Below are 57,671 nucleotides of genomic sequence, written 5' to 3' on the forward strand. Positions count from 1 at the left end.
GGCGCGTTCGGTTAGTCGAGTTGCGCGTTCAGGGTCGGTGCCAGCTACCGCCTCGGTGATTCCGATGAGTGAAGAACCTTGCCAATGCGGGTCAGTGATGGTGTCCGTGATTGCTTCAGCGCGTTCGGGATCGGTCTGGGCCACCACTGCGACGATTCTGCCGAGTACCGCGGCTTGTTGGTGGGGGTCGGTGATGGTGTAGGCGAGGGTTTCGGCGCGTTCGGTGAGTCGGGTCGCGCGTCTGGGATCGGTCGCGGCCACCTCCCGGGCGATTGCAGCGAGCGCATCGCCCCTCTGACGTGGAGTGGAGTAGGAGTGAGCTAGGTCTTCTGCGCGGTCATATTGACCAAGAAGCGCCATCACGATCAGCAACCGGGTCGGAATGTTGTCGTTGCGACTGTGGAGGCGATCGCGATAGCGAGCCAGGCGTGCGGTGCTGAGGAGGTCAGGGTCGGGTTGGTTGCAGATATGTTGTTGTACCGTGCGGATCTCACTCAATGCGGTGGCATCGCCCCCTGTGCGCATACGCATCCGACTGTGACGAGCTGTATCGAGCGCCGCCGCGACCATCCGGGTCAAATCGTGGTGTCTGTCTAGGACTGAGAAGTAGCGGCGCAATAGGAAGTCGGGAGTGTCGGTCGGCCATGCCTGGTCTCGGTAGTGGTCGGCCCAGGCGTGGAGCCGGCTCATACCCGCGGTGAGGTGTCGCGTGCCGAGTCGTTCCTCAGCGGTGCGTTGCAGCGTTTCGTGGGCCAGCACGTACACCGGGTCACTGTGTCCGCCAGACCGCGGCGATGCCGTCGTCGTGCGGGTACGGAAACTGCGGCCGGCCACCGCGCGCAGTAGGCCGTCGATCTCGTAGGGCGCCATGCCGGAGAGTTCGGTGAGTTCGGATGCAGTGAGGCCATTGGCGGCGGTGATCAGCGTGAGCAGGTCACGGTGCTGGTCGGGTCCACCAAGCAACGCATCGAGTTCGGCGACAGCTTTGGCTTGGACGTCCGCGGCGAATGGTGATGAGGTGAGCGGATAAGGCTCGGTAGCTGTCAGCGGGTGACCATGCGGGATGGGCAGGGCGGGGCCGTGACGGCTGGCTACGACGACCCGCAGATTGGGCTCCGGCCTTGTCGGCAGCAGCGTGACGATCGGTGGTGTACCGGTGTCCTCGTCCAATCCGTCGACCACGAGCACCAACCGTCGTCCGGCTTCAGCTTCGCGGCGTGCGGCGAGGGTGAGGAGTTCGTTGCGCAGCCCGTCGCGATTGATCGTGGCGGCGGCGATGAGGGATCGTTGGTCCGGCAGCAGAACGGCGAGTTGATCCAGGACAGCAGCGGTGAACGCGTTGTGGTCGTTCTGATCGGCGAGGCGGTCGGTGATGAAGAACCCGATCGCCGTTATGTCGGCTGGAGGGAACAGCGTGAACCACGACAACAAAGCCGATTTACCCGCCCACGGCTCGGCCCTGATCCACATATACGGTTGCTCTCCGCGGCAGAAATCGACCACATCATCGAGTTCGTCCTGCCGATCTCGCAGTCCATCGACCGGGGCGAGGAACTCGCGCACCTGAGACACATACAGCGACCTGCCGGTGAGCAGCGCCCCGTTCGACACAACGCCGATCTCGTAACGGTTGTCTGTGTGATGAATCGACAGATCCCGCCCGGCTTTCACCCGGTCGAAGTCGTAGATCGGCGCGACGGGCCGTCGAGCCTGGTCGTTCATGGGTGTGTGGGATTATCAACGCCGGTGCGGATGTCCTCGAAGGACATGTCACCGCCGGAACGTACCCTGGCTGCTCTGATCCCCGTGCCCGTCGAGCGGACTCCTTTGACCCGTAGCCCCCTTTCGGTTTTCACGTTCCGCAGATCGACACCGATCGCCAGCTCCCGGTCGGTGGAGGGTGCATGCTGGACCCACAGCGAAACTGCGAACACACCCACGGTCAGCGCGACGACGGCGACCCATGCCCAGACCGAGTGATTCGCGCCGGTTGCATAGTTCACCGCCACCGCCAGCCCCGTGGCCAGCACTGCCGTCGCGGCAGTGGGCATCACCACCCGCAACAATGTCTGTCCTGAAGTCACACAACCTCCCGCCCAAAGTAGTGAGATCGATCCTCACAGCTCCACGCCGAGAAAGCCAGCCAGCATCACCGACGCCGACCATCAAGGCTCGGCTGAATTTCCCGCTTGAGCGGCAGACTCCGACAGCTTTCCAGAGACGACCGCCCGAAATGGTCGACGCCGCAGGTGATTCGATACCCAGGCGCAACGTCCCGATGCGCCGACGCGGCCTGTCCCCGACCAGACCGGCGAGGCGATCCACTTCTACTGTCTCGGTTGGACACTGACACAAGTCGGAAAACACGGGGCAGTCCCCACTTCGCCGTCGACCTAACCACCCATTAGCAGTCGTTCGACTGCGGCCAAACGCGGTCCCGGGCCGGTCGGGCATTGCAGACCGGCGGCCAGCCGATGCCCAGAAACCCCGCACTATCCAGGCTGGTGTGCTGCCAACGGTTGCAGGAGGGCGCAAACCGCCTGTGCCGCAGTTCGGTTCAGGTTGCACGCAGGAGAATGTGGCACGCCTACGCTGACACCAAATACGCCTGCGAAGGCCGTGCGCAGGCATGCCCGGCCGATTCCGTCGCTGTTACTCGCTGGCGTGTTCCCGCGTGCCCTCGATCACCGCGTCCACACAGCACTGCAGCACTATCATGTCGAGTGCAACAACCTGATCTAGATCGACTTCCACCGCGTTGTCCATCGTCGTGTACACCATGATGCCTGCCCAAAACCGCTTAATGGCCTTCAAGATCTCCACTGCCTCGACGAACAGATCGGTATCTAGCCGCTCCTCCGGATCGACGATGTACTTGATGAGCTCGTGGGTGACCGCGTGCCGATGGGTATAGATATCGTCCAACCGGTCCGCCTGCGCCATGGTGATGGCTTCGGACTCGACCAGCCAGAGCAGCGAGGCCCGAAACTTGTTCTTCGGTGCTAGATCCAGCACGTTGCGGCGGTAGGCGTCCTCGTTGACGATGCTGCGGCCGGAGTCATCGCAGCCCACACTGTAGAATTCTCGAACCTCGTCGAGCACAACCAGTTTCAGCCGCTCATGAAGCATCTGGAGCAGGCCGGCGAACATCAAGGCGAAACGGATGTTCTCTGGTCGCAGCTTGGCTTCGAGTGCCCGCTTATATCCCTCCGGATCGTCAGCAAATCCCACTGACTCAGTGTGCCGAAGCTGGCGGTGATCGGCATCAGAATTTGGTGGCGGCCATTGCCGCCGAGCCCATGGATCAGCTACGGCAGATCATCGCCGCCGGGAGAGAGTGCCTTTCGCACTCAATCAATACTGAGCCGAAGCGAAACTCCGGCAGCGCGGCATCCCTACCCGCGACACCTCCGGACGTCCACGCTCATGAAGCGGGGCAGGATCGACGGACGGGAACGGACGTCGTTGTCGCAGGATCGCATCGTCGGCGGGGCACTGTGAACATGGGAACGGGGATGACCTGCAATTTCCTGTAGGACGGTTGGTCATCGAAGCTGATTACCAGCTGTGAATCGGGTAGATCCCGCTGGTATGGGATCCATATTTTGTCTTGCGTCAAGTTTTTGGCGTTGTTTGCCGTGGTGGATGTTGCGGGTGCGTTATCGGGTGGTGGGGATGATGAGGATGTCGCAGGGGGTGTGGCGGGCGAGTTTGATGGCGGGGGTGTCGAGGATGTGGCTGGTGGCGCGGTCGGCCCATGTGTGTGGTGTGGGTTGGGTGACGACGATGAGGTCGGCGTGTTGGGTGGTGGCTAGTTGTAGGAGTGAGTGTTGGGCTGGTTCGGGGAGGAGGTGGGTTTCGATGTGGGGTGCGCCGTGGGCGCGGGCGTGGTCTGTGGCGGTGCGCAGGATGGTGTCGGTGGGGGTGGTGCCGCGGAGTTGGTAGTCGTCGGGGCGAAGGCGGTCGAGGTCGTCGGTGAGGGTGTGCAGGTCGAGTGGGTGGTGTACGCAGGTGATCAGGAGGCGGGCGCGGCTGGCGTGGGCGAGGTCGGCGGCGTGGTCGACGGCTCGGTAGTCGCGGTCTGCGGGGTCGGTGTCGACGATGATGGTGCGTATCGGGCGGGCGGTGGGTGTGGTGTGTGGGGGGTTTTCGGGTGTGGGATGTGGGTGGCGGTGGCCGGTGAGTGTGTGGAGCCAGCGTGGGATTCGGGTGTGGTGGTGGGTGGTCATGGCTGGTCCTCGGGGTCGGGCTGGTAGGAGGGGCCGGGTGCGGTGAGGGCGAGGGCGGCTCCGGCGGCGGCGATGCCGGCCAGGGCGAGGGTGGCGTGGTGGGTGCCGGACAGGAACGCGTCGCGGGCGAAGTCGGCGAGAGGCTGGGCGACGGGTCCGGCTTTGTCGGCCACGGCCAGTGCGGCGGCCAGGGAGTCGGAGACGGGTCCGCGTGCTGGTGGGGGCAGGTGTGTGAGGGCGGGTTGGATGCGGTGGTGGTATCCGGCGGCCAGGACGCTTCCGGCGACGGCGATGCCGATCGCGGCACCGATTTCGCGGGCGGCGTCGTTGACCGCGGCGGCGATGCCGTGTTTGGCGCGGGGTGTGTCGGCGACGATGGCGGCGGTGGCCGGTGCCGCGCACAGGCCGAGTCCGGCGCTCATGATCAGCACGGGGCCGAGGAGGTAGAGGTAGGTGGTGTGGGTGTCGATGCGTGAGAGCCACACCAGTCCGGCGGCGATGACGCTCATGCCGGTGGCGGTCATGATTTTGAGTCCGGCTCGTTCGCACAGCCAGGGCGCGATGAGGGAGATGCCGACCAGGGGCCCGGCCATGGGGGCCAGCGCGAGCGCCGATTGCAGAGGGCTGTAGTCGAGGATGAGCTGGAAATATTGCACGATCAGGTAGAACAGGCCGAAGGTGACCAGGAACTGCAACGCCAGCGACACCGCTCCGGCGGCGAATCCACGGCGGACGAGCAGCCGGATCGGTAGCAGTGGGTGGGGCACGCGGGATTCGGTGAGCACGAACACCACGGTCGCGGCGAGCGCGACGGCGAGTGTGGTGAGCACCAGTGGTGAGGTCCAGCCGTGTTCGGGGGCTGCGGTGACAGCGACGACGAACACCCCGACCGCCGTAGCCGAGGACATCGCTCCGGCGACATCGACCGGTGGCCGGTCCCGGTCGCGGGATTCGGTGAGGGTGAGCGCGGCGACGACCAGGATGGTGGCGGCGGCGGTGAGTGCGACGAACACCGCCCGCCACGAGAACACCTGTAGTAGCAGGCCGGATCCGAGCAGGCCGATCACGCCGCCGGATCCGGCGACTCCGGCCCACACTCCGACCGCGCGGCCCTGTTTGTCGGCGGGAAATCCGGCGGTCAGGATCGACAGGGTCGAGGGCATCACCAGTGCCGCGCCCACCCCCGCGACCGCGCGGGCAGCGATCACCCAGGCCGGGCGGTCGGCGAACAGCGGGATGGCGGACCCGGCGGCGAAGATGACGAGCCCGGCCACCAGCACGATCCGGCGCCCGTAGCGGTCACCGACCGCGCCCCCGGACAGCACCAGGCACGCCAGTGCCAGCGTGTAGGCGTCGACCACCCACGTCAGCTGTGCTTGGGTGGCGCCGGTGGACTCCGCGATCTGCGGCAGCGCCCCGTACAGGGCGGCCATCGACGCGATCACCAACGCCACCGACACACACGACACCACCAGCGTCCACCGCTGCGCACCCGACAAGCGAGCGGGGACGGGTATCGAATCGGTCTGCGGGACAGCCACCAAACCTCCCAAGAAACGCTAACGACATTATCGTTTCGGTGATGTCGTTAGCGTAACCCCGCCCGAGGCGTGAACACCAGGGTTTGCCGGTCGGGCACAATGAGGTGTGTGAGTTCCACCCCCGCCCTCAGCGACGACGAGGCCGGTCAGCGGGTCGATCCGCGCCGGGCCCGTTCCCGCGAACGGCTCCTGGACGCGGCGACCCGGCTGCTGGCCACCGGCGGAATCCACGCGGTCACCGTGGACGCGGTCACCAAAGCCTCCAAAGTCGCCGCGACCACCCTGTACCGCAACTTCGGCAACAGCGCCGGACTGCTCGCCGCCGCGTTCGAACGCCTCCTGCCCCAGGTCGAACCGCCCACCGGCACCGGCAGCCTGCGCGAGCAACTCACCGACCTGCTCACCCGCCAAGCCACCCTCATCGACCACACCCCGATCCACCTCACCGCCCTGGTCTGGCTCGGCCTGGGCCCCACCGAACCCACCGATCCTGTCGCTCCCATCGATCCCATCGATGCGGGCGACCCAGGCCGCGGTGACGGAGAATTGCACTCGCTACGCGCCCAGGTCATCGACCGCTACCGCCAGCCGTTCGACCAACTGCTCACCAGCCCCGCCGCCCGCGCCGAACTCGGCGAGCTGGACCCCACCTACGCCATCACCCAACTCGTCGGCCCCCTGGTCTTCACCCGCCTCACCGGCATTCACCCCATCACCCCCGCCTACTGCCACCACCTCATCAACGACTTCCTCACCGCCCACACCCCACCCCGACCCAGCCACCAGCGGTAAGCCACCCGCCCGACAACACCGGACCTGGCTTGGGGCTGCTGCACGGATAGGTGACAACCGAGATGGCTTGCCGAGGGGCGGGCTTGAGAGGATGTCACTGTGCCGAAGCCGTATCCGAAGGAGTTCCGCGACGATGTGGTCCGGGTTGCCCGCAACCGCGATGACGGAGTCACGCTGGATCACCGGGGTTCCGCAGAATTCGGAGTGCCTGGAGTCGCGTTTTAGGGCCTGAACTGGGGTGACATGGGGATTGCGCCCGGGGAGCGTGTCTCTAGGCGCGGGTATCGGTGCTGGTCAGCGGGTTGGGGTGAGTTCGATGATCTGCTTGGGTGTGGCGGCGCCGAGTCGGGTGAGGAGGTCGCGTTGGGGCTTGGTCAGCTCGGTGAGGCGGCGGAACGTGCCAGCGGGGCCGGTGAAGGTGCCGATATGGAGGCGGTCGAGTTCCCGGCGGATCGTGGGCCAGGTGGTGCCGGTGCGGGTTTCGGCGATGCGGGCCAGTAGCAACGCCAGCCAGCACAGCAGCATGTGGGCGCGGATGCGTTCCTCGAGGCGGTGATAGACCGGCCGCAGATCCAGCACGCTCTTCATGTCGCGCCAGCCGCGTTCGACCTCGAGGAGTTGCTTGTAGCCGATGGCGATGTCCTCGCTGGACAGGTTGGGATCCGAGCTGCGGAGCAGGTATTTTCCGTCGAAGTTGGCTTCGGCCTTGATTTTCGCGGCATCGACGCGCAGTTTCCCTCCGGCGGTGACACGCAGGAACCGGTTCAGCCCGGGCTTGCCGGCGATCTTGCCGCGCAGCTCACCGCGCTTGAAATCGCTCAAAGCGTCGGAGCCGTCGATCATTTCGCGCAGCGCGGCCACGAGCTGTTCGCGGGTGGCGGCGTCGCGTTCGGCCGCGTCGGGGTTGAAGCAGATCACGAACCGCTCTTGTTCGCTGACCCGGACTTCCTTCACGCGCATGTTCTCCGCGACGTCGAGGTAGCGGCCTTGTCGCGACATCGCGGCTTTCACCTCCACCGATCCGGACCGCAGTTTCTCCCCGATGATGTAGTGGTGGTCGCCCCGGCGCAGGTAACGGCGGTTTTCCGCGGACGAGAACCCCCGGTCGGTGACCCAGATGATCTTCGACAGTGTCCAGTCCCGCATATCGTCTTTCACCTGCCGGATCAGTGTCTGATCCGAGGCATTGCCCGGCCAGCACCAGCAGCGCACCGGGATCCCGTCGCGGGTGACCGCCATCCCGATCACGATCTGCGGCAAGTCATCTCGTGAATCCTTCGACTTGCCCCAGGTCCGGAACCCGACGGCGTCACTGCCGGCCTCGTCGGTGCCGGGGCCGGTAACCGGGTTGCCCTTGCCGTCACGCACGATCGGATCGTCGGCGTCTTCGGTCTCGAAATACGTTGAGGTGGTGTCGAAGAACAGCAGATCCACCTCGAGATTGAGCAGCGTCGCGATCCGGTCGAACACCTGGTGTTCGAGGTCGTCTTTCACATCATGGAGCCAGTCCATCGCCCGATAGTAGGCGTCATCGGTAACCTCGCCCAGCGCATCGATGTGCACGTCGGCGCTGATCCATTCCGCGGCAGCCAGTTTCGACGACGGTGACAGCGCCCGGTTGGCGACCAGGGCGAACAGGACCCGCTCGATCGCCGAAACATCACGGCGGCGGCCACGTTTGGGCTGGCCCAGGCCCGCGATGATGGCATCTATGCCCAGCCACCGCCATAGATGATCGAGCGCGTACGCCCCACCGAACGGCCTGGAGGACACGAACGCCAACCCTTCTCCAGCCGCGCCCGCGGCCAGAGCATCGGCGGGATCGAGCAGCCGCGACAGCGACGCGACCAGCCGTTTTATCGCGTCCCGGTCCAACTCGTCCTCGCGACCGAAGGTGAACAGCACTCTCGGTGTCGCCCGGCCCTTGATCGGGTCCCACTCGCTGTGGGCCAGATGCAGATACCTGACCGTGCCGGACTTGTTGTCCCGCTTGGTCGTCTTCACGTACACGACTCCAGACCATACGACGAACCACCAGGATATCGGGCTGAAATCAGAAAATCGCGTCTCTAGGTGATTTCAGCCCGAAACCCCAGCCCCAGACCCGCGACCTGCGGATTCACACCCGAAATCCTTCCAGAACCCCTGAATTCTGCGGAACCCGGGCTGTTCCGGCTGGCCGAGGCCGCCGTCGATCATCCGGACGGCATCGTGCGTGACGTGGTGTATCCGGTGGTCGGGGAGAAGACGCTGCGGGAGCTGGTGAAAGAGGCGAAGGCCAACGATCAGGCGTTCGCGGCTCGGGTGCGCACGGTGTTGCGTAGCTCGTACTCGAACCATTATCGGCGAATGCTGCCGGCATTGTTGGCGGCGTTGGAATTTCGGTGCAACAACACCGCGTACCGGCCGGTTATGGTGGCGGTGGAGTTATTGCAGCGGTACGCCGGCATCGACGGCAAGGTCCGCTTCTATGACAGCCACGCTCTGGCCCCGCTCGATGGTATTGTGCCCAAGGCGTGGCGGGAGGCGGTGGTCGATGAGAAGGGCCGTATCGAGCGCATCGCGTACGAGTTGTGTGTGCTGGTCGCGTTGCGGGATGCGATTCGCCGCCGGGAGATCTACGTCGACGGCGGTAACCGGTGGCGCAATCCCGAAGACGATCTGCCCGGCGATTTCGACACCGCTCGCGAGGTGCATTACGCCGCGATCCGTCAGCCCCTGGATCCGACGCAGTTCATCGCCGGACTGCAGAGCGGATGAGCAAGGCCCTCAACAGGCTCGATCGGGGCCTGACTGAGGGAACCACGGGTGGGGTTCGGTTGACGCGGCGCCGTGGTGAGCAGTGGATCAGCGTGCCGAAGCTGGAAAAGCAGCCGGAGCCGGAGAACCTGGAGAAGATCAAGGCCGAGGTCGCTCGTCGCTGGGGCACCCTGGACCTGCTGGATGTGCTCAAGGACGCCGATTTCCTGACCGACTTCACCGCCGAGTTCACCTCGGTGGCGTCACGGGAGGTCATCGACCGCGACACCCTGCGTAAACGGCTGCTGCTGGATCTGTTCGCGCTGGGGACGAACATGGGGATCCGGGCGATCGTGAACACCGGTGAGCAGGAGGAGTCCGAGGCGGCGTTGCGGCATGTGCGCAGGCACTTCATCACCCGTGACAACCTGCGGCGCGCGACGACGAAGCTGGTGAACGCGACCTTCGCGGCGCGGGATCCGAACTGGTGGGGTTCGGGCACTTCGTGCGCGAGTGATTCGAAGAAGTTCGGGTCGTGGGAGTCGAACTTCATGACCCAGTATCACCAGCGGTACGGCGGGTACGGGGTGATGATCTACTGGCACGTCGAGCGCCGCAACGTGTGCATCTACTCCCAGCTCAAGTCCTGTTCGAGCTCGGAGGTGGCGGCGATGATCGAGGGATTGCTGCGGCACTGCACCGACGCGGAGATCGCCGCGAACTACGTCGACACGCACGGTGCGTCGGTCGTGGGGTTCGCGTTCACCGAACTGCTGGGATTCAAGCTGCTGCCCAGGATGAAGAACATCGGGTCGATCCGGTTGTACCGGCCCGACGACGCGGGCGTCTACGGTGAGCTGGGACCGGTGCTGACCCGACCGATCCGGTGGGATCTCATCGCCCAGCAGTACGACCAGATGGTCAAATACGCCACCGCCCTACGGCTCGGGACCGCCGAGAGTGAGTCGATCCTGCGGCGGTTCACCCGCGGAGGCCCGAAACACCCCACCTACCAGGCCCTCGAGGAACTGGGCAGAGCGGTGCGCACAATCTTCGCCTGCGAGTATTTGGCATCAGAAGAACTCAGGAGAGAGATCAACTCCGGGTTGCAGGTGGTGGAGAACTGGAACTCCGCCAACGCAGTTGTCTTCTACGGCAAGGACTCCCAGCTCACCGGTGCCGACCGCGAGCACGCCGAGGTGTCGATGCTCGCGTTGCACCTACTGCAATCGGCGCTGGTGCACGTCAATACCTTGCTGCTACAAGCGGTATTGGAGGATCCGGAGTTCCACGATCTGGTCGGCGACACCGAGCGGCGGGCGCTCTCGCCGCTGTTCTGGTCCAACATCAACCCCTACGGCCGGTTCCGGCTCGACATGAACACCCGCCTGGACCTGTCCCGTGAGCGTGTAGCCGGATGATGGACCACTCGGCTCAGGTGTGCGGGCCGGTTGCCGGTGCGGGGCGCAGGACTTCGCCGGAGAGTTCGGCGACGACTGCGCGCAGGCGGGTCAGCTCGCCGAGTCCGGCCGCAGTGGCGGTGTAGACGCGGCGGACGCGGCCGTCGACGACGTGCTCGGTCGAGGTGAGCAGTCCGGCGTTCTCGAGCCGGTGCAGCAGCGGGTAGAGGGTGCCCGGTGAGATGGGGTAGCCGTGGTGGGCCAGTTCTTCGGCCATCCACGCCCCGTAGACCTCTTGTTCGGCGGCGTGGTGCAGCACGTGCACCGGTACCGCGCCGCGCAGCAACTCCCGCACCAGATCCATATCGACACACGATATCGTATTACAAGAAAAGCCAGCTAGACCGACGTTCTTCTCGGGGATCGCGTGAGGTTGCCGGCCCCCGAATCGTGCCGGGGACGCGGAATCGTTCATCGGCGGTTCGTGTATTGGTTCCCGATTACATCGAGTGCCTGGCAGCGCCTGGCGATATCGTCTGGCGATGTCGGAGGACGATAGATCTGCGAGGCTGTTGTGGCCGAGGGAAGCGACGCGCCGTTGCGTGAGCTCGAGCAGGCTTTGCGCATCCTTATCAACCGATTGGGCGCGCGTGTTCCCGAGGCCAGCCCGGCCCGGATCTCGCGGGCCTGGTACATCAGGTGCATGGCAGCTTGAACGCGACCGCTCGCGTGGATGCGCATCTGATCGCGTTGACCGAGCGCAGGGTCCTCGAGATCCTGCGCGGCCGTCAGCCGGTGGGGTGAGCGGGGGTGGTATCGGACCGGTCCTCTCCGACAGTGGGCCTGCTACCCCAGGCGCGGTGTCGGGTGGCTGCTGGTGGGTGGGACGGGTCAGCAGCGGGCGCGAGTCAGGCGGTGTCGCACACCGTAGGCGATAGCGCCCAGGGCGAGCACGGCTGCACCGGAGAGCACCGAGGTGAGCGGCAGGGCAAAGGCCAGCACGACACATCCGAGGCTGCCCAGGACGGGCAGGATACGCGGGGGCCGTCCTTCTTCGGAAGTCAGAGTCCAGGCGGCGGCGTTGGCGATGGCGTAGTAGACCAGCACGCCGAAGGAGGAGAAGCCGATCGCGCCCCGCACATCGAGGGTGGCGACCAGGACGATCACGACGACACCGACAGCGATCTCCGCGTGATGGGGCACATCGAAGCGCGGATGCACCGCTGCCAGTTGAGGCGGCAGATGCCGGTCACGGGCCATGGCGAAGGTCGTGCGCGAGACGCCGAGGATCAGTGCCAGCAGTGATCCGAGTGCCGCGACCGCCGCGCCGACCCGCACGACCGGCACCAGGGCGGGCGCACCGGCCGCGCGCGCGGTGTCGGCCAAAGGTGCTGCGGCGGTGCCCAATCCATGCGGGCCGAGCACGGCCAGCGTGGCGATGGCGACCAGGGCGTACACGACCAGCGTGATGCCCAGGGCGAGCGGAATCGCGCGGGGGATGGTGCGGGCCGGATCCCGGACTTCCTCCCCCAGGGTCGCGATGCGCGCGTACCCGGCGAAGGCGAAGAACAACAGTCCGGCCGCCTGCAAGACACCGCGCACCGAGGCATCCGAACCGATCGCCAGATGCCCGGGCGCGGCGGCGGAGGAGGTGAGCGCGGCGACCACGACGGCGGCCAGCACGGCCAGCACGACCGCGACGATGACCCGGGTCAGCAGCGCCGATTTCTGCACGCCACGGTAGTTGACCACGGTCAGCGCCACCACCGCGGCGACCGCGACCGCATGGGCCTGTCCCGGCCAGGCATACGCGCCGACGGTCAGCGCCATGGCCGCGCAGGAGGCGGTCTTGCCGACCACGAATCCCCATCCGGCCAGATAACCCCAGAACTCACCGAGGCGTTCGCGGCCGTAGACATAGGTGCCGCCCGATGCTGGGTAGCGGGCCGCCAGTCGCGCCGACGCGGTGGCGTTGCAGTAGGCGACCATGGCCGCGATCGCCAGTCCGAGCAGCAGTCCCGACCCGGCCGCGGCGGCCGCCGGCGCCAGCGCGGCGAAGATGCCCGCACCGATCATCGAGCCGAGCCCGATCACGACCGCGTCGCCGACCCCGAGCCGACGCTGTAGCTGGGTATCGGCCTGATTCGACGTCGGCATGGTGGACACACTCTCTCCCCGGAATCGTATGGAAGGGACGGCTGTGACGATATCCGATATCGGCGGGCGATACTGCGCAGGGCACGTACTGTTCACCGGCTCGTCGATCCGCGCCGCCCGGCCAGAGCTGGGGTCAGTGGGTGCGGGCGCCGGGTTTGCCCGGTGAGATGGTGTCGGGGCGGCGGGCCAGGGGCAACAGCCGGTGGTCGGGGGTGAAGAGCCGGTGCACCAGTCCCAGGGCGATGACGACGGTGGTGGCCGCGACCGCGCCCAGGATCAGAAACATCACCACCGCTTGCACGAGAACCGCTTGCACGGGCGGGACGCCGGCGAGGATGAGGCCTGTCATCGCCCCGGGCAGGAATACCAGCCCGGTCGCCTTGGTGGTCTCGATCTGCGGGGACAGGGCCGAGCGCAGCGCGGTGCGCACATACGGGGTGGCGGCCTGGCGGGAAGGCTGGCCGAGGGCGAGACGGGCCTCGACCTCGTCGCGTTTGTCGCGCAGTTCGTCGACCAGGCGTCGCGCGACCAGGACGGTGGCGGTCATCGAATTGCCGATCATCATGCCTGCGATCGGGACCAGGGTGCGGCCCTGCAGCGGGAACACCCGCAATCCGAAGATCACCCCGAGCGTGATGACCGCGGCCGCGGCGAACGCGGTGATCGCCAGCGTCGCGAGCCGTGGCACTTCCGGAGCGCGGCGGCGGGCGACATCACCGGAGTAGGCGATCATGGCGGCAGTCCACGCCCACGACCACCACAGCGACCGGCCCGGTTCCAGCAGCAGCGCCAGCGCCGCGCCGACCAGCAGCAGTTGTACCAGTGCGCGGGCCGCCGACCACAGAATCTGCCGTTCCAGGCCCAGTCGCTGCCACAGCGAGATTCCGGCGGCGACCACCACCAGCGCCAGAGAGGTCGCCAGTCCACCCCACCCGACCGCTCCGTTCATTGTGCGGCCTCCTCGATGTCGGGTCCCAGTGACGGTTCGATGCCCCGGCTGTGGCCGTGGTCGATGCGCAGGACCCGGTCGGCGATGCGCCGTACCTGTGCCGGGTCGTGACTGACCCACAGGACGCTCATCCCGGCGTCGGCCAGCTCGCGCACCGCCTGCTCGATCACCCGCGCCGCCGCCGCATCCTCGGACGAGGTGGGCTCGTCGAGCAGCAGTACCTGCGGGTCCGTGATCAGCGTGCGGGCCAAGCACATTCGCTGCGCCTCCCCGCCCGAGAGCGCGGTCGCGTCGCGGTCGAGCCAGGATCCGGTCAACGCCACCCGCGCCAGCACCTGCTCCATCCGCGCCTCGCTCGCGTGCGGATCGGCGACCCGAAGATTCTCGGCCACCGTGCCGGGAAACGGCGTCGGCCGCTGAAAACACATGCCCACCCGACGTCGCAGCCGCAACGGATCCAGCCCGGCCAGGTTCTCGCCGCGAAACAGCACCCGTCCCGCCGTGGGCACCTCGAGCCGATTACACAGGCGCAGCATCGTCGACTTGCCCGACCCCGACGGCCCGAACACCGCCGTGACCCCGCCTTCCGGGATCACCGCAGCGAACCCGTCGAGGGCACGCACTCCCTCGCGCTCGACCACGACTTCCTCGAACGCGAACAACGCCTCCGCCACCCGCACCACCTCCATCCGAACCTCGGGCTACGGCAGCCGATATCGGATACCGATATATCAACCAACCGTAGTACCTGGCAGTGCACGGTCGCATCCGCGCAGCGGGAACCGCGCGTGCGTCGATCTCCACGGCCCGGAACTCTCAGTACATCGACAGGAAACGAGTACCCGATTTCGCTGTGCGAGGGCACTACCATCACCGACTGTATCGGCAGGCGATATCGATGGCCGATGCATTGTCTCGGCCGGTGAGAGGGCTGATGGAGATGGACACTTCTGCTGACGATCCACCTGCCCAACACGGGCAACGTGTGTTTCGGCGCGGAGATCGCCTACCTGCTGTTGTGGGCCGCCACCACTCGCGGCGCACCGCCGGCCGTGCAGATGCTGCGCCGGCTCGTCGCCGCGCTGTGCGTGCTCCTGATCGGCGGCTTCATCACCGTACTCGCACTCGGAGGCGGCGCCGGAGAACGCTACAGCCATACCGGATAGACCCGCGCGCCCCCTCGATCCCGCCGCATGGAATGGGTACGCTCAGGATATATATCGGTAAGCGATATCGGGAGGCGATTGATGATGGTCGATCGGTCGTGGTGGGTGCGGCTGCTGGGCGCGGACGGACCGGCGGCGGTGATCTGTGTGCGGCTGCTGGTCGGGGTGGTGTTCCTCAGCGAGGGCATCCAGAAGTTCGTGTACCCGCATCAGCTCGGGCCCGGACGGTTCACCAAGATCGGCATTCCGGCCGCGACGTTCTTCGCCGATCTCGACGGAGTCGTCGAAATCGGCTGCGGCAGTTTGCTCATCGTGGGTCTGCTGACCCGCCTCGCCGCGGTCCCGCTGCTGATCGACATCTGCGGTGCTATCGGGTTGACCAAGATCCGTGAACTGCAGCCGGGCGGTTTCCTCGGAGTGCACGGGTTTTGGGGCATGGCCCACGACGCGCGCGCGGACTGGTCGATGCTGCTGGGACTGATCTTCCTGCTGTGGGTCGGGCCCGGGAGATGGTCTCTGGATCACGCGCTGACCCGCCGGGTCGGCGCATCGGGAGGCCGGAGGGAGGAGGTTGCCGTGTGAGCGCGGCCGGGAGCGTGCCGTCGGGGTCGTGCCCCTGCTGGGCCTCGTCGCGCCGATCATGATCGTCCGCCCGCTCGCACGACCCGGGGCGGACGCCCGCCCGGCCGACCCGGACCGATGAGTATCGGTGGGTCGGGTCAGTGGCAGTCGAACAATCCCATGAACCCATAGTCCATGTGCAGTTGCATGTGGCAGTGCAACAACGACAATCCGGGCTGGTCGGCGACGAAGTCGATGTCCATCTGCTGATAGCCGCCCAGCATCGCCACGTCCTTGCGCAGCCCGGCGGTCGCGGTACCCGCGACATGGGTGAGTTCGAAGGTGTGCCGGTGCAGATGCATCGGATGGATGTCGTCGGTGGCGTTGCGCAGATGCAGCCGATACCGTTTGCCGCGCTCGAGCTGCCACATCGGCTGCGCCTGCATCGAGGACTCGCTCATCGTGAACCGCTGCCCGTTGATCGTCCACACGTTGAATCCGCCGTCGGCGGCGTTGCGTTTCTCGATCAGCATGTCGAACACCTGATCCGGCGCCGCCGGAGCGTGCGCGCGCGGGTCGGCGAACAGTCGGTAATCCCACCGGAACGCCGGCGGGGCCGTCCACACCGGATCGCCGGTGGCGCCGGCGTATTCGACCACGATGCCCATACCGTTGCCGCGGTCGTCGTCGGACAGATCACCGAGCACCCACACGCCCGGGTTGGTCATCTCCACGATCGCCGAGACCCGTTCGGCGGTGCCCAGCCACAACACCGGCACCGCCACCGGGTTCGGGACCGGGTTGCCGTCCAGCGCGATCACGGTGAAGGTGTGCCCGGGCAGAGCCAGGCTGCGGTTCTCGGTCGCACTGCCGTTGAGCACATGCAACAACACCCGCTGCCCCTGTTTGACCTTGATCGGGTCGCCGTGGCCGAGCATGCGCCCGTTGATCGTGAACGTCGCATACCCCACCTCGTAACCGTGCGGCGCACCCGAGGCCAGCGACGCCGCCATCGCCGCCTCTCCCCGGTCCCGCAGCTGCGGCACCGGTTCACCGGCCAGGAAGTCCGCGGCCATGTCCCCGCCCTGGCTCAGCGACGGCTCGAACTCCTTCAAAGTCAGGAACACCTCCTGGTCATAGGCGCCGGGATGGGATGCCGGCTCGATGTATACCGGCCCGACCAGGCCGTTGTACTGGCCGATGGTCAGATCCGATCCCGCGGCCAGGTGAGTGTGGTAGAACCGGTAGCCCGCCGGGCCCGGGGTGCACGAGAGCTGGCGCATCCCGTGCGCGGGCACGAACGGGGTTCCTTCCTCGGCAGCGCCGTCGACCTCGGCCGGCACCGCTTGACCGTGCCAATGCACCTGCTCGGGGGTGGCGGTGTCGTTGTAGACGTCCACCACCATCGGTGTGCCCTCGGTGAGACGCAGCAGCGGGCCCGGGAACTGCCCGTTGTACAGCGTCGTCGACACCGTTTTACCCGGCGCCACCTCCACCGACCCTGCCGCGATCCGCAGCGTGTAATCCGCTGTCGTGGCCGACGGCGACCGGCCACAGCCCGCCGCCGCCCCACCCGCTACAACCGCTGCTCCACCCAGCTTCAGCACATCTCGCCGACTCATCTGCCCCACGCTTCGACCGCCCTTTGCCGATATCGGAACTCGATGTCGAGAAACGATAACGGATGACGATCGATCTCCCACCCCCGCTGGATGGAGTCGGTCTCGGTTCTCAGCGTGTTCTCAGTGCCGTCACGTAAAGATCACCTGCGTGTCACCGACCTCGCTGCCCGCCACCGTGTCCGCGTTCGACGGAGCTCGTATCGACGGGTCACTGTTGGTCGAGGTCACCGAATTCGCTCAACACACTCGCTGGCTCAATACCCCCATCCTGTGGTTCACCGACGCCGGGCTGATCGTGTTCGCCGTGCTCATGCTCGCCGCCTGGTGGCGCGCCAGACGCGAGAACACCACGGCCATGGCCGCCGCGCTGCTCGCCCCCGTCGCGGTCGTGGCCGCCTTCGCCCTCGCCGAGATCGTCAAGCAGATCGCGGCCGAACCCCGCCCCTGCCACGCGCTGCCGCACGCCTACATCCTCGAAGCATGCCCACCGGGCACCGACTATGCCTTCCCCAGCGGCCACGCCACCGTCGCCGCCGCCACCGTCGCCGCTCTCTACCTCACCAACCGCCGCCTGGCCGCCATCGCCGCTGTGTTCGCCCTGTTCGAGGCAGCCACCCGCGTCTACGTCGGCGGCCACTACCCCCACGATGTCGCGGCTTCCGCCGTCCTCGCCCTGCCGATCGCCTACCTCGTCCGCCGCGCCCTGCTGCAGCCCGCCGCAGCCGCTGTCACCCGGCTGCGCACCGGGCCGCTGGCACCCCTGGTCACCAGCACCGTGCAGTCGGCGGCGCGAATCACCCTAGGCTAGGCCCAGCGACCGCGTGCAGCGACGAGAGTGCGCACCCAACCGCGCTCGCTCGTTGCAGACAGGGTTGCCCCGCGGCGGTGCCATCCGCCTGTGGACATCAGCAGTATCGAAGGGACGTAGTTCGTTTCATAGGTGGTCGCCTATGAAACACGACGATCATCGGACCTCGACCAGCCCGAATTCCGTTTCATGGGTTGTTGCAAAAGAACCCGCAGTTGAAACGCACTCATGAAACACTCGAGCCTGTGAGCGAGGACTATCAGCGAGTCGAAGTCCATCCGTGCCCGATGTCGGCCTGCGCGGCCCCAGCGGGCTCACCGTGCCGCACCGGCACGGGAAAGGTCGCCACCCAATACCACACCGTCCGCTTCCGGCTGGTGCCCGCGCTGGCCAAGGCACTGTCCGTGACGACCCCCGCGATCCGCAACCCCGGCCGCGCATGGATCGAACTGCCCCGCCCCGCCGCCCTCAGCGCACCGGCCGGGCACGCCCGCATCGGCTACGCCCGCGCCTCCACACTGCGCCAATCTCTCGACACCCAACTCGACGCGCTCACCGCCGCGAACGTGAGCCGGGTCTTCTCCGAGAAGATCTCCACCCGCGCCACCCACCGACCCGAACTCGACGCCGCCGTCACGCTGTGCCGAGAACTGCGGGCCAGCGGCGTCGCGGTCACTCTCGTTGTGCACGAACACAAACGGCTCGGCCGCGGCATCGACCTGGCTGCCCTCGCCGACAACCTGAAATCCGCCGATATCGGCCTGGAATTCCTGACCGGCGAACTACAAGGCAGCCACGACCCGGCCGGCGTCGTGTTCACAGTGCTGGCCGCGTTATCGGGCATGGAACGCGAATACATTCGTGACCGCACCCTCGAAGGCCACGAATCCGCCCGCAAACGCGGCAAAACCATCGGCGGCGCGCACGTCACCGACCCCGACATGCTCGCCATGGCCCTGCACCTTCGCGACCAGCAACTCAGCCTGCGCGACATCGCCGCCCGCCTGGTCATCACCACCGGAACGAAGAAGGGCCGCCAGCCCTCACCCGCCACCGTCATGCGCATGTTGCACGACCACGACGCCGCGTCCTGACAACCCCAAACGAGCCCGGACCAGCACGGGACACCAGCAACCTTGTCCTACTTTGCACTTCCTGACAGCTTTAGGATTCCGGGGCCTACTACGTCTGATACGGACCCGCCTCGTCCCGGCCGGTCGACCTGGCCTGGACCGCCGGATCCCGCTGGCATGTAGAGGAAGCGTTCCAGCAGGCCAAGAACGAGGCCGGGCTCGACCACTACCAGGTCCGCGACTATCGGGCCTGGTACGCCCACATCACCTTGCCGATGCTCGCACTGGCCTACCTCGCCGCCTCGAAAACCATTGCCGCAAAGGGGGACCCGGAGAACAGGCCGCAGACATGATCGCACTGACACTACCCGAGATCCGCCGCCTGCTCGTCGCACTCGTCCTCACCACCTCTCACGGCGCCGATCACATCTGGACCTGGTCCCACTGGCGACGACGCGGCCACCCACTCGACTGATCCGCGAGTGCCGTTGCAGTACTAGAACCTGTTGCAGTGCTCGAACTGGCAGTTGACAGGGAGTGACGGCCACCACATACTCGTACCTCAAGTACCTAGTACTTGGAGTAGCATGCACGGAGGTGGTCATGGTCGTGTACCCGATCACGACTCTCGCAGTCGGCTGCTCTGCTGATTTCGAGGCGGTCGAATCCTTCGATTCGACCGCGCGGACGGAGCGACTGCTCCGGTCCTCGGGCGGAAGTTGAGAAATGAGACGGGAATCTGTGGTGGTCCCTTTACGTAACGAGTTGTCCGTGTCCGTTCGAATAGTACGGCACAACTTCTCCGATACGGTGGTTTCCGGATTGCGAACCTTCGGTCGGACCATGCGGGTAGCTTCGGCATCGGCTGCGGGGACGGCAAGCGATGTTGTCCGGTTGAAGTTCCAATGGCGTGAAGCTATCCAGCAGGCGTGGTATCTGATCACGGTGACTGCACTTCCCGCAGTGCTTATGGCTATCCCATTCGGAGTAATCGTCTCCGTTCAGGTCGGCAATCTGATTCACCAGATCGGTGCGGATTCTCTGCTCGGAGCGGCCGGCGGGTTGGGCGTGATAAAACAGGGAGCGCCCATGGCGACAGGCCTTCTGTTGGGGGCGGCCGGTGCGGCCGCGATTGCGGCAGATCTGGGCGCGCGAAATATTCGCGAAGAGATCGATGCGATGCGCACCATGGGGATCAGTCCGATGCATCGTCTGGTTATCCCGCGGATGGTGGCGATGGTTTTCGTCGCTCCGATGCTGAATATCCTGATCATCTTCGTCGGCGTCGTTGCGGGATACGCGGTGGCAATTGGTCCGCAGGGTGTCACGCCCGGTAGTTACTGGGGAACCTTCGGATCATTCACGACTGTCGCGGATATCGGGGTATCAGTCGTGAAATCGGTGCTGTTCGGGTTCATTGTCGTCGTGGTCGCCTGCCAGCGTGGCTTGGAGGCGAAAGGCGGACCTCGCGGAGTCGCCGATGGGGTGAATTCGGCGGTCGTTCTATCCGTCGTCTCGATTGCGATAGTGAACCTACTGATAACGCAGCTGGTTGCGATGTTCCTCCCCACGAGGCTTGCGTGATGTTTGAGCTGAAATTCACCCCTCCACGTGTGGTCAGAATTCGACGGTCCGCGGTACGCCTCGCGCGCATCCTGCCGATCGAGGCAGTGGGGTTCGTGATCGGGTTCGCGTGGCAGGCATTGTCGGCGATACCGTTCACGCTCAAGCGGTACCGCGCCGAGACGATGCGGACAATCACGGACATAACCTGGGGGCAAGGGTCCATCATCGTCGGCGGAGGAACGGTTCCGATGCTGGTCGTCCTGGGGCTCGTCATCGGAGGCTCGGTGGGCGTCGAGTCCTTTTCGACCCTCGATCTCATCAGTATGGGGCCGGTGACAGGCATCGTATCGGCCTTTGCCAACACCCGAGAGCTCGCTCCGATCGCCGCCGGCGTCGGGTTCGCCGCACAGGCGGGATGCCGTATCACCGCGCAGATCGGATCGATGCGGATTTCCGAGGAAATTGATGCACTGGAATCCCTCGGATTGCGATCGATACCTTTCGTCGTGACGACAAGAATCATCGCAGGCGCGGTCGCGATCGTCCCCACCTTTTTGATAGCCCTCCTCCTCAGCTATGTCGCCTGCCGCACGGTGATCGTTCAACTTCATGGTCAGGCTGCAGGGGTCTACGATCACTACTTCTATCAATTCATAAGCGGCTGGGACATGACCGCAGCAGTGATCAAGGTCCTCGTATTCGGAACTGCGGTAATTCTGATCCACAGCTATCAAGGATTCTTCGCGGTAGGAGGCCCGGAGGGTGTCGGGATCGCGTCGGGCCGGGCGGTTCGGGCGAGCTTCGTCGCCATCATCGGACTCGATATGGTGTTGACAATCTTGTTGTGGGGCATCAATTCGTCGATCGAATTCACGGGGTGATATGGATGCCTAGTTATGAACTGCCCGGGGTTACGTCGACTAAACGGGGATCCATACTTATAGGCTGCCTGGTGTTGCTGATCGCTCTTACGGTCGCCGCCACAGGGTTTTTGATCCACGAAACGCGCCGCGATACACGAATGGCTGTGATCTTGCGCACCGAGAACATCGGTGACGGTATCGGTGTGGGAACTCCGGTTCGATATGACGGCGTGGACGTCGGATCTGTCGCGAGGGTGGATGCAGACGGTATCAACACGAAAAAGGTGACGTTGCTGCTCGACCGGGCACATCTGATCGGCTTGACCGACAACCTGTTCGTCAACTATTCGCCGTCAAACCTTTTCGGAATCAGCGAAGTGGCGCTGAAGGAGGCGGCCGGCGGTGTTCCGCTGCGTGACGGCATCGTCGTCGACCTGACCGGACCGCGCTCGAATCGGCAGCAGGACGCAACCATGGGCGTCCTGATCCGCACCGTCGCGGAAGCCACCGGCGACCTTTTAACGCCACGCCTCACCGAAGTGCTGATGCGGCTTTCGGAGACCTCGCGACAGTTCACTCCTCTGATGGAAACCATCGTCTCGATGTCCCGGATGGTCGCCGAAACCCAGAAGATGCCGCCTTCCTACCTGTTGGATCAATATGGCTCGATGTTGGTCGGCGCCGGCGCGATGTTCGACGGAACGGTAGGACTCATCAGTCGGCTCACCCGAATCGAGATTCTGAACAGCCAGCGTGGACTGTTCGACGCCACGGTCAATACCGTAGGCGAGAAGTTCTTCCCCGCGCTCGCAAATACTATCTTCACGGCTAGAAACTATCTCTCGGACTATACGGCGATGTTGGTCCCGATCCTTTCCGCGGCGAGCAGCATGGTTCCGACTCCGGAGGTGTCGAGTGCGCAGCTATCCGAGATTCTTGCTCGATTGGGAAATTCCTTTACTCAGACTCCGGATGGCCCGGTGCTCAATCTGAAGGTGATCGTCGACTCGTTTCCAGGGCTTGCTACTCCATTGCTGGCATCCCTGCCCAAATCGGATGCTGGGGCTGATCGATGAGTAATGCGCGAAGGCTTATTTACGCGAGTCTGAAACTTGCCGTCTCGGCAATTGTGATAATCGTTCTTCTTGTGGTCATCGTGCAGGCGGTCCAGCGACCGGTACAAGGCGGGACCACCGAGTATTCAGCAGCGTTCACCGACGTCAATGGTCTGAAGTCTGGAGACGACGTCCGCATGGACGGCGTCCGTGTGGGAAAAGTCGATGCGATCCGACTCGACAAGGGTCGGGCCGTCGTGAAAATGCATTTGCAGAATGGCCACCATTTATATGAGAGCACGGTGCTCGCGATTCGCTACCAAAGTCTGATAGGGCAAAGGTACGTCGATGTCCAGCAATCTTCGGGTCTCGCCGATAAGTTGGCATCAGGAAGCGTGATCGACGTATCGAAAACTATTCCATCCTTCGATATCACCTCGCTGTTCAATGGATTGGAACCAGTTCTCGGTGAACTTTCGCCGGGTGCTATCAATAAATTTGCCGAGAATATGATCTCGGTCATCGAGGGCAATGGATCAGGTGTCGGATCGGTTTTGGACTCGGTTCAGACTCTCTCCAGCTATGCGGTGGACAGGCAGGCCCTCATCACAACTCTGGTTGCCAATCTCAAACAGATATCCGATCACATCGGCGGGCACTCGGCGCAACTGATCCGGCTCGTTTCCGAACTTTCTACGGTTGTCAACACATTGCGAAGCAAGGTGGACGGGATCGTCGAATTCGCCCTCATGGCCCCCGATGTCATCGCGCCGTTGAACAGTTTGCTGGCATCATTTGGGCTGACTACCGGCAGCAACCCTGATGCGGATTCGCTGCTGCGTACGGTGCTACCGGACCCGGAACAGGCGGTCGATGTCCTGAGGAAGCTGCCGACACTCATCCAGACGTTGGACGCATGGGTCCCGCCCAATGGTCCGACCGTGAACCTCAACTGTTCAAACGGCAAAGTCGCGGCACCCTCTCCGTTTCAGATCCTGGTCGGTGGTCAGAGGATTTCGATATGCAAAAGCTAATTATGTGGTTTTGGGGATTTTCTCAGAAATTCCGCACCAAGTTCAGGGCCATGTGGCGTGCCGACCGGGAATTACGCTGGGGGGTGCTGGGAGCGGCTTTCGTCGGGCTTTTGCTGCTGGCTAGTGCGATCGTCTATGTCGTCCCCATCGGTAAGTCGACCTATTGGGCCGATATGTCCGAGACCGGGCAAATCAAGGTAGGGGACGACGTTCGGATCGCAGGAGTCCCGGTCGGTACCGTGAAATCTATGGAGTTGGGCCGCCGGAGCGTTCGAGTCGGATTCACCGTAGATCGAGGAATATTCATCGGCGATCAGACGACGCTCGATATTCGGATGCTCACCCTGATCGGAGGGCATTATATCGCCGTTACTTCGGCGGGAAGCTCGCCTCTGCGCTCTACGATTCCATCGGAAAGGATTCGTCTTCCGTACAGTCTCGCTCGGGCCTTTCAGGACGCTGCGCAGCCGATCGGCGAAGTCGATGGATCGACGTTGCGGCAAAATCTCACGATGCTCAACAATTCGCTTACCAACGGCCCAGCGGGGATACGAAAAGCCGTCGACGCGTTCTCCTCTCTCGTCGACGTCCTTGATCGCCAGAATCGAGAGATATCCGAAACGCTTGCCACTGCCGATGAATACATCGGAGCAATAAATAAGTCCAAGGCGATATTGGGCGGAATGATCAACAGCGTCAACCTGATGGAGACCGTTGGTCTCGACAAACAATCCGAAATCTACGAGGCCGTTCGGCTCATGGACGAGCTGTTGTCACGAATAGCAGCTCTCGAACCGGTGTACCGAGCGCGCTTGGAGCCGGTCGCCAAGAGTCTGGCCGACGCCATTCCCGAGCTGGAGCGTCTGGGCGGGGAGATGGGCCAGGTCGTCACCAATACGAAGGATCTGCTGTCGCGACTCCAGCCGGTCGCGGCCTCCCGAGACGGCGTCGTCGTCGACCAGTCCGCAACCGTGATCGACGCGCCGGCAGTCTGCATTCCAGTTCCAGGAAAGGATTGCTGAATCATGAATCGTTTTCTGGCCTCTCGCGGATTCATGTCGGTGCTGGCGGTTGTGATCCTGTGTCTGATACTGCTCATCGCCTATTTGACCCTGATCACGCCACCGAAGAAGATGCGCAGTTACTGCGCCAACATGCCCGACACGGTCGGCTTGTATGCCGGAAACCATGTCACCGTTCGCGGGGTCACGGTGGGGACGGTGACGCGCATCGAGCCACGGGGTGATTCGGTGTATGTCGCGTTCGACGTGGAGGCGGATCATCCGCTGCACGGTGATCTGGCGGCAACCACTCTGTCCGACACGATCGTCGCAGACCGCTCGCTCGCGCTTATCGAGGACAGCGATGCCGCCGCGGAGTGGGATTCACACCGCTGTATCTCGCGAACCATGACACCGAAGAGCATGACGCAGACGCTCGACGCGGTGGGCAAGCTCAGCAGTGAACTCTCCAATGGAAATGCCCCGGGGCAGCAGGGGCAGCTTTCCGATGAGATCTCCGCCCTCGATACCGCTCTGTCGGGCACCGGTCCGGAAATGAACGACACGATCATGAGGCTCGGCCGCGCGCTCGATTCACCAAATGCGGCGATCGGGCATATCGGAGCACTCACCGACTCGATGCGCTCGTTGACCGACAGCGTTGCCGGAGGATGGGGGGACATCGAATCCATGATCACGCGGCTGGCACCCGGTCTCACGGTCATCGACCATGGAATCTTCCAGCGCACGGTATCGATCATCGACTCGTTGCGGACCATCGTTCCGTGGCTGAACGAACTCACGACGATGTTCGGCAAGCAGATTCTTCAGGTTCTCGACGCGACCGTGCCACTGGCTCGCCTCGCGGGCGCCAACGTCGGATCCTTGAAGGACATCGTCGACATGACTCCGCCGCTCGTTCAGGCATTCCGAGACGTTTTGGATCCCAACAGCGGCAAGCACGTGCTGACCTATGCGTCGCCCCGGGTGGCGTTGCCGCAACCGGACGCGGACAAGGTGTGCGCGGCCGTAGGCGTCATCGCGCCCGGGCGTTGCGATTCCGCCGTGGGTGGTCTGACGAATCTTTCCCTGGCCGGTGTGGTGCTGGGCGCAGCGGGGGCACAGCGATGAATCAGCGTAGGAATACAGCTGCACGGACGCCGCGTGGACACGGGCGGCGCGCGGTGTTGGCGGCGATCGCGGCGATTGCGGCAGCCTTGTGCCTGGTCTCAGGTTGCGGATTCGACCCGTCGGCCGTCTCCGTCCCAGGATCGGGTATCGCCGGGCCCAAGTACGGGCTGCGGATCGAATTCGCGAACACCCTGAACCTGCCCTCCCGGGCAAAGGTGACGGTCAACGGTCTTCGCGCGGGGATCGTGCGCGACATGACGCTGATCGATGCCGGAAATGGACACGACAGCTATGTGGTCGTCGACGTCGACATCATGTCCTCTGTCCAGCTGCCTGTCGGTACGACGGCCGAGCTGCGGCAACCCACGATTCTCGGCGACGTCTCCATCGCGCTGACCACACCGCCGTCCGGTGGTGGGGCGACCCTCGCGCCCGGGGCAACCATCGGGCGTGCCCAGACGAAACCGCTGCTACAACTCGAGGACACGATGAACGTGATGGCGGCGTTCGTGCAGGGCGGAGGGATTCAGCGGGCGCAAGAGATCATCAACCGCGCGAATGCGATCCTTCCCTCCGATCCCAAGGACACAGCTTCCATATCAGAGGTTCTGGGTTCCGATATCAAAGACCTGGCTGCGCACGTGGACGCTGTTGATTCTGTGCTCGATGGACTGCGCGGTGATACCGAGGTCATATTGCGCAGAACTCCGGATCTGGACTATCTCCTTACCGACGCCGGGGTCGACCAGGCAGCCGCGTCTATGACCTCGATGATCGGACTGATCACGCTCTACGACGGATTCAAGCTCCTGACCGAGTCGCTGCGCTGGGTGGGGCCGTTGGCACAGTCCGGCGCAGCGGCTGCGCGAGCGTTCGTCCCGCTGCTCTTCACGTCGCGGCCGCTGGACCTCTCTGCCCCTTCGAATTTGAACAAGATCGTGTCGATTCTTCACGACGAAGTCATTCCATTTGCCGAACATGAACCGAAGGTCAATATCACGGGGGTTCAAGTGGGAAACGATTCCGGGGCAGCTCGAGTGTCCGACAATGATCGGATAAACAGTATTCTCACAGCGTTGCACGCGATCGGAGTCGTCCGATGAAGCCGAGTTCGGTCATCTCGCTTGCCGCGATTGCGTCGGTACTGGTCTTCGGTATCGGTTATCTGGCAATCGGTGTACTCAGAATCGAATGGTTCAGTACCCGTACACACGTCACCATGGCGCTGCCCGAGGCCGGAAGCTTGAAGTCGGGCTCGCCCGTATTATTGCGGGGGGTCAAAGTGGGAAGGATCGTTGCGATCGAGAAGGCTGTTCGCGGAGTCGAAGTGAAACTGGATCTCGATTCCGCGTACCGAATACCTGCCTCCGGCACCGCGACCGTCGAAGATCTCTCGGCGCTCGGCGAGCCGTATATCGAATTCGCGCCGAAAAGCAGCGACGGCCCCTACCTCAGGGATGGCCAGCGCCTTGAATCGGCACAGGTGGTGTTGCCGCGATCGATACCTGACGTCGCGCAAACAGTCACCGACTTGCTGAAACAGCTGAACCCGCAGGCAATCAGCGACATCGTGAGAACACTGGATCAAGCCTTGACAGGAACGCAAGCGGTGATGCCCAAATTGGCTGCGTCGACCACTCTGCTCTCGGAAACGATTCTCAGCAGGTCACCCGCGATTCGGCAGATTCTCGTGAACCTGCAGACCATGGGTTCGGACATGGACTGGGCCGGGCCGTCCATGACCGCCGCGGGCCCACTGTGGGAGGAAGCGGGCACTTGGGGTGCGCTCATCGCCGATTCCATCGCCCGGCTGGCCAGAATCGGCAACATGCCCGAGGACTACATGCAAGGAAACGGCGTCGTCCCATTTCTCGGGAAGGTGGGTGACTATCTGGATCGCATCGGGCCCGAGCTGCGGCAGCTGGCACCGACCATTCAACCGCTCGCCGAGAGTGCGAAGTCGTCCATGCCGCAGATCGACCTCAGCGATCTGATCGCACGCGCACTGAGTGCGACCGGCGAAGACGCGATACAAGTGCATATCGGCGTCAAGTAATCCAGACATGGTGAGTGACAGGAGTGAATCAATGCTTACCGAAACCGTCGCAGAGACCGATGAACGCGAAAAGGAATCCCCAGCGAAGAGCCGGAATACCGGGAAGGTCAAAGCCGCGGAACGGCGAGAGGGGGCGTCTCGCGGGGTGACGTTCTCGATCGGCATGCGTTCCATTCTCGTCGGCGGGGTGATCGCTGTGCTGATCGTCGCATTGTCTGCAACCATCCCTTTGTGGCTGACCGCAAGAGGCGAGTTGCATGATCGTGACGTTGCCGCAGCGGCGCAGAAGCATGCCGAGAGGGTTGCTTCGGATTATGCGATCGGCGCGTCGAATATTGACTACCACAATTTCGACAATTGGGTGCACAGCCTGAAGTCGAATACTTCGCCTGCGCTGTCCAATAAGTTCGACGCCACCGCGCCTCAGCTGAAGGACATCATCGTCCCGCTCAACTGGACTTCGAAGGCAACGGCTATCAGTTCCGCTTTGAAGTCGGAGAACGCCGGGGTCTACGTGGTCAACGTCTTCTTGAACGTGACTTCGACCAGCGCGCAGACGCCCGAGGGGGCGCAAACCACCGTGACCTACACGGTCACAGTGGACAAGAACTCCGATTGGAAGATCACCGATGTCGGTGGCGTCGACGCGGCTCTTCCCGCGAAATAGATGATGCGATCCTGATAAGGAACAGAAGATATGACATCAACATCCGTAACAGTGGCGCGTCCGCACCGGTACGTTTTGAAACGAACAGTCGACCCGACCCTGCAGATCGCGGAGTGGGGATCGGCGACACCACGGGTGACGATCGTGCTCGCGCACGGGCTGGCGTTGTCTCTCGAGAGCTGGGAGGACGTGGCCCAGCTCATCGTCGCGGCCGATCCAACCGTCCGCGTCCTCGCCTACGATCATCGCGGGCACGGCGAATCTCAGGTCGGGGCACCGGCGACGCTCGAGATTCTCGCCGACGATCTCGCGGACGTCATCGACCGGCTGGTACCGACAGGCCCCATCGTCGTCGGCGGTCACTCGATGGGCGGAATGACGTTGATGGCCTTGGCGGAACGGCATCCCGAATTGGTCGCCGCCCGAATCGCCGGTGTCGCGTTCGTCGCGACCGGTGCCGGCGACATCCTGCGGCACAGGTCGCGCAACAGATTCTGGGCGTGGCTGCTGTCGCTGGCGTTGGCCGCGGCACCCTTCCTGGTCATTCCGACACACCCGCTGTTCGTCACCCGCCAGCTGACCCGCGGTGTGCTGTTCGGTGCGGGATCCTCCAGCCACGACAGGAACCGGGCGATCAGGCAGTTGGCTCGCAGCGATCCCCGGACCGTCGCCGCTCTCACGCGGTCGATTCTGTCTCACCATCGTTACGCGATGCTCGAGCGATTCGACTGCCGCTCTGTCGTCCTGGTGGGCTCGCGCGATCAGCTGACACCTGTGCACCACGCTCGCGCAATTCGTCATCGCCTCAGCGATTCCTTCCTCGCTGTGTATCCGAGGGCAGGCCACTACCTGCCGTATGAGCGGTGCGGTGAGGTTGCCGCCCACCTGCTCGGATTGACCCTGCCCTCCGTGGCTACCGAGCGTGACGCCGCATGAGCGCACGCGACACACCAACGCCGGCTTGATCGAATATTGGGGAGCGCCGATGCTGAGCACGATGATGGACGAGCAACTGTCGCTGGCGACGCTATTGCGCTACGCCACCACTTTCCAGAGAGACAGCACGGTATCGACATGGACCGGTGACGGCGTTCGGACCATGACCTACCGCGAACTCGGGCTTGTCGGGGCCCGGCTGGCGAACGCGTTGCGTGACCTCGGCGTCAGGGCAGGCACCCGAGTCGGCACCTTCATGTGGAACAACAACGAGCACATGGCCGCTTACATCGCGGTTCCCGCGATGGGCGCGGTGTTGCACGCCTTGAATATCAGGCTCTTTCCCGAGCAGCTGATCTATGTCGCGAATCATGCCGAGGACGAGATAGTGCTCGTCGACGGCTCCCTGGCCCCGATGTTCGCACGGTACCTGCCCTACCTGCGAACCGTGCGCCACGTCATCGTCATCGACGACGAGAAGCCCGAGATCGCCGCGCCCCCTGGCGCAGTGATTCATCGTTGGGCCGATCTGCTTGCGGCGCAACCGGATACGTTCGAATTTCCTGAGATCGACGAACGCTCGGCAGCGGGTATGTGCTACACGTCGGGAACGACCGGTGATCCGAAAGGCGTTGTCTACTCACACCGCTCGAACTGGCTGCATGCCATGCAGGTCATTTCTCCCAACGGAATGGGCTTCAGTGCGGCGGACACCGTCCTTGCGATCGTGCCGTTGTTTCATGCCAACGCCTGGGGAATCCCCTACGCGGCCCTCATGTCGGGTGCGAATGTGCTGATGCCGGACCGCTTTCTGCAAGCGGAGCCGCTGCTCGAGATGATGGCCGCGGTGCGGCCGACCTTCGCAGCGGCCGTACCGACCATCTGGTCAGGGGTTCTGGCGCGCTTGCGGGAGCAGCCGCAGAACATCTCACACCTGCGGACGGTCGTTGTTGGAGGTTCCGCGGTCCCGGAGTCGATGATGCGGGCCTTCCAGGAGGAGTACGGGGTCTCCTTGCTTCAAGCGTGGGGTATGACCGAGACCTCCCCGCTCGGTTCCGTGGCACATCCTCCCGCGGGGCTGGACGACACGGCGGAGTGGGCATATCGGTCGACCCAGGGGCGTTTTCCCGCCATGGTGCGTGCGCGGCTCGTCGCGGCGGACGGGACCGTCGTGCCCAATGACGGAGAGTCCTTGGGGGAGTTGGAAGTCCGCGGACCCTGGGTCACCGGTGCCTACTATTCGCCCGGCGGAGGCTCGGTCGACGCCGAAAAATTCGACGACGGGTGGCTTCGTACGGGTGATATCGGGAAGATCAGCGCGGACGGGTTTCTCACGCTCGTCGATCGGTCGAAGGATGTCATCAAGTCCGGCGGGGAGTGGATCTCGTCGGTCGATCTGGAGAACGCGATCATGGGCCATCCGGCGGTCGCCGAGGCGGCTGTGATCGGCGTCTCGGACGAGACTTGGGGTGAGCGTCCGCTGGTCGCGGTGGTCCGGCGTCCGGGGGTCTCCGCGGAGCCGGAGGAGTTGCGCCGGTTCTTGTCGGGGAGTTTTGCGAAATGGCAGTTGCCCGAACGCTGGGCATTCATCGGTGAAGTCCCCAAAACGAGCGTGGGAAAGTTCGACAAGAAGCGGTTGCGGGCGCAGTTCGCCGCGGGTGAACTCGTGGTCATAGTGACCGAATAGTCGAGGCACGAACGAACGAACCGCCCGGATATCGTGCCGGGCGGTTCTGCTTTCCTGGAGCGGCGCTGCCATCGCAGCAGTTTCGGACGTCTGCCGCCGGTTCAGCCGTCGACCGACACCCTGGAGTTGGATAGACGTTTCCGCATAATGCGGCACCCACGGGAGGCGCTGGCCGCGAAGAGGTGGTGTCAATGTGCGGGTTCAGGAGTTCGTTGACCGATCAGGTCCAGGACTTTGTTGTCGGGTTCATCACAGCCGCAACGGTTTTGGGACATTGTTGACGGTCGGTCGTTGATCATCTTCGGGTGGTCGACGAGGTTGACGGTGAAAGCCGGGTTCCGGACCAGCGGCAGTGGCGGGCCGAGCATCGGTATCGCGCCGTGCGTGAGGTGCTCGACGGCGCGCCGGTGGCGGAAGTGGCACGTCAGTACGGGACTTCACGGCAGGCGTTGCATACGTGGCTGCGCCGATTCGAAGCCGACGGGCAGGCGGGGCTGGTCGAGCGGTCGCGGCGGCCCAAGACATCGCCGACGCGGTTGCCGGCGGAGCTGGAGTCGATGATCTGCGAGATGCGGCGGGTGCATCCGCGGTGGGGTGCCCAGAGGATCGCGCACGAGCTGGCGGTGCGTGGCGTCGCCGAGGCTCCGTCGCGCAGCACGGTGTATCGGGTGCTGGTCCGCAATAGTCTTGTGCAGCACCAGGAACAGAACCATCGGCGCAGCTATCGACGCTGGCAGCGTGAGGCGCCGATGCAGCTGTGGCAGCTCGACATCATGGGCGGCCTGTTCATAGCCGACGGTCGGGAAGCGAAGCTGGTCACTGGCATCGACGATCACTCGCGGTTCATCGTGATCGCCCAGGTGATCGTCGAGCAGTCCGGGCGAGCAGTCTGCCAGGCGTTCACCGAGGCGATGAACCGTTACGGTGTTCCGGCGGAAGTGTTGACCGACAACGGAAAACAGTTCACCGGCCGGTTCACCAAGCCGTTTCCGGTCGAGGTGATGTTCGAGCGCATCTGCCGGGAGAACGGCATCCTGCAACGACACACCAAACCGCGCTCACCCACTACGACCGGGAAAATCGAAAGGTTCCACGGCAGTTTGCGCCGGGAACTACTCGACGACTGCGGCCCGTTCGAATCGCTGGCCGCCGCGCAGCGCGCGATCGACGCCTGGACGCATGTCTATAACCATTCACGTCCGCACCAGGCGCTGAAAATGGCCACGCCGTTCTCTGTGTTCCGGCCAGTTCCCGGCATCGAACCACCACAAGAGCCGGCCGTGACCGAGCCGCCGCGAGTTCCGTTGCCCCAGCCTCGATTCCACGACGAGGACACGTCGATCGAGACCCAACCGGTCGAGCTCGACATGGTCATCTCACCGGCCGGGCGGCTCTGCCTGCCCGGCGCCAAGAGCGACATGAAATTCCCCGCCGCGCTCGGCGGACACCCGGTCACGGTCTGGGCCGGAATGCACAGCATCCATGTCACCCTCGCTGGCGAGATCATCCGCACGCGGCAGTCTCGCCTGACGGTCGAGGATCTGGCGGTTCTGCGGCTACGGGGCCGCCCGGCCGGGCCCGAGCCGTCGGGTTCTGCGGTCCCGCGTGGCGCTGTTCCGACCGGCACCGCAGTCGAGATCGACCGGATCGTCACTCGCGACGGCGACGTCACCGTCGCCGGACAACGACTCAAGCTCGGCATCTACCTATCCGGGCAACAGGTCACGCTCCGGCTGGACCGCCACCTGGCCCACGTGATCGCCGACGGGCACCTGGTCAAGACGCTTCCTTCACCGATTTCCCCGGAACAGGCCAGCCGCCTCAACGGATCGCGCGCCGTCACAGGCCCGCTGCCGCCGGCCCGGCAGGGCGCGATCAAGCTCATACGCACCATCCCTGCTGACGGCATCACCCAGGTGGCAGGGCAACGGCTCCGCGTCGGCCGCGCGCACGCCGGCAAGACCGTCGTCGTTCTCGCGGAGGACACCGTCTTCAGGGTCCTGCACAACGACATCGAAATCAGCACGCACGTCCGCAAATCCGACAAGCGGATCACCTACCTGCGAGCCACCCGCCGACCACGCGGCAAGGATGTCCCGAACCCGCCAACCTGAACCCTGAACCTGTCAATGAAGTCCCGAACCTGTCAGAGATCCCCTGGACCCGAAACGTCAAGGAAGTCCTGAACCCTCACACTGTGCGGGTTCAAAGGCTTGGCGTATCGGGGCCCGTTGCAGGCAGCCGTCCGGGTTCTGCCTGGGGCCAGCGGAATCAGAACCAATGCCCCCACGAGGCTGATCAGCGACAGTGCCAGCACTGAGTGCTGAACTCCGGCCCAGAATGCGGTCTTCGCGTAGTCGGCGAGCGGCGCGGCGGAAGGCCCGGCACGTTTGGCGACTTCGAGTGCCCCGGCGAGCGAGCTCCGCACGGGCCCGCGAGCCGGTTCGGGAAGATATTGCATCGCATTCGCGATTCGGGAGCTGTAGTTCGCTGACAAGATACTGCCCGCTACCGCAATCCCGATCGCCGCGCCGATCTCCCGCGTCGCGTCGTTGACCGCCGCCGAGACTCCGTGCTTCTCGGCCGGCGTGTCCATCATGATCGCGTTGGTCGACGGCGCCGCGGAGATGCCCAGGCCCGCGCTCATGATCAGCAATGGCCACAACACATCCACGTAGGACGAATGGGTGTCGAGTCGGAGCAGTGCGACCAAGCCGATCGCGATCGTGAGGAGTCCCGCCGCCGTCGTCATCCGAAGTCCCACTCGTGCGGCGATCGTCGGCGACACCAACGACATCGCGACAAGAGGGACCACCATCGGCGCGAGAGCGACGGCCGATTTGAGAGGACCGAATCCCAGAATGAGTTGGAAATGCTGAACCAGCAGGAACATCACACCGAAGGTGACCAGAAACTGGATGGTGATGGACAGCGCGCCGCTCGCAAAGCCCCGGCGACGAAAGAGCCGAACATCCAGCAACGGGTTCTCGGCTCGGAGCTCGGTCAGGATGAACGCCACGATACTGAGCACTCCACAGCCCCCGAGGATGAGGACGCGAGTATCGGTCCACCCCCTGGACGGGGCCTCCATCACCGCGAACACGGCGGTGCCGATGCTCAGTACCACCCAGAACATGCCGCGAATCTCCAGTCGTGGCCTGTCGGAGTCCTGCGATTCGGGCACCGTGAAGGCGAATGCCAGCAGTGTCAGGGCAACGGCGGTCATGCCCAGGAAGATCGAATGCCAGGACCATCGAATCAGCAGCAGCCCGGATCCGACCATCCCGATGACGCCGCCCGATCCGGCGACACCCGCCCATACGCTGACCGCGTGTGCTCGCCGCGCGTCTGGCAGGCTCGCGGTCAGTATCGACAGCGTGGCCGGCATGACGAACGCGGCTCCCGCCCCCGCCACCGCCCGGGACGCGATCAACCAGGCCGGATTGTCGACGATCAGTGGTATCGCCGACGCGGCCGCGAAAACGGCCAATCCGATCGTCAGGACCCGCCGACGGCCGTAGCGATCGCCGATCGCCCCTCCCGGCAGTACGAGACAGGCGAGGACCAGCGTGTATCCGTCGACCATCCAGGTGAGCGCCCCCTGGTCCGCTCCGGTGTCGAGGGCTACGGCAGGTAATGCAGTGTAAAGCGCGGCCATGGCGGCTACCACCAGCGCCACAGCGGCGCACGTCACCACCAGGGTCCAAGCCGCCGACCTTCTTATGGCCGAGAGGTCTCCGAAACTGATCATCTTGTTCTTTCGCTGCATGGTAAGTCGTATTCGCCGTGGCTGCGTCTCGCAGGTACGCCGCGGCTCAGCTCTCGGTTCCTTCGATCTCCTCCAGGGAGGACGGCACGTGATAGGGCGGGCGGCCGCGGCCCTGGATCCGATACCGGCCCCAGAAGTCTCGGTCGCCGAGCGTCGCCGCCGCCTCGCCTCCGGACGTCCTGATCACCACCGATCGTCTGCGACCCTGCAGCAGTTCGTCGATGGCGTCGTTCTGGCGCACGCGCCCATACCAGCAGAAGCGGCCGTCGATGGGTTGGAAGAAACCGCGGAGCTCGACCTGAACATCGATCTCGTGGCTTGTGATGATCACCGTCGCGGGGCCGATGAAATCCGAATCATCGTGCGGTCCATGGGTATTCATTGGAACTACCTCCTTGTAGTGAGATCCCCGTCGGACTGCGCGGCAGGTCGACTTCGGTAGAGCGGACCGATGCTCGCGAGTCGGGGACGAGATGGCGCCGACTGCTTGACAACCGGGTCCGCCGTGGCTCAAAGTTACCTCATACTCGGAGTATCCGCTACTTGCCGTAATGGCAACTTTGGACGATCCGAGTTGCCGTGGCGGGTGCACGGACCCGTATCGGATACATCGATGCCGAAGTCATCGGCCTAGTCGAAAGATGGACAAATGACCACGAGTGAAGTTCGGGCGCCGATCATGAAATCACCGGCCGTCACTACCGACGGCATGGCGCGGGTAAGCGGTCGTCGTCCCGTCGATCTGCAGCGATCGGCAGGACGGTTGCTCAAGGCATCCGCCGAGAAGTTCTACGACGCCGAAGTCGACATCGATTGGGAAAGCCCATGGATGCCGGACAAGGGGTGGTTTCCCGAGCACCGCCTGTCGCTCTACGGCACGTCGCTGTGGAACCGGCTATCCGACGAACAGAAGATCGAGCTCGGCAAACACGAACTCGTCAGCATCCTGAGCTTCGGAATCTACGCCGAAAACCTGCTGAGCATGGCGCTGCTCAGGTTGAACACCACCGGCGACCTCGTCGACAACAAGGCGTTGTATGCGCTCGCGGAGGTCGGCGACGAGAGTCGGCACTCCACGATGTTCGCGCGATTGATCCTGAAGACAGGGATCGCGCCCTACAAGCTTCCCCGAGGGTTCCTGTCGCTGGCGAAGATCCTGCATTTCATCCCGCTCGGCCCATCCATCCAGGGCGCGACCCTCTTGATCGAAGAGATACTCGACCGCGCGCAACGTGAAGCGATGAACGATGAACGACTGCAGCCGCAGGTTCGACAGCTGATGCGAATCCATGTGCTCGAGGAAGCCCGCCACATCACGTTCGCGCGGAGCGAGCTGGTCGAGGGAATGCGGGCCCGAGGGCGATTCACGCGGGCATGGCATCGAGGTGCCCTCGCCGTCATCGCCAACTTGGCGTACCCGATTCTGATCAACCCCAGGCTGTACCGGACGATCGGGGTGCACCCGCTGCGGGGGTTCATCGCTTGCCAGTTCGGCCCGCACTATCGGGAAAATCTCCAGTTCATGTCGGAGCCGATGATTCGATTCTTCGATGACGCCGGCATGATCGAAGGTCGCTTCACGATGTTTCTGTGGCGCCTGACGAGGAGCCTCCCCGAAGACATCGCGCAGCGATGACGAAGGCCGCGGCGCGATGAGCCGTTCACCTGCCGCGCGCCGCGGACCCCTCAACCGCGACCCCTTGTCGCAATTCCCCACGCGACCCGCATCTCGCGGTCGTGATACAGACCTTTCTGCGGTTCGCCCTTTCAGCGGCAACCCGCACCGGCCGGAGGAAGCCGATGAACAAGACCCGTTCTGCAAAGAACACACGCAAGACTGACGGCTCCGCGAACAGTGGAGCACAGGCCAGGGTGCATCGCACCGAAGTTCTCATTGTCGGAAGCGGATTCTCCGGCATGGGGATGGCGATTCAGCTGCTCAAAGCCGGAATCGACGACTTCTTGATGATCGAGAAGGAAGACGAGGTCGGTGGAACCTGGCGAGACAACACCTATCCGGGATGCGCATGCGACGTTCCGTCGCACATGTATTCGTACTCTTTCGAGCCCAAGCCGGACTGGAGTTATCTGTGGGCAGGCCAGGAAGAGATTCAGGAGTACCTTCGAGGTATTGCACAGAAGTACGATCTGTATCGTCGTACCCACTTCGGTCGGACGCTGCAATCCGGATACTGGGATGCCGGTGACTCCACGTGGCACCTGGTGACGTCGGATGGACACGAATACGTATCGCGATTCCTGGTGTCAGGGGTCGGAGCGCTGCACATTCCCAGCATCCCTGAAATCACCGGGCAAAAGAAATTCTCCGGGGACGTCTTCCACTCGGCGCAGTGGGACCACGAGGTTTCATTGCGGGGCAAACGTGTCGCGGTGGTCGGGACCGGAGCGAGCGCGATCCAGTTCGTTCCCGAGATCGCCAAGGTTGCCGCCGAACTTCACGTCTACCAGCGGACACCGGCGTGGGTGCTGCCCCGGCGGAACATCAAGATCCCGCGCCCGGTGCGCGCCGCATTCACCCACGCGCCGATTCTGGCGAAGGCGTTGCGGGCGGCAGTGTATTGGTCGGCCGAATCGCTATCGATCGGTTTGAACGGGCACTTCAATCTCATGCGTCCACTCGAGAACATCGCGAAGTGGAACATCGCGCAGGGAATCGATGATCCGGCATTGCGTGCAAAGCTCACGCCCACCTATCGCATCGGGTGCAAACGAATTCTCGGATCCAGCGAATACTATCCGGCGCTGAATCGTCCGACCACCACGGTCATCACCGACGGGATCGCCGAGATCACCGAGGATGCGATCGTGTCCAGGACCGGCGAAACTCGACCGGCCGACGTGATAATCTACGCGACCGGATTCCATGTCACGGACGGGTTCGAGAGTCTCCGTCTCAAGGGCGCCTCGGGTCGGGAACTCGCGTCGGTCTGGGCTGACGAAGGCATTCAGACACACCTCGGAATAACCACGGCTGGTTTCCCCAATTTGTTCTTCTTGCTCGGGCCGAACACCGGTCTCGGCCATAATTCCGTGGTCTTCATGATCGAGTGTCAGATTCGATACATCGTCTCTGCCATCAGGCTCGCGAACGAACGCGGATCCGGGGCACTCGAGGTGCGCGAGCCGGTCCAGCATCAATTCAACAATGACATTCAGCGGAAATTGGTGAAAGGCGTGTGGAGCAGCGGCGGGTGCACCAGTTGGTACCTCGACGCGCAGGGCGTGAACCGCACCGTCTGGCCGGGTTTCACCTGGCAGTACTGGCGGCGGACGCGGAAACTCGCGGCTGCGGACTTCGCGTTCTTCGGCGAGCGGTCGGTCGCGCGTCGCGGAACCGCGATCGCGAGCGAGTCCGGGAAGGAGAATCAGGCGGAATGAAGGATTTCGGAGACCGCGTCGTCTCGGTGACCGGGGCCGGATCGGGAATCGGGCGGGCGATCGCGCTTCGCCTGGCGGGCGAAGGCGCGCGCCTGGCCCTGGCCGACCTCGATGCTGAACGGGCGGAAGAAACCGCCGCCATGTGCGGCGCGTCCGGTGCTGAGAGCCGACACTACAAGCTCGACGTCGCCGATCGTCTGGCGTTCGAGAATTACCGGAATCGAGTCGTCGAGGACTTCGGCTCGGTCAGCATGGTGATCAACAATGCCGGTGTCGCGCTCGGGGCCGATGTTCTGGAGATGGACTGGAACGACTTCGAATGGCTCATCTCGATCAACTTCTGGGGTGTCGTCAACGGTACGAAGCTGTTCCTCCCGGACCTGATCGAATCGGGTGACGGGCACGTCGTGAACGTGTCCAGTGTATTCGGCCTGATGGCGATACCGAGTCAGAGTGCCTACAACGCATCGAAATTCGCGGTCCGCGGATTCACCGAGGCGCTGCGGCAGGAGATGAGGATCGGCCGTTTGCCGGTCGGGGTGACCTGTGTCCATCCCGGGGGCGTGCGCACCAACATCGTGCGAAATGCGCGGGGTGTGGGCGAAATCGGTGACCAGCAGAAGATTGTGGCCAGCTTCGACCGAATCGCGCTCACCACACCCGATCGCGCTGCGGAGCAGATCCTCAGAGGCGTTCGACGCAACAGACCGCGAGTTCTCGTGGGTCCCGACGCTGTGGGGTTCGATTTCGTCACGCGAGTGGTCGGGCCCAGATACCAGGACCTCAATGCGCCGCTGGCGCGTCTGGGGTACGCAATCGGTCGACGATCCGGCCTCATGAATAGCGAAAGCTGACATCGGTCCGCCGCCCGGGCCGGTATCGCGCCGAACCGGGCGCCGAACCGATATCGATGGAGAGAAGAATGTCCTCGAAAAGAAATATTCCATGCGAGCTAACCGTCAGCCAGGTCGTGCAAGAGACGGCCGACGCGATCTCGATATGGTTCGACGTTCCGGAGGGGCACTGGGAAACGTTCTCATACGATCCCGGGCAGTTTCTAACCCTGCGTATACCTGGTGTCGATGAGGGTTCGTCGGTCGCCAGATGCTATTCACTGTCCAGTTCTCCCCATGCTGAGGACACACTGGCCGTGACTGTCAAACGTACGGCCGATGGCTATGCGTCCAACTGGCTGTGTGATCACGCGGTGCCGGGAATGAAGATGACCGTGCTGCCTCCGAGCGGGCATTTCACGGCGAAAGACCTCGATGCGGATATGATCCTGTTTGCCGCCGGCAGTGGCATTACTCCGATCATTTCCATCATCAAGTCGTCTCTGCTCGAAGGCGGCGGTCACCTGATTCTCTTCTATGCCAATCAGAATGCTGAGAGCGCCATCTTCTACGAAGAACTGCGTCATTTGGCGAATCAGTTTCCGGAGCGATTCAGCCTGATCGAATGGCTGGAGATCCGGCAAGGGCTGCCGGATCGGCAAACGGTGGCCGATCTGTGCGCTGAGCATCGGAACCGTGCCTTTTTTTTGTGCGGCCCGGCGAAGTTCATGGATCTGGTAACCGATGCGGCACATCATGCCGATGTGCCGCATCGAAATCTCCATCGGGAAGTTTTCCAATCGTTGCGCACCGATCCCTTCGATGTCGACAACACCGTCTCGGAATCGATGACTACCGAGCGAGCGCATCTGGTGGTCTATCTCGATGGGGAGCGCGCCGAACTGGATTGGCCGAAAGACATCTCGCTCGTCGATATCCTTCTCAAAGAAGGCTTTTCGCCGCCGTACTCCTGTCGAGAGGGCGGTTGCGGTGCTTGTTTGTGTCGGGTCGTCGACGGCGATGTCGAGATGAAGGTCAATGATGTGCTCGTCGAGGACGACATCGAAGAAGGCGACCGGCTGGCGTGCCAGTCGGTGCCGGTGACGGACAGTGTGACAGTGACATTCGATTGATCGAAGGCGAGTTGTCCACGCCAGGTTTCATCGCTCTATCGGCCGACCGGCACGGTGTGCGGTGGTGGGTCATGTGCACTGGTAGGTCGCATGACCCATGGCGTACCATGGGTGCGATGACAGGTGCGCGGCAGAGGGTTCTGGAGGTCGGGAGCTCGGTGGTTCGGCGAGTTGACGCCCGTTCGAGCCGTTGGGCCGAGCATCGGGTCACGGTGCGGGCAGAGTTGGTCGATGCGGCCTATCGCGCATTCGGCAAGTACGGCCCTGATGCCAGCATGGACGATATCGCGCGCGAAGCCGGTGCTACCAAGCCGAAGCTATATCGTCACTTCAAGGATAAGCAAGGACTTCGCGCGGCCGTCGTCGAGCGTGCGAAAGATCTGATGTGGTCGAATATTCTGGCTTCGAGCGATTTTGCCACCGCGCCGATCGGTGAGGTGATGAGCCAAATTGTCGGACAGTATTCGGAATTGGTCGATGAGCACCAGAATGTCTTCCAGTTCCTCGTGCGTAGCCACTTCGATGATAATTCATCGGAAACGGACCAGGCTCTTGAAGACGCCCGCGAGTTGGCGGGCTTCATCGCGGGCCATTTCTCGGCAGTTCTTGAATCACTCGGAGCGGATACAACCGGTATCGATCTTGTAGTTCAATCGATCATCGGCGCGAGCCTGTCCGCGACAGATTGGTGGATAAACTCCCAAGCCGATCCCGAGACCGCAATGTCGCGTGTCGATTTCGCTGATAATCTGAGCGCGATCGTCTGGGGGATCATCGACGCTTCAGCGCAGGTGCGCGGTATTCGTATCGACCCGCGTCAGACACTGCGAATCGAGAACATCGAAACGGTCGACGTGAAGAGCTGAGTCTTAAATCATTGTTCGTTCTGGTCGACTACATCCATCACTTCGTTCGTTTTTCTGGCGGCATTCGCGGCGAGGAAATCGTCCACGAGTACAGTGCAGAACTGTTGATCGTTCGGTAGGCCGGTCACGAGTCGGTTGAAGATCATCGGACCGACGAACTGAGCAACCGCGGTGGTCGCCTCGATCGCGGGACGAAGTGATGCCCGGGCTGCCTCGCTCGCCAATATCGCGTCGAAGGGGCCACGATACTGCTCGATGATCCGGTGTCGCAGTGCCGTGAGGTGCGGCCGTGACGCATCGTCCTCGGTCGTCCGACGGTCCGCTTCGGGGTTGCTCATGCCCATCCACGAGAGCACGGTCAACTGCAACGGTGCCTGATCGATCAATCGGGCCTGGTCGCAAACGAGCGCGACCAGGCGCGATCGTAGTGAGCCGACCTCCGGGGCCGAGGCCACCGGAGGCAACAGTTGCTGGAAGGCCGCGGCGAGTAGTTCGGTACCGGAACCGAAGTGCCGGTAGAGGGTTGCTCGGGCAACTCCCGCCCGGCGAATTACGGCATCGATGGTCACAGCGTCCACGCCGCCCTCAGCCAGCAGTTCGGTGGCGGCATCGATCAGCCGGGCGCGCGAACGAGCCAGTCGTGGATCGGGCTCGCGTGCCTGTGAGGACGTGTCGAGTGGTGCGGGCATCACGCTCCCAGATCGATGGATTCGCCGGCGGCCGGTATCCCAGTATTACCCAACGTTATTATTGAACTAACAGTCTCCCTATGAGACTATTGGTCTCATAGGGAGACGCGTGGTGCCCTCGGGTGGAAACGCGGACATTTCAACTCGACTGATAGCGGAGAGCGGTCATGGATCTCGCGATGACGTGTTTGCTTGGGGCAGGTGTCTTCTGATGACGCGTGCCGAACCAGATGACCTGCTGCGCCAGATGTTGCTGACCGAATATGGCGAATCGGGCCCATACGAGGGCTACCGGTTGTTGCGTGAGACCGCGCCTGTGCTGGTGAGCGCTTCGGGCGTGGTGGTCTTGAGCCGATACGCCGACTGCCAGGCCGCGCTTCGGAATCGTCGACTGGGGAAGGCCGACGAATCGCTGGGATTCCGGCTCACCGATGTGCCGGAGGATCTGCAGCGAACGACATTGCATCGTTTCCGGCGCACAATGCTGTTCCGTAATCCGCCCGATCACGAGCGGCTGCGGCGTTTGGTCGCCGATGCGTTCACCCACCGCCACGTCGAACAGTTGCGTCCCCGAATCGCCGAACGCATCGACCATCTGCTCGATGCCGCGGCGGAGCGCGAACGGATCGACATCATCTCCGAGATCGCATTGCCACTGCCCGTGGCGGTGATCGGTGACCTGTTGGGAGTGCCCGAATCCGATCGCGCGGCGGCCGCTCCGCTCGTGCGGTGTTTGCTCGCGCCGCTCGAACCCGCTTCCGACACTGCGGCAATCCGACGAGCGGCGGATGCGGAAACGCAATTGGTCGAGTATTTCTCGACGCTGTTGGCCGAGAAGCGGACGGATCCGCAAGATGATCTTCTGAGCCGTCTCGCGATCGCGCGGGGTGCGGACGCCCTGGACGAGGATGAGATGGTCGGCTCGGCCATCCTGCTTTTCGCCGCCGGGTTCGAGACGACCACCAATCTGATCGGCAACGGGCTGGCCGCACTGCTCGCCCATCCTGATCAACTCGCCGCACTCCGCGACGAACCGGCGTTGGCGTCGAACGCGGTCGAAGAGCTTCTCCGTTATGACGCGCCGGTTCAGACCAACGGACGCACCGCGCTCGCCGATACCGCCATCGGTGATGTCTCCGTGCCGGACGGAACCGTCGTGCTGATGCTGCTGGGTTCGGCGAACCGCGATCCCGATCGCTATGACGACCCCGACATCCTCGACCTTCGCCGCCGCAATCCGGCCCCGCTGTCCTTCGGGTCGGGAATCCATTTCTGTCTCGGGGCTGCATTGGCCAGGACCGAGGCAATGGAGCTGTTCCCACGCCTTTTGGCGCGATTCCCCGGCTTGGCCGCGGACGGGGAGCCGGTGTGGCGGCCCGGGCTGTCATTCCGGGGTCTGGCGTCGTTGCCGGTGAGTTTGACGTGAGCGGATTGGTGCTCGCCTACCCCCACCGTCTGGGTGGCCATTGCGGTTCCGGCGCCCAGCGGGACCTACTCGCGTGGGCGGGGCTCGGCTGGAACGGGCCACCTTCGGAAGGCTTGACCTTCACCCTCAGCGGCGCGCTCGATTTCAGCTATCTGCGCTCGTCGGAATTGCGCCCTCCTCTCTACCTGGTCGGCCGAGGCTCCGATCTGGAGACCGATCTGCCGACGCGTCTCGGCGCAACCGTGGACGCGCGCTCGACTGACGATCCAGAACTCGGATGGAAGTGGGTGACCAACGAAATCGACTCCGGCCGACCGGTTATGGCGTGGGCGGATATCGCCGAACTGCCGTATCTGCGAGTGAAGTTGCGGATGAGCCGACACGACATCGTCGTGATCGGCTACGACGACGACGCGGAAATCGCCCATGTCGTCGACAACGACCGGGAGCAGACCCAACTGGTGCCCTATGCAGCGCTGGCGCGGGCCCGGGCATCGACGTCCTTCCCGGTTCCGACGAGGCACACGACGTTCCTTATCGAATGGCCGGAAGGTCTACCGCCGCTGCGGAATGTCGCCGCGGACGCCTTCCGTCAAATTGCTTCGACCATGGCCGACCCGGTCGTCAGTCGGGGGGGCACGGCCGGTGCGACCACCGGATTGCAGGGAGTGCGTGCGTTCGCCGAGGATCTCGATCGATGGCGGGCCGCCTTCAGCCCGGGGGCTCTCGACGAGATTCTGCGCTACCTCGCGGCTTTCATCGAGAAGGCCGGCACCGGCGGCGGGCTTTTCCGCCGGTTGCTCGCCGAAGGATGCTTCGAGATCGCCGCTGCGGTCGGCAGCCCCCAGGTTCTGCTCGCCGCGGGTAAGGCGCGAACCTGTGCTGAGTTGTGGACTGCGATTGCGACCGAAGCAATGCGGTCCGATCTGGACCCCGCGGAGCGCCTACACGCCATCCGCGGGATCGCGCACAGCGTCGTCGACGAGGAGGCCAACCTTCGTCGTGCGATCGAGGTGGCGGCCACTGCCCTCGATCGGCCGTCCACGTTTCGCGGAGGTCCACAGTGACAGCGGAATGTGATCCGGTGTCGCAGTGGACATCCCGCACGGAGGAAATCGGTCATTCGGTGCGGCGGAAGGCATCCGAGACGGTTGACGGCACATCGACGAGTTCACCGTAGTTCACGCGGAGAGCGTCGAGGATGTCGTCGAGCGGTAGGTCGTCGAACTGGCCGCGGTCGCGCAGGTATTCCATGTGCCGACTGCCATCGCCTGCGAAGGCGTGCAGCAGCGCGTCGTGTTCGCCGTCGAATTCGATCGGTTCTACACCGAAGCGCTCGCACAATTCGCGGTTGAAGGCGGGTGTGGCTTTGACCCAGCGTCCTTTCAGGAACATCTGGCTGTACCCGTGGTACACGAACACATCGGTACCGCCCATGCGCTGCCTCAGTGCTTCGGTTTGCAGGTGATTTCGAACGTCGGCGAATCCGAGCATGGCCGGTATTCCGACGGCGCGGCAGGCCGCGGTCAGGAGCACGGCTTTCGGTATGCAGTAGGCACGTTCGGACATGGCGACCACGCTGGCTCGGTACTGCCGAGGATCGCCGGCGACGGTGTACGGGTCGTACCAGATCGAGTCACGGACCGTGGTGAAGATTCGGATGGCCTGCTCGACGGGATCGACGGCGCCGTCGACCGCCGCGTGGGTGAATTCCTGGACGGCGGGGTGCTGCCAGTCCAGGAATTCGGTGGCTTGCAGATGGTCCACAGCGTTCATTCCTCGACGCTCAATGCGCCGGTGGGACATGCCGAGACCGCTTCTTCGATGAGCGCCCGATGGCATTCCGGCGGTTCGGGCTCCGCGAAGGTCGATTCCCGCTCGCTCGCACTGGATGCCCAGAACGCCGTCGAGGAGAGATCGGCCTCGTCGTAAGGGCGTGGGGGCCGACTTCCGGCCGAGCCGCAGGGTTCGGATGCTGTGTGGATCGTCATGACTGCTCCCGGGTGTAACCGCTGGGTACCGGCCAAGTATTTACAAAATATGCCATTCTGTCAAGATTTGAACAATGCCTATGTTCTTGTAAATCCGACGGTTCAAAGCGCATCCAAGTGGAGGTAGCGGATGGCGACCCTGGAGATCCGGTCGGCGGTGGATGACGCGTCGGCCGCCGGCAAGACCAGACCGCTGACCGTCAGCCGGACCATCGCATCGACGACATCGGCCACGTCGGTGGCGTCGAGGGCTGGAAAATGCTCCAGAAACCACGTGACCAGGGCTTCGGATGCCAACTGGAGTAGTGATGCCGAGGTCGGCAACAGCGGCAGTATCCCGGTGCCGGTGGCTTCCGGCTCTACGCCGTGGTTCGCGGTGAGCACAGCCCTGAGCAATGGGCTGGTCTCGGCTTCCGCGATCGTGTATCGCACGGCGGCGGTGATGCCTCCGCCGACATCTCCGGCGTTCTCCTCGAGGATCCTGTCGATCCCGGCGAGAAAGCGTTCGGCCTCCTGAACCAGGAGCGCGTCACCCAATCCCTTCTTGTCCGCGAATTCCTTGTACAGGGTCGGCCGGGATACTCCGACCAGGTCGGCGACCTCTCCCATCCGCACTCGCTCCCAACCCTTTTCGATGGTCAAGGTGCGCGCGGCGGACAGGGCCTGTTCTCGTAGATGATTGCGGAAGGACGTGCGAAGTGACCGACTCGGCATGCTGTGCAGGATAGGCGGCTCGCCGCGGTCGGCCGACGGCCCCGAAGCCGGTCGGGTTACAGGGTTCGTCTCAAGAAGTCGACGACGGCTGCTGTGAACGCGTCGTTGTCGTCGCCGGCCACCATGTGACCGGTTCCCGCGATGTCGACGGTCTCGGCGTGCGGGACGAGGTCGAGGAACTCGGCGACGGTGTCATGGGATACGAGATCGGAGAGTCCCCCGCGAACCAACAGGGTGGGCGCGGTGATCCGACCCGCTCCGAGCCGGAGTGTGTCGACCAGCGACTCGAACTGGTCGGCCCCGTCGGCCGGATCACCGTGAATGGCGTCGAAGCGTGTCGCGATGAACGCTGGATCCCACCGCCACACCCATCGGCCGTCATCGCGGTGTCGAAGCACCTTGCGCAACCCCTCCAGCCGGACCGGCCGTTCGCGATGGGGGTTGTAGGCGGCGATGACGTCCGCGGCGCTGTCGAGACTCGCGAACCCGTCCGGGTGCGCCGACATGAACGACACGATCCGGCGTGCGCCCGCGAACTCCATCCGGGGAGTGACATCGACCAGAACCACGGCTCCCCACAGGTCCGGGGGTGCCAGCAGATGAGTGCCGAGGATGGTCATCCCACCCAATGACGCGCCGACGACGGCAGGGGCGCGATCGAGCTCGAAGTGCTCCCGCACAGCGAGCAGATCGTCGGCGAGATGCTCGATCTCGTACCTGCCGTCGGCGGACCAATCGCTGTCTCCATGTCCGCGTGCGTCGTAGACGATGACCGGGTAGCCGCGTTCGTGGAGGCGCGAGGCCGAGGTCCGCCAGGCGTGGCGGCTCTGGCCGCCGCCGTGGAGCAGGATAACTGCCGGGTGGTCCGAATCGTGGTGGTAGTAATCGGCCGTCAGCATGATCCCGTCACGGGTCGGTACCGACACCGTCGTCATCGCCGTTTTCACGGCCTGGCGTCCGGGTTGGCAATGATGGTGACGGTGCCCTGGGCGGCGCAGACAGCCCTGCCGTGATTCGTGATGTCGATTCGCGCGACACCCGACCGCTTCGTCAGGGCGATGATCTCGGTCGTCGCGACACATGTCCCGTCGCTGACCGGTCGAAGCAAGTTCAATTTGAACTCCGTCGTCGCTACCCAGCAACCACGGGGGATGACCGGGTAGAAGACGACCCCCAGGCAATGATCGACCATCGCCGACAAGCAGCCGCCGTGCAGCTTGCCGAACGGTGTGAGTAGTTCGTCGCGTACGGCCATCTCGGCGATCAGCCGACCGGGGTCGAGCTCGGTGTGGCGGAAATCGAGGTATCCGGACAGTCCACCCGCGGCTGTCGCCGAGGTCAACATCTGTCCGGCCCATTCTTCATCGAACTGCGGGAATTCCATCGGTGTGTGCTCCACCCTGTACGTCGGCCGGTGCTATGGAGACAGTACTGCAAATCTGTCTCAGGTGCAGGGGTCGCTCGCCGAGTTGTCCCCAGGGGGTGGCGTCGGCCCGGGGTCGGCCGTGCCCGTGCTGGCCAGAGCGGGGAGCAGGTAGTGAACCAGGTAGTCGTGCAAGCCGTCACGACTGCGTCGTTTCGGTCCTCGGACGGTGAGCAGGCTGAGGATCGTCCGCAAGATCCACTCGGCGGCGTCATCTACCGAGGTACCGGGCAGTAGGTCGGTCCAGTGTGCGGTGAAGACTGGCCGCAGGAATTCTGTCACCAGCTCGAAGAGTGCGACCGAGGTCTCAGTCGACAGCCCGGTGTCGGCGAGGCGATCGTCGCTGACGAACAGGGCTGCGATCGAGTTGTCCTGTGTCGCAGTCTGAATGGTTGTTTCCACGAAGGTGAGCACCGCCGACCCCAGATCGGGTTCAGCCACGATCCTGGGGCGGATTCGGTCCAGATATCGGCGAGCGGCCCGGAGAATGACACCCGAGACGACGGCCTCCCGATTCGCGAAGGTGCGGTACAGGGTGGCGCGGGAGACACCTGCCTGTCTGGCGATGTCATCCATCGTCGTCGCGGCAGGTCCGATCTGGTCGAAGCAGAACTCCGCGGCATCGAGCAGGCTGTCCGCGGGGTCGCGTCCGGTGGGCGGTCTGGTTCCGGAACGGATCGATTTCATCGTCACGGCACAGAGTATGCCGGTCGTCCGGCACGGTGTTCGGCCGCGGCGCGACCGCCTCGGCGGAGCCACCATGGGTGAAACAGGACGCAAAAATTGTCTCACAGCTGTGTGGTGTCATCGCGTAGCCGGGGGAGCAGGTGCCGACGTGCGAATCGTCGAGCATCATCGGCCGTGTCGAGAGGGATGTGCGCGGAAGGGGTGAGGATGAACGAGAGGATGACCCGGACCGTCAGCTCGGAGACCGCATGCAATTCGCGGTTAGGGCGCACATCGACGAGTTCCCTGGCGAGCTGGTCGGTCAGGAAGCTCGACGCGATCTCGATCAGTCCGCCCGCGTCGACGGTGAGGAAAGGGAGCAGGGACTCGGGCTCGGTCTCGAGCAGCCGGTTGAGCAGTGCGTGCCCGCGGACAGCGGCTAACGTGAAGACGAACCCTTCGACAATCTTGTCCTCGAGCGTCGCCTGTCCGGAGACCTCGCGCTCCAACTCTCCAAGGAACCGGCCGAGCTCGCGCAGTATCACCGCCTCGACGATCTGGTCCTTGCTCGAAAAGTGCCGGTACAGCGTCACGCGGGCCAGCCGCGCGCGGCGAGTGATGTCCTCGACCGTGGTCCGGCTGATCCCGACCACTTCGAACTGCCGGAGCGCCGCGTCCAGGATCCGTTCCGGCGTTCCGGTCGGGGCCGGCGTCCTGATCAGCGCGACCGCTTTCACGAGCAAGCTGGCGTAGTTCATCGCGATGTGATCGTTCCTTCGATCCAGGTCGTGGGTTTCGGGCGTCGATTGTGTCCGATTCTCGCCCGGCTTCTGGGCATTCGTACAATCATCCGCTTCTGTTTGGCTTTGACGTAGGTATTGAAACAAAGATACCGGATATGTACCATTATTATCTGTGGTACGCAATGGAGCGTCCTGGCGCATCGTCGGACTGTTGAGTCAGTGGACGCGGTCGGCAAGAAGTCATCCGTCCGCAGGAACTCCCCCCTGCGTGCCGACCCTCGCGGTACATGAGCGCCCCGGCTTCTCTGCGACGCTGACGGGTTTCGGAGTTCGGAGTGTGATGCGCCCGCTGTCGGTCGCGATCCCCGCGAGCCCGCCGGGATTGGTGTTGCTCGATGGGGCATTGACCGGCATGCTTCGCCTTGTCAGCCGTCCGCGGGATGGAGTCGAATGCGCGCCCGTGCGTGTCGACTTCGAGGACGGGACCGTGGTCGGCGAATGGGTCCGGGCGCCAGGCGTCACGGCGCGAGGGGCCGCGTTGCTCTATATCCACGGCGGAGCGTTCGTCGCTTGCTCGCCACGAACACATCGAGGTGTGACGGCCGAGCTGTCCGCAGCGGCCGGGTTACCGGTGTTCGCGGTGAGCTACCGAAAAGCTCCAAGATTCCGATTCCCGACCGCGAACAATGATGTTTGGCGCGCTTACCGCTGGTTGACCTCGGAAGCAGGTGGCGCTCCGGTGGCCGTGGCCGGCGATTCAGCCGGCGGATATTTGGCGATCGTGACGGCGCTCACCGCCATCGCGGCAAGTCGTCGCGGTGACGGTTACCCGCCGGCAGCGTTGCTCGTCCTGTCTCCGGTCACGGATGCGACCCTCAACTTGGCACGGACCCGAGAACGCAACCGGAGACAGAAGGACCCGTTCGCCGCGGCCGCGGCGGTCAGCCGGGTTGTCGGCCTGTACACCGCGGGTGCCTCGGCGCGGGAGATCTCGGTGCTCGACGCGGATTTCCGGGGTATCTGCCCGATCATGATCCACGTCGGCGGGACCGAAATGCTCCTCGGGGACGCGCGCGCGCTCCACGCCAGAGTGAAGGCCGCCGGAGGGGTGTCCTGCCTCCATATCTGGCCGGGGCAGGTGCACGTCTTCCCGGCTCTGTTCAGGTACTTGCCGCAGGCTCGCATGGCGCTGAGCCTCAGCGGAGCCTTTTTGCGCAATGCACTCGCCGTGGGGGAGGCCCACGCGGCGACACAGTGAGTTCCGGATGCCCGGGTGAGTCGGGTGTCCACAATCGCGAAGGAGTGACGCGATGCCGATCGAATTGCAGCACACTCTGCACACCATCAAGCAGCGCCAGTGGGCGCTTGGTGATTTCGACTGGGAAGAACCCGGGGCCGATGCGATCACCGCCGAGCAACGACCGAAGATCAAACAGTTCATGTCCGACCTCGTGTGGATCGAGCAGGTGGGTTCGCGCGCCTTCGTCGCGCTCGCCCATCAGGCCGAGGACAACACTCTCGCCGAGATCTATCGCTACTTCCACGCCGAAGAGCAGAAGCACGCGAACGCGGAGTTGGCTCTCATGCGTCGGTGGGGGATGCTCGAGGACGACGAGATTCCGGAACCGAACGTCAATATCCGGCTCGCCATCGACTGGCTGGACAACTATGCCGACGACATGCCGCTGTCGGTGCTGGGTTCGGCGATCCCGATGCTGGAGGTGGCGCTCGACGGCGCGCTGCTCAAGTTCTTGCTCGATGAAATCAAGGACCCCCTGTGTCACAAGGTCTTTCAGAAGATCAATGCTGACGAGTCCCGGCATCTGGCGGTCGATTTCCATGTCCTGGACATGATCGGGGCGAGTCCTTTGCATCAGCTGATTATCGAAACGGTCGGAACCGCGCTGCGCCCGTCCATGATCGTCGGCATCCTCACCGGGCTGCCGTTGTTGACCCGCGTGCACGACAGCATCGTCGAGATGGGGCTCGACGAACAGAAGCTCTTCGATGCCATTCGCAAGTTTGGCATCATCGGCGATCGCAGCATCGCGACTCGGCGCAATCCGATCTATCACGTCATCAAGTACTACGGCGAAATGATCATGAACCCGGCCCATCCGTACCATCGGCTGCTGGGGAACACCCTGCTCACCGTTACCGCGCACTATCCGAAGCGGATGTTGGGTCCGATTCCCTCCTGGATCAACGAGCTCACCTTCGAACCGGTTGTCGCGGCATGATCACCCACATCGGAGACGTCGTCAGCGCTGACGTTCCCGAAACGGCCAGGGTGGTGATCATCGGCGCGGGGTTCGCCGGGATCGGTGTTGCGGTCCGGCTGAAGCAGGCGGGGATCGAGGATTTCGTTTTGCTCGAGCGCGAACTCGACCCGGGCGGCACCTGGCGCGACAACACGTATCCCGGAGTTGCCTGCGACATTCCGTCGATGCTGTACTCGTTCTCGTTCGCTCCGAATCCGAGATGGTCGCACGGATACTCCGATGGCGGTGAAATCCTCGCCTACCTTCGCGAGGTAATCAGAGAATACGATCTGGTCGATCGAATTCGATACGGCCGCAACGTTGTTGGACTCGATTTCGACGAAGGTGCCGGAGTCTGGCGAGTCCGGGCGGTGATCGATGGTGGTGAGGAAGTTCTCGAGGCTCGCTCCGTCGTGATGGCGACCGGACCACTGTCCACCGCCAGTCTGCCCAGCATCGACGGCATCGAGGACTATCGCGGCCACACGGTTCACAGCGCCCACTGGAACCCGGACCTGGACGTGACCGGCATGGCCGTGGCCGTCATCGGAACCGGCGCGAGTGCGGTGCAGATCGTTCCGGAGCTGGTGAAGCGGGCTGATCGGGTCGCGGTCTTCCAGCGCACCCCGGGATGGGTGCTACCGCGCCCGCAGTACCGGGTGCCGGATTGGGCCAGGGTGATGTATCAACGACTGCCGCTCACCGAGGATCTGGCACGGACCGCACTCTTCTGGGCTCATGAGGCGATGGGGCTGGGTGTCGTGTGGCCGACACAGCTGACAACATTGTTGGAGCTTGCGGCACGACTGCAACTCAGGATCCAAGTCGACGACAAGTGGACACGACGCCAGCTCACGCCGGACTACCGGGCGGGCTGCAAGCGGCTACTAGTTTCGAACACCTACCTCCCGGCACTGAGTAGCGACAAGTGCAAGCTCTACACCTTCCCGATCGTCCGGCTCACCGAGCGCGGAATCCAAACCGTCGAAGGAGTCGAACATCGCTTCGATGCCATTGTTTTCGCCACTGGATTCGAGGTGATCGGCAAGACCGGCACGCCGTTCCCCGTACGCGGTCGCGGTGGACGACTCCTCGGGGACGAATGGGCCGAGCGCGCGTACGCCTACAAGAGTGTTCACGTGTCCGGCTATCCCAATCTGCACTTCACGTTCGGGCCGAACTCCGGTCCCGGACACAACTCCGCGCTCATCTATCTGGAAGCGCAGATCGACTACATCGTCGAGTCGATGAAGATGATCGAACGCTGGGGCCTCCGATATCTCGACGTGCGGGAGATCGCGCAGGACAGATTCAATGCGGATCTTCAGCGGCGCCTGTCTCGGACGACGTGGAATTCCGGGTGCGCAAGTTGGTACCTGACGGCAGAGGGCTTCAACCCCACGATGTTCCCCGGGCTGGCACGGCAATTTCGTAACCAGATGGAGGAAGTCGTACTGTCCGATTACCACGCGGTGGCCTGAAATCTGTCGGGTGCCCGACGTTCTGATGTGGGGTGTCGGGCACGCGCACCGGGTTGGTTCTATGCCAACTGGACGACCGCCGTGGCCCGTCCGAAGAGGGGCTACCCCCGGTTTGGTTGACTCCTGACCTGTGAGGATTGCTCCTCGCACGGCCACGCCCACGAACAGTTCGATATACCCGTTCCCCGTGACGGCGGGATCCAGGACCTCCTGGCCGAGGCGCGACGCCCGGACCGCCGCTTCGACTTCGTGATCTGCGAATCCATCGAACGGATCTCCCGCTTCACCCACACCGGTACCACCATCGAACACGAACTCCAGCAGCACGGGGTGCGGCTGCTCGCCGCCGACGAGCCGTTCACCCTGGCCACCAACGGAATCCGCAAACAGAAGGTCGCGACTCAGGTCTTGACCCGCCGGGTCAAGCAAAGCATCGCCGAGTTCTATGTCACCGAGATGCTCGAAAAGTCGTGGGACGGTTTCGCCGTCCACACCGAGGCGGGATACAACGTCGGCAAACCACCCTACGGGTATCGAGCGAAACCCGTGCCGCACCCCGTCCCAGCGAAACGCGCCAGGGGACACAAGAAAACACGGCTCGAACCCGACCCCATCCAGGGGCCAGTGGTTCAAAAGATCTTCCGGTGGCGGTGGGAGGAGAACCTGTCCCACCAAGCCATCGCCGACCGTCTCAACTGAACCGCCTGTAAGTGTTTGTGGTGGCTGGCCTGGGGCTGGCTGGCAGGGTGGTGCTGGTTCTTCAGACCGGGTGTGACTCGTGAATCGCCTGGCCCCGTTCGGGTGCTCTTCCCGGGAGTTGTCCTCTCGGTCTGAAGGCCGGCGCTGCCCGGCGCACCACGATGGCCTGATCAGAAGCTTGTCCAACCGCGGGAACGGTTGTGCCTCATTACAGGTCTGCCTCGTAGTAACTCTCACCCGGGCCGACGCCGGTCACGACGTCCACCCCGGCTGGAGGAGAACACCGCATTGCCCATCGTCGCAGACCACTACCGATTCGTCGTCGGCGTCGACACGCACGCCGCAACGCACAGCTACGCCGTCGTCGAATCCCTGACCGGCCGCATCATCGACCAGGCAACGTTTCCGACAACGACGGCGGGACTGGCACGCGCCCAGGCGTGGATCGGTCGCCGAACTGACAGCGAGATCGACACGGTTCTGATCGCTGCCGAGGGCACCGGCAGCTACGGTGCGATCGCCGCTGACAGGCTCGAACACGCCGGCTACCGAGTGGTCGAGGCACCGACGCCCTCGGCGAAACGGTTGCGGGACAACGGAAAGACCGACACTCTCGACGCAGTCACCGCCGCCCGATCGACAATCGTCACCGATCTCTACGATCTGCGCGACCGGCGTCGCGGCCAGGTGCGGGCCGCATTGAACATTCTCACCGTCGCCCGCGACCAGATGGCCACCGAACGAACCCGCACCGTGAACACACTCACCGCGCTGATCAGGTCCTACGACCTGGGCATCGACGCGCGCCGGGCGCTGTCGGCGGCCCAGATCACCGAAGTCGCCTCCTGGCGCCGCCGTGACGAGCCGATCGGGTTGGCAGTCGCCCGCGCCGAGGCGATCCGGCTGGCCCGACGGATCAATGAACTCGGCGACCAGCTGAAAACCAACCGTGCCCAGCTCGACGAGATTCTTGCCGAGCACGCCCCGCAACTACTGGCACTGCACGGGGTTGGAGCCGTCACCGCTGCGGTCATCCTCACCGTCTGGTCACACCCAGGCCGGATCAGAACCGAGGCCGCGCTGGCGAAAATCGCTGGGACTGCTCCGATTCCAGCATCATCGGGCAACACCACCCGGCATCGGCTCAGCCGCGGCGGCGATCGACAGCTCAACAGAGCCATTCACACGATCGTGCTGACCCGGCTGCGAACCGACCCCAACACCCGCGCCTACCTGCAACGGCGACTGGCCGCAGGCAAAACCAAACGCGAGGTCACACGATGCCTGAAACGGTATGTCACGCGGCAGATCCACCGAACCCTGACGCAGGCCAACGCGACGACTTGACAAACATAGAAGCCTCCCGGTGAGTCCGGAGACTTTGATGTTCCCCGGGTTTCCCGGAGTCGGTTTGGCTGACTTCTTGGTCACGACACCGTCGAAGGAGACTCGTTCGTGCCAAGGCGCTATCCCGAAGAGTTCCGCCGCAAGGTACTGGATCTGGTCGCTGCCGGGCGTCCGGTCGCGCAGGTCGCCGCCGATCTGGGCATCAGTGACCAGACGATCTATGTCTGGCGCAAGCAGGAACTGATCGACACCGGCCAGCTACCCGGCGCAAGCCGCGCCGAGCAGACCGAACTGTCGATGGCCAAACGGCGGATCCGGGAACTAGAGCAGGAAGTGGCGATCCTGAAACGGGCTCGTGAACTGCTGAAAGAGCAGGGAGGCGACCCAAAAGGCGATACGCGGCCATAGCCACCATGGCGTCCGAGGGCTTGCCGGTGCAGGCCGCGTGCCGGCTCCTCGACGTCGCCGAATCGGGCTACTACGAATGGCGGTCCCGGCCGCCGTCTCAGCGTTCGATCCGGCATGTGTGGCTACTGGATCAGATTCGCGCCGTCCACGCCGCTTCCCGCGGCACCTACGGTGCCCACCGTGTCCACGCCGAACTCACCCTCGGTCTCGGAATCAGCGTGGGCCACGGCCAGATCGAGCTGCTAATGGCCCGCGCCGGGATCAAGGGGCTGCCCGGCAACCGCCGACCCAAGCCGAGGCATCAGACCCCGACAGCGGGAGATCTGGTCAACCGGTCGTTCACCCGATCACAGCCAAATCAGTTGTGGGTCACCGACATTACCGAGCACCACACCCGGGAAGGCAAGGTGTACTGCGCGGTCGTGCTCGACACGTTCTCCCGCCGGGTCGTCGGCTGGTCGATCGACTCGACCCAGACCGCCGCGCTGGTGACCAACGCGCTGGGCATGGCCATCGCCAACCGCTCACCACAGGCCGGGACGATCATTCATTCCGACCACGGAGTCCAATTCACCTCCTGGGCCTTCACCGACCGGGCCCGCAAGTCCGGGCTGGTGCCCTCGATGGGCTCGATCGGCGATTGCTACGACAATGCTGTCATCGAATCCTTTTGGGGCAGAATGCAAACCGAGCTATTGAACCGTCAAAGATGGAGAACCCGGATCGAACTGGCAAACGCGATCTTCGAATACCTGGAGATCTTCCACAACCGGCGACGCCGTCACTCGGCCCTGGGCATGCGGTCCCCTATCGAGTACGAGATGATGCAATCACCCATCCAACCCGTGGCCTGAAGTCCAGCATCCCGACTCCACGAAACCCGGGGAACATCACTTATCGGTATGACGGCCCGGCGGGTTGCTGGGCTGGTTGTTGAGAGTAGTAGGCGGTCTCCATCTCCGCGGGAGGGATATCGCCGCAGTAGCGGTAGAGCCGCCGGTTGTTGAACCAATCGACCCATTCGGCGGTAGCGAATTCGACGTGGTCGACGCTGCGCCACGGTCCGCGCGGTTTGATCAGCTCGGTCTTGTAGAGGCAATGCCGCGTAGTTAAGTCGTTGGTAGGCAGGTCAACTCGGGTTTTTCCTAAGGAGGGTGTCGGGGAGGTAAGGCAACGGGACCTCTGCTATTGAGAGAAGCCGTCCAAGGTCTTCCTGCATCCGAGAGGTCCCGTTGCCCTCCCAGTCTGTCACTACGACGCTCACCCGCACCATTACCGTGGCCGGAGGAATCTTCGCGCCCGGTCACCTTGGGGAGCTCACGCAGTACCTGCCGTTCGAGTTGATCGATGACGTTCTCACCCGGACCCGGACGGTGCAGCGTCGCACCCGCTTGCTGCCCTCGCGCGTCGGGGTGTATTTCGTTCTGGCTCTGGCGGTTTTCCCGACGCTGGGCTATGAGAGGGTCTGGGACAAGCTGATCGCCGGGCTAGGATCGCTGCTCCCTCGCAGGCCCTCGGAGAAGGGACTGCGGGATCTTCGCCGGCGTCTGGGAGCGGCACCGTTGAGGGCGCTGTTCGAGGTCGTGGCAGGCCCGCTGGCGCAGCCCGCCACCCCGGGTGTGTGCTATCGGCATTGGCGCACTGTGGCTTTCGACGGCTGCGGTTCGCTGCAGGCTCCAGACCAGGACCGGATCCGGATGCGGCTGGGCAAGTTCACTCGATACCGCGGCGGCACCGAGGGCTACCCGCATCTGCGGGTCGTGACCTTGTGTGAGACCGGGACCCGCGGCCTACTCGGCGCAGTCTTCGGCTCGATCAAGCGTAGTGAGACCGACTACGCCGCCACTTTGGTGCCGCTGTTGAACGACACGATGCTGTTGCTGGCCGACCGCAACTTCGGTGGTGATGACATTCTCACCCGCGTCGCGGCCTCCGGCGCTCAGCTCGTGGTCCGGCTCAGCTCTCGCCGTCGTCCGGCCGTGTGGGCCACACTGCCCGATGGATCGGTTCTGACCAGGATCAATGGTTACCGCTTCCGCATCGTCGATATCCAGATCACCGCCACCTGCGCGGACGGATCCCGCACGGGTGACCGCTACCGGATCATCACCACCCTGCTCAACCACCGCACCGACCCAGCGATCCAGATCGCCCGCCTCTACCACGAGCGCTGGGAGATCGAATCAGCATTCTTCGCGTTGCGCCACACCATGTTCCGCGGACGCGTTCTGCGTTCCACCGACCCGGTCGGCCTCGAGCAGGAGATGTGGGCCGCCCTGACGATCTATCAGACGTTGCGCCGCGCCATGTGTGACGCCGTGGAGACCGCTCCGGGAACCGACCCCGACCGGGCAAGCTTCACCGTGGCCATGACCGCCGCCATCAACCAGATCGTCACCGCAACCAACATCACCAGCAACGACTCACCCGAAAACGCAATCGCCCGAGCGGTTTTGGAGAAACTCTTGCCCGCCCGCCGTCCGCGCATCAGCGCCCGCAAGGTCAAATGCCCCATGTCCCGCTACGGGACCGCCCTCACCGGCAACCGCCCTACCAAGAGCCAAGCCGTCATCCGGCTGGAACTCTGCGCACTCACCGACCCACAACAGACCGAAGCGGCCGAACACCCCGCAAGCACTGCCGACCCGGGCCACCGCCAGCAAGTGTTGCAGCTACTGCGGACCGACCCCGACCGCGACTGGACTCCCAGCGAAATCACCCAAGAGCTGAAACACGTTCGCTACCGAAGCCTTTGCAGCCAAATAGGCCGATGGACCGACCAAGGGTTCC

The 57,671-nt window shown here is 63.9% G+C and carries 54 protein-coding genes and 3 pseudogenes (1 of these 57 running past the window's edge); 35 read left to right on the forward strand and 22 right to left on the reverse strand.

Features of this window, described 5'->3' with window-relative positions:
- The 5 genes from A5780_RS25270 to A5780_RS25290 form a co-directional block, all read right to left on the reverse strand.
- On the reverse strand, nt 1-1,722 hold a 1,722-nt coding region (locus A5780_RS25270; protein WP_197521858.1), incomplete at its 3' end, for a hypothetical protein.
- Nucleotides 1,719-2,084: a hypothetical protein gene (locus A5780_RS25275; protein WP_064909767.1), complete on the reverse strand. Its 366-nt coding sequence runs from the start codon at nt 2,082-2,084 to the stop codon at nt 1,719-1,721. The genes A5780_RS25275 and A5780_RS25270, both read right to left, overlap by 4 nt.
- Nucleotides 2,085-2,652: 568 nt before the next feature.
- Nucleotides 2,653-3,231 (reverse strand): hypothetical protein, encoded by a 579-nt coding sequence (locus A5780_RS25280; RefSeq protein WP_064909768.1) that lies wholly within the window; start codon nt 3,229-3,231, stop codon nt 2,653-2,655.
- 428 nt (nt 3,232-3,659) lie between these two features.
- Complete coding sequence (locus A5780_RS25285; RefSeq protein WP_082976708.1) at nt 3,660-4,229, reverse strand: universal stress protein; 570 nt, start codon at nt 4,227-4,229, stop codon at nt 3,660-3,662.
- The gene (locus A5780_RS25290) at nt 4,226-5,770 is read right to left on the reverse strand and encodes an MFS transporter (RefSeq protein ID WP_064909769.1); all 1,545 of its coding nucleotides are present in this window, start codon (nt 5,768-5,770) and stop codon (nt 4,226-4,228) included. The genes A5780_RS25285 and A5780_RS25290 overlap by 4 nt, the downstream gene beginning before the upstream one ends.
- Nucleotides 5,771-5,869: 99 nt before the next feature.
- On the opposite strand from A5780_RS25290, the gene A5780_RS25295 reads away from it, so the two are divergent.
- A complete protein-coding gene (locus A5780_RS25295; RefSeq protein ID WP_064909770.1) occupies nt 5,870-6,562 on the forward strand; it encodes a TetR/AcrR family transcriptional regulator in 693 nt (230 codons plus the stop codon).
- 294 nt (nt 6,563-6,856) lie between these two features.
- Here A5780_RS25295 and A5780_RS25300 read toward each other — a convergent pair whose 3' ends face one another.
- Complete coding sequence (locus tag A5780_RS25300; protein ID WP_064909772.1) at nt 6,857-8,572, reverse strand: IS1634 family transposase; 1,716 nt, start codon at nt 8,570-8,572, stop codon at nt 6,857-6,859.
- A gap of 63 nt (nt 8,573-8,635) precedes the next feature.
- Here A5780_RS25300 and A5780_RS41315 point away from each other — a divergent pair, with 63 nt between their 5' ends.
- On the forward strand, nt 8,636-9,322 hold the full coding sequence (locus A5780_RS41315; protein WP_197521859.1) for a hypothetical protein: 687 nt from the start codon (nt 8,636-8,638) through the stop codon (nt 9,320-9,322).
- 59 nt (nt 9,323-9,381) lie between these two features.
- Nucleotides 9,382-10,722: a Tn3 family transposase gene (locus A5780_RS25305; protein WP_197521860.1), complete on the forward strand. Its 1,341-nt coding sequence runs from the start codon at nt 9,382-9,384 to the stop codon at nt 10,720-10,722.
- 13 nt (nt 10,723-10,735) lie between these two features.
- Here A5780_RS25305 and A5780_RS25310 read toward each other — a convergent pair whose 3' ends face one another.
- The 4 genes from A5780_RS25310 to A5780_RS25325 all read right to left on the reverse strand — a co-directional run bounded on the left by A5780_RS25310 (nt 10,736) and on the right by A5780_RS25325 (nt 14,496).
- A complete protein-coding gene (locus A5780_RS25310; protein ID WP_064909825.1) occupies nt 10,736-11,056 on the reverse strand; it encodes a PadR family transcriptional regulator in 321 nt (106 codons plus the stop codon).
- Between the two features lie 536 nt (nt 11,057-11,592).
- Nucleotides 11,593-12,858 (reverse strand): APC family permease, encoded by a 1,266-nt coding sequence (locus A5780_RS25315; protein ID WP_064909774.1) that lies wholly within the window; start codon nt 12,856-12,858, stop codon nt 11,593-11,595.
- A gap of 133 nt (nt 12,859-12,991) precedes the next feature.
- Nucleotides 12,992-13,807, reverse strand: a complete 816-nt coding sequence (gene fetB / locus A5780_RS25320; RefSeq protein WP_064909776.1) for an iron export ABC transporter permease subunit FetB — start codon at nt 13,805-13,807, stop codon at nt 12,992-12,994.
- Nucleotides 13,804-14,496, reverse strand: a complete 693-nt coding sequence (locus A5780_RS25325; RefSeq protein ID WP_094028087.1) for a phosphate ABC transporter ATP-binding protein — start codon at nt 14,494-14,496, stop codon at nt 13,804-13,806. Before A5780_RS25325 ends, fetB begins: the two co-directional genes overlap by 4 nt.
- A gap of 294 nt (nt 14,497-14,790) precedes the next feature.
- On the opposite strand from A5780_RS25325, the gene A5780_RS25330 reads away from it, so the two are divergent.
- A complete protein-coding gene (locus tag A5780_RS25330; RefSeq protein WP_064909778.1) occupies nt 14,791-14,973 on the forward strand; it encodes a hypothetical protein in 183 nt (60 codons plus the stop codon).
- A 114-nt stretch (nt 14,974-15,087) separates the two neighbouring features.
- Nucleotides 15,088-15,555 carry a DoxX family protein gene (locus A5780_RS25335; RefSeq protein ID WP_064909829.1) on the forward strand — a complete coding sequence of 156 codons (468 nt, stop codon included), beginning with the start codon at nt 15,088-15,090 and terminating at the stop codon, nt 15,553-15,555.
- A 137-nt stretch (nt 15,556-15,692) separates the two neighbouring features.
- Here A5780_RS25335 and A5780_RS25340 read toward each other — a convergent pair whose 3' ends face one another.
- On the reverse strand, nt 15,693-17,156 hold the full coding sequence (locus A5780_RS25340; protein ID WP_064909780.1) for a multicopper oxidase family protein: 1,464 nt from the start codon (nt 17,154-17,156) through the stop codon (nt 15,693-15,695).
- A gap of 148 nt (nt 17,157-17,304) precedes the next feature.
- Here A5780_RS25340 and A5780_RS25345 point away from each other — a divergent pair, with 148 nt between their 5' ends.
- The 16 genes and pseudogenes from A5780_RS25345 to A5780_RS25415 all read left to right on the forward strand — a co-directional run bounded on the left by A5780_RS25345 (nt 17,305) and on the right by A5780_RS25415 (nt 33,147).
- Nucleotides 17,305-17,964 carry a phosphatase PAP2 family protein gene (locus A5780_RS25345; protein ID WP_197521861.1) on the forward strand — a complete coding sequence of 220 codons (660 nt, stop codon included), beginning with the start codon at nt 17,305-17,307 and terminating at the stop codon, nt 17,962-17,964.
- 245 nt (nt 17,965-18,209) lie between these two features.
- Nucleotides 18,210-19,058 carry a recombinase family protein gene (locus A5780_RS25350; RefSeq protein WP_197521862.1) on the forward strand — a complete coding sequence of 283 codons (849 nt, stop codon included), beginning with the start codon at nt 18,210-18,212 and terminating at the stop codon, nt 19,056-19,058.
- Between the two features lie 125 nt (nt 19,059-19,183).
- Nucleotides 19,184-19,390 (forward strand): annotated as a pseudogene (locus A5780_RS42165) (IS701 family transposase); the annotation flags it as partial.
- A complete protein-coding gene (locus tag A5780_RS42620; protein WP_255407288.1) occupies nt 19,387-19,512 on the forward strand; it encodes a hypothetical protein in 126 nt (41 codons plus the stop codon). The pseudogene A5780_RS42165 and the gene A5780_RS42620, both read left to right, overlap by 4 nt.
- Before the next feature lie 251 nt (nt 19,513-19,763).
- The gene (locus tag A5780_RS25360) at nt 19,764-20,621 is read left to right on the forward strand and encodes an ABC transporter permease (RefSeq protein ID WP_064902008.1); all 858 of its coding nucleotides are present in this window, start codon (nt 19,764-19,766) and stop codon (nt 20,619-20,621) included.
- Entirely contained in the window at nt 20,621-21,484 is an 864-nt protein-coding gene (locus tag A5780_RS25365) for an ABC transporter permease (protein ID WP_064902016.1), read from the forward strand. The genes A5780_RS25360 and A5780_RS25365 overlap by 1 nt, the downstream gene beginning before the upstream one ends.
- A 71-nt stretch (nt 21,485-21,555) precedes the next feature.
- A complete protein-coding gene (locus tag A5780_RS25370) occupies nt 21,556-22,542 on the forward strand; it encodes an MlaD family protein (RefSeq protein ID WP_181064692.1) in 987 nt (328 codons plus the stop codon).
- On the forward strand, nt 22,539-23,555 hold the full coding sequence (locus A5780_RS25375) for an MCE family protein (protein ID WP_064909785.1): 1,017 nt from the start codon (nt 22,539-22,541) through the stop codon (nt 23,553-23,555). The genes A5780_RS25370 and A5780_RS25375 overlap by 4 nt, the downstream gene beginning before the upstream one ends.
- Entirely contained in the window at nt 23,543-24,577 is a 1,035-nt protein-coding gene (locus A5780_RS25380; protein WP_082941117.1) for an MlaD family protein, read from the forward strand. The genes A5780_RS25375 and A5780_RS25380 overlap by 13 nt, the downstream gene beginning before the upstream one ends.
- A gap of 33 nt (nt 24,578-24,610) precedes the next feature.
- Nucleotides 24,611-25,687 carry an MlaD family protein gene (locus A5780_RS25385; protein ID WP_181065119.1) on the forward strand — a complete coding sequence of 359 codons (1,077 nt, stop codon included), beginning with the start codon at nt 24,611-24,613 and terminating at the stop codon, nt 25,685-25,687.
- Between the two features lie 53 nt (nt 25,688-25,740).
- On the forward strand, nt 25,741-26,790 hold the full coding sequence (locus tag A5780_RS25390) for an MlaD family protein (protein ID WP_223273897.1): 1,050 nt from the start codon (nt 25,741-25,743) through the stop codon (nt 26,788-26,790).
- Nucleotides 26,787-27,743: an MlaD family protein gene (locus tag A5780_RS25395; protein WP_064909789.1), complete on the forward strand. Its 957-nt coding sequence runs from the start codon at nt 26,787-26,789 to the stop codon at nt 27,741-27,743. The genes A5780_RS25390 and A5780_RS25395 overlap by 4 nt, the downstream gene beginning before the upstream one ends.
- A 31-nt stretch (nt 27,744-27,774) precedes the next feature.
- Nucleotides 27,775-28,410 (forward strand): hypothetical protein, encoded by a 636-nt coding sequence (locus tag A5780_RS25400; RefSeq protein WP_082976717.1) that lies wholly within the window; start codon nt 27,775-27,777, stop codon nt 28,408-28,410.
- 30 nt (nt 28,411-28,440) lie between these two features.
- The gene (locus A5780_RS25405) at nt 28,441-29,346 is read left to right on the forward strand and encodes an alpha/beta fold hydrolase (RefSeq protein WP_064902002.1); all 906 of its coding nucleotides are present in this window, start codon (nt 28,441-28,443) and stop codon (nt 29,344-29,346) included.
- A 49-nt stretch (nt 29,347-29,395) separates the two neighbouring features.
- Nucleotides 29,396-31,033, forward strand: coding sequence for a long-chain fatty acid--CoA ligase (locus A5780_RS25410; RefSeq protein WP_064909837.1), 1,638 nt, complete (start codon nt 29,396-29,398; stop codon nt 31,031-31,033).
- 305 nt (nt 31,034-31,338) lie between these two features.
- Entirely contained in the window at nt 31,339-33,147 is a 1,809-nt protein-coding gene (locus A5780_RS25415; RefSeq protein WP_064909791.1) for an IS481 family transposase, read from the forward strand.
- 32 nt (nt 33,148-33,179) lie between these two features.
- Here A5780_RS25415 and A5780_RS25420 read toward each other — a convergent pair whose 3' ends face one another.
- Nucleotides 33,180-34,802, reverse strand: coding sequence for an MFS transporter (locus tag A5780_RS25420; protein WP_223273898.1), 1,623 nt, complete (start codon nt 34,800-34,802; stop codon nt 33,180-33,182).
- 46 nt (nt 34,803-34,848) lie between these two features.
- On the reverse strand, nt 34,849-35,184 hold the full coding sequence (locus A5780_RS25425) for a DUF4873 domain-containing protein (protein WP_064902000.1): 336 nt from the start codon (nt 35,182-35,184) through the stop codon (nt 34,849-34,851).
- Nucleotides 35,185-35,451: 267 nt separating this feature from the next.
- On the opposite strand from A5780_RS25425, the gene A5780_RS25430 reads away from it, so the two are divergent.
- From A5780_RS25430 to A5780_RS25450, 5 genes are all read left to right on the forward strand, one after another.
- A complete protein-coding gene (locus A5780_RS25430; RefSeq protein WP_181064693.1) occupies nt 35,452-36,438 on the forward strand; it encodes a diiron oxygenase in 987 nt (328 codons plus the stop codon).
- Between the two features lie 164 nt (nt 36,439-36,602).
- Complete coding sequence (locus A5780_RS25435) at nt 36,603-38,201, forward strand: NAD(P)/FAD-dependent oxidoreductase (RefSeq protein ID WP_064909796.1); 1,599 nt, start codon at nt 36,603-36,605, stop codon at nt 38,199-38,201.
- Complete coding sequence (locus A5780_RS25440) at nt 38,198-39,055, forward strand: SDR family oxidoreductase (RefSeq protein WP_064909798.1); 858 nt, start codon at nt 38,198-38,200, stop codon at nt 39,053-39,055. Before A5780_RS25435 ends, A5780_RS25440 begins: the two co-directional genes overlap by 4 nt.
- A gap of 68 nt (nt 39,056-39,123) precedes the next feature.
- On the forward strand, nt 39,124-40,167 hold the full coding sequence (locus A5780_RS25445; protein ID WP_082941119.1) for a ferredoxin--NADP reductase: 1,044 nt from the start codon (nt 39,124-39,126) through the stop codon (nt 40,165-40,167).
- Nucleotides 40,168-40,283: 116 nt separating this feature from the next.
- Nucleotides 40,284-41,033 carry a TetR/AcrR family transcriptional regulator gene (locus A5780_RS25450; RefSeq protein WP_064909839.1) on the forward strand — a complete coding sequence of 250 codons (750 nt, stop codon included), beginning with the start codon at nt 40,284-40,286 and terminating at the stop codon, nt 41,031-41,033.
- An 8-nt stretch (nt 41,034-41,041) separates the two neighbouring features.
- On the opposite strand, the gene A5780_RS25455 is transcribed toward A5780_RS25450, so the two are convergent.
- A complete protein-coding gene (locus A5780_RS25455) occupies nt 41,042-41,722 on the reverse strand; it encodes a TetR/AcrR family transcriptional regulator (RefSeq protein ID WP_064909800.1) in 681 nt (226 codons plus the stop codon).
- Nucleotides 41,723-41,834: 112 nt separating this feature from the next.
- On the opposite strand from A5780_RS25455, the gene A5780_RS25460 reads away from it, so the two are divergent.
- Nucleotides 41,835-43,148, forward strand: coding sequence for a cytochrome P450 (locus tag A5780_RS25460; protein WP_231983083.1), 1,314 nt, complete (start codon nt 41,835-41,837; stop codon nt 43,146-43,148).
- Nucleotides 43,145-44,215 carry a BtrH N-terminal domain-containing protein gene (locus A5780_RS25465; protein ID WP_064909802.1) on the forward strand — a complete coding sequence of 357 codons (1,071 nt, stop codon included), beginning with the start codon at nt 43,145-43,147 and terminating at the stop codon, nt 44,213-44,215. Before A5780_RS25460 ends, A5780_RS25465 begins: the two co-directional genes overlap by 4 nt.
- Nucleotides 44,216-44,267: 52 nt before the next feature.
- On the opposite strand, the gene A5780_RS25470 is transcribed toward A5780_RS25465, so the two are convergent.
- The 7 genes from A5780_RS25470 to A5780_RS25495 form a co-directional block, all read right to left on the reverse strand.
- Nucleotides 44,268-44,924 carry a transglutaminase family protein gene (locus tag A5780_RS25470; RefSeq protein WP_064909804.1) on the reverse strand — a complete coding sequence of 219 codons (657 nt, stop codon included), beginning with the start codon at nt 44,922-44,924 and terminating at the stop codon, nt 44,268-44,270.
- The gene (locus A5780_RS42170) at nt 44,921-45,139 is read right to left on the reverse strand and encodes a ferredoxin (RefSeq protein ID WP_223273900.1); all 219 of its coding nucleotides are present in this window, start codon (nt 45,137-45,139) and stop codon (nt 44,921-44,923) included. Before A5780_RS42170 ends, A5780_RS25470 begins: the two co-directional genes overlap by 4 nt.
- A gap of 102 nt (nt 45,140-45,241) precedes the next feature.
- Nucleotides 45,242-45,853 carry a TetR family transcriptional regulator gene (locus A5780_RS25475; protein WP_064909806.1) on the reverse strand — a complete coding sequence of 204 codons (612 nt, stop codon included), beginning with the start codon at nt 45,851-45,853 and terminating at the stop codon, nt 45,242-45,244.
- A gap of 56 nt (nt 45,854-45,909) precedes the next feature.
- Nucleotides 45,910-46,788 carry an alpha/beta fold hydrolase gene (locus A5780_RS25480; RefSeq protein ID WP_064909841.1) on the reverse strand — a complete coding sequence of 293 codons (879 nt, stop codon included), beginning with the start codon at nt 46,786-46,788 and terminating at the stop codon, nt 45,910-45,912.
- Nucleotides 46,789-46,796: 8 nt separating this feature from the next.
- Complete coding sequence (locus tag A5780_RS25485; RefSeq protein WP_064901989.1) at nt 46,797-47,237, reverse strand: PaaI family thioesterase; 441 nt, start codon at nt 47,235-47,237, stop codon at nt 46,797-46,799.
- Nucleotides 47,238-47,297: 60 nt separating this feature from the next.
- A complete protein-coding gene (locus A5780_RS25490; RefSeq protein ID WP_064909808.1) occupies nt 47,298-47,963 on the reverse strand; it encodes a TetR/AcrR family transcriptional regulator in 666 nt (221 codons plus the stop codon).
- A gap of 101 nt (nt 47,964-48,064) precedes the next feature.
- Nucleotides 48,065-48,700, reverse strand: a complete 636-nt coding sequence (locus A5780_RS25495) for a TetR/AcrR family transcriptional regulator (RefSeq protein ID WP_064901987.1) — start codon at nt 48,698-48,700, stop codon at nt 48,065-48,067.
- Nucleotides 48,701-49,025: 325 nt separating this feature from the next.
- On the opposite strand from A5780_RS25495, the gene A5780_RS25500 reads away from it, so the two are divergent.
- The 6 genes and pseudogenes from A5780_RS25500 to A5780_RS25530 all read left to right on the forward strand — a co-directional run bounded on the left by A5780_RS25500 (nt 49,026) and on the right by A5780_RS25530 (nt 55,735).
- Nucleotides 49,026-49,943: an alpha/beta hydrolase gene (locus A5780_RS25500; RefSeq protein WP_082976712.1), complete on the forward strand. Its 918-nt coding sequence runs from the start codon at nt 49,026-49,028 to the stop codon at nt 49,941-49,943.
- 52 nt (nt 49,944-49,995) lie between these two features.
- Nucleotides 49,996-50,925, forward strand: coding sequence for a hypothetical protein (locus tag A5780_RS25505; RefSeq protein ID WP_064909810.1), 930 nt, complete (start codon nt 49,996-49,998; stop codon nt 50,923-50,925).
- Nucleotides 50,922-52,427 (forward strand): NAD(P)/FAD-dependent oxidoreductase, encoded by a 1,506-nt coding sequence (locus A5780_RS25510; protein WP_064909812.1) that lies wholly within the window; start codon nt 50,922-50,924, stop codon nt 52,425-52,427. Before A5780_RS25505 ends, A5780_RS25510 begins: the two co-directional genes overlap by 4 nt.
- A gap of 198 nt (nt 52,428-52,625) precedes the next feature.
- A complete protein-coding gene (locus A5780_RS25515) occupies nt 52,626-53,126 on the forward strand; it encodes a recombinase family protein (RefSeq protein ID WP_223273901.1) in 501 nt (166 codons plus the stop codon).
- Nucleotides 53,127-53,414: 288 nt separating this feature from the next.
- Nucleotides 53,415-54,473: an IS110 family transposase gene (locus A5780_RS25520; protein ID WP_064909816.1), complete on the forward strand. Its 1,059-nt coding sequence runs from the start codon at nt 53,415-53,417 to the stop codon at nt 54,471-54,473.
- Nucleotides 54,474-54,581: 108 nt separating this feature from the next.
- Nucleotides 54,582-55,735, forward strand: a pseudogene (locus A5780_RS25530) (IS3 family transposase).
- A 40-nt stretch (nt 55,736-55,775) separates the two neighbouring features.
- Here A5780_RS25530 and A5780_RS42175 read toward each other — a convergent pair.
- A pseudogene (locus A5780_RS42175) lies at nt 55,776-55,976 on the reverse strand (IS3 family transposase); the annotation flags it as partial.
- A gap of 137 nt (nt 55,977-56,113) precedes the next feature.
- Here A5780_RS42175 and A5780_RS25535 point away from each other — a divergent pair.
- A protein-coding gene (locus A5780_RS25535) for an IS4 family transposase (protein WP_082976714.1) crosses the window boundary here: on the forward strand, nt 56,114-57,671 show its 5' portion. 101 nt of this gene lie beyond the right edge of the window; only the first 1,558 of its 1,659 coding nucleotides appear in the window; the start codon lies at nt 56,114-56,116; its stop codon lies off the right edge, out of view.

This window comes from Nocardia sp. 852002-20019_SCH5090214, from assembly GCF_001665865.1.
Classification (GTDB): domain Bacteria; phylum Actinomycetota; class Actinomycetes; order Mycobacteriales; family Mycobacteriaceae; genus Nocardia; species Nocardia nova.

What these genes read in the sequence shown, in the direction of transcription:
- A5780_RS25490 (WP_064909808.1), bottom strand. Translation starts at nt 47,963, where the DNA reads ATGAAATCGATCCGTTCCGGAACCAGACCGCCCACCGGACGCGACCCC.
- A5780_RS25470 (WP_064909804.1), bottom strand. Translation starts at nt 44,924, where the DNA reads ATGAACGCTGTGGACCATCTGCAAGCCACCGAATTCCTGGACTGGCAG.
- A5780_RS25285 (WP_082976708.1), bottom strand. Translation starts at nt 4,229, where the DNA reads ATGACCACCCACCACCACACCCGAATCCCACGCTGGCTCCACACACTC.
- A5780_RS25440 (WP_064909798.1), top strand. Translation starts at nt 38,198, where the DNA reads ATGAAGGATTTCGGAGACCGCGTCGTCTCGGTGACCGGGGCCGGATCG.
- A5780_RS25510 (WP_064909812.1), top strand. Translation starts at nt 50,922, where the DNA reads ATGATCACCCACATCGGAGACGTCGTCAGCGCTGACGTTCCCGAAACG.
- A5780_RS25400 (WP_082976717.1), top strand. Translation starts at nt 27,775, where the DNA reads ATGCTTACCGAAACCGTCGCAGAGACCGATGAACGCGAAAAGGAATCC.
- A5780_RS25455 (WP_064909800.1), bottom strand. Translation starts at nt 41,722, where the DNA reads ATGCCCGCACCACTCGACACGTCCTCACAGGCACGCGAGCCCGATCCA.
- A5780_RS42620 (WP_255407288.1), top strand. Translation starts at nt 19,387, where the DNA reads ATGATCGCACTGACACTACCCGAGATCCGCCGCCTGCTCGTCGCACTC.
- A5780_RS25420 (WP_223273898.1), bottom strand. Translation starts at nt 34,802, where the DNA reads ATGCAGCGAAAGAACAAGATGATCAGTTTCGGAGACCTCTCGGCCATA.
- A5780_RS25295 (WP_064909770.1), top strand. Translation starts at nt 5,870, where the DNA reads ATGAGGTGTGTGAGTTCCACCCCCGCCCTCAGCGACGACGAGGCCGGT.
- fetB (WP_064909776.1), bottom strand. Translation starts at nt 13,807, where the DNA reads ATGAACGGAGCGGTCGGGTGGGGTGGACTGGCGACCTCTCTGGCGCTG.
- A5780_RS25445 (WP_082941119.1), top strand. Translation starts at nt 39,124, where the DNA reads ATGTCCTCGAAAAGAAATATTCCATGCGAGCTAACCGTCAGCCAGGTC.
- A5780_RS25340 (WP_064909780.1), bottom strand. Translation starts at nt 17,156, where the DNA reads ATGAGTCGGCGAGATGTGCTGAAGCTGGGTGGAGCAGCGGTTGTAGCG.
- A5780_RS25385 (WP_181065119.1), top strand. Translation starts at nt 24,611, where the DNA reads ATGTCGGTGCTGGCGGTTGTGATCCTGTGTCTGATACTGCTCATCGCC.
- A5780_RS25365 (WP_064902016.1), top strand. Translation starts at nt 20,621, where the DNA reads ATGTTTGAGCTGAAATTCACCCCTCCACGTGTGGTCAGAATTCGACGG.
- A5780_RS42170 (WP_223273900.1), bottom strand. Translation starts at nt 45,139, where the DNA reads ATGACGATCCACACAGCATCCGAACCCTGCGGCTCGGCCGGAAGTCGG.
- A5780_RS25315 (WP_064909774.1), bottom strand. Translation starts at nt 12,858, where the DNA reads ATGCCGACGTCGAATCAGGCCGATACCCAGCTACAGCGTCGGCTCGGG.
- A5780_RS25500 (WP_082976712.1), top strand. Translation starts at nt 49,026, where the DNA reads ATGCGCCCGCTGTCGGTCGCGATCCCCGCGAGCCCGCCGGGATTGGTG.
- A5780_RS25430 (WP_181064693.1), top strand. Translation starts at nt 35,452, where the DNA reads ATGACCACGAGTGAAGTTCGGGCGCCGATCATGAAATCACCGGCCGTC.
- A5780_RS25360 (WP_064902008.1), top strand. Translation starts at nt 19,764, where the DNA reads ATGAGACGGGAATCTGTGGTGGTCCCTTTACGTAACGAGTTGTCCGTG.
- A5780_RS25495 (WP_064901987.1), bottom strand. Translation starts at nt 48,700, where the DNA reads ATGAACTACGCCAGCTTGCTCGTGAAAGCGGTCGCGCTGATCAGGACG.
- A5780_RS25485 (WP_064901989.1), bottom strand. Translation starts at nt 47,237, where the DNA reads ATGGAATTCCCGCAGTTCGATGAAGAATGGGCCGGACAGATGTTGACC.
- A5780_RS25480 (WP_064909841.1), bottom strand. Translation starts at nt 46,788, where the DNA reads ATGACGACGGTGTCGGTACCGACCCGTGACGGGATCATGCTGACGGCC.
- A5780_RS25450 (WP_064909839.1), top strand. Translation starts at nt 40,284, where the DNA reads ATGACAGGTGCGCGGCAGAGGGTTCTGGAGGTCGGGAGCTCGGTGGTT.
- A5780_RS25475 (WP_064909806.1), bottom strand. Translation starts at nt 45,853, where the DNA reads ATGCCGAGTCGGTCACTTCGCACGTCCTTCCGCAATCATCTACGAGAA.
- A5780_RS25435 (WP_064909796.1), top strand. Translation starts at nt 36,603, where the DNA reads ATGAACAAGACCCGTTCTGCAAAGAACACACGCAAGACTGACGGCTCC.
- A5780_RS25410 (WP_064909837.1), top strand. Translation starts at nt 29,396, where the DNA reads ATGCTGAGCACGATGATGGACGAGCAACTGTCGCTGGCGACGCTATTG.
- A5780_RS25325 (WP_094028087.1), bottom strand. Translation starts at nt 14,496, where the DNA reads ATGGAGGTGGTGCGGGTGGCGGAGGCGTTGTTCGCGTTCGAGGAAGTC.
- A5780_RS25395 (WP_064909789.1), top strand. Translation starts at nt 26,787, where the DNA reads ATGAAGCCGAGTTCGGTCATCTCGCTTGCCGCGATTGCGTCGGTACTG.
- A5780_RS25380 (WP_082941117.1), top strand. Translation starts at nt 23,543, where the DNA reads ATGCAAAAGCTAATTATGTGGTTTTGGGGATTTTCTCAGAAATTCCGC.
- A5780_RS25405 (WP_064902002.1), top strand. Translation starts at nt 28,441, where the DNA reads ATGACATCAACATCCGTAACAGTGGCGCGTCCGCACCGGTACGTTTTG.
- A5780_RS25375 (WP_064909785.1), top strand. Translation starts at nt 22,539, where the DNA reads ATGAGTAATGCGCGAAGGCTTATTTACGCGAGTCTGAAACTTGCCGTC.
- A5780_RS25505 (WP_064909810.1), top strand. Translation starts at nt 49,996, where the DNA reads ATGCCGATCGAATTGCAGCACACTCTGCACACCATCAAGCAGCGCCAG.
- A5780_RS25425 (WP_064902000.1), bottom strand. Translation starts at nt 35,184, where the DNA reads ATGAATACCCATGGACCGCACGATGATTCGGATTTCATCGGCCCCGCG.